The organism is Cytobacillus pseudoceanisediminis (genome assembly GCF_023516215.1).
In the GTDB taxonomy this organism is placed as follows: Bacteria; Bacillota; Bacilli; order Bacillales; family Cytobacillaceae; genus Cytobacillus; species Cytobacillus pseudoceanisediminis.
Genome location: NZ_CP097349.1, coordinates 1,268,005 through 1,325,675 on the forward strand (window position 1 = coordinate 1,268,005; position 57,671 = coordinate 1,325,675).

54 protein-coding genes and 5 pseudogenes (1 of these 59 running past the window's edge) are annotated in these 57,671 nt (G+C 40.8%); 39 read left to right on the plus strand and 20 right to left on the minus strand.

The features are described from left to right. From M5V91_RS06760 to M5V91_RS06775, 4 genes and pseudogenes are all read left to right on the plus strand, one after another. A pseudogene (locus tag M5V91_RS06760) lies at positions 1-263 on the plus strand (acyl-CoA dehydrogenase family protein); it begins 909 nt to the left of the window's first position. Between the two features lie 44 nt (positions 264-307). After that, positions 308-1,501: a thiolase family protein gene (locus tag M5V91_RS06765; protein ID WP_251174468.1), complete on the plus strand. Its 1,194-nt coding sequence runs from the start codon at positions 308-310 to the stop codon at positions 1,499-1,501. A 20-nt stretch (positions 1,502-1,521) separates the two neighbouring features. Next, a complete protein-coding gene (locus tag M5V91_RS06770) occupies positions 1,522-2,517 on the plus strand; it encodes a hydroxyacid dehydrogenase (RefSeq protein ID WP_019381271.1) in 996 nt (331 codons plus the stop codon). Between the two features lie 10 nt (positions 2,518-2,527). Continuing rightward, positions 2,528-3,607 (plus strand): tartrate dehydrogenase, encoded by a 1,080-nt coding sequence (locus M5V91_RS06775; RefSeq protein WP_019381272.1) that lies wholly within the window; start codon positions 2,528-2,530, stop codon positions 3,605-3,607. Between the two features lie 86 nt (positions 3,608-3,693). On the opposite strand, the gene M5V91_RS06780 is transcribed toward M5V91_RS06775, so the two are convergent. Both M5V91_RS06780 and M5V91_RS06785 read right to left on the minus strand, forming a co-directional pair. Next, complete coding sequence (locus M5V91_RS06780; protein ID WP_284521930.1) at positions 3,694-4,590, minus strand: PucR family transcriptional regulator; 897 nt, start codon at positions 4,588-4,590, stop codon at positions 3,694-3,696. A 20-nt stretch (positions 4,591-4,610) separates the two neighbouring features. Then, on the minus strand, positions 4,611-4,973 hold the full coding sequence (locus M5V91_RS06785) for a sugar diacid recognition domain-containing protein (protein ID WP_284521931.1): 363 nt from the start codon (positions 4,971-4,973) through the stop codon (positions 4,611-4,613). Between the two features lie 185 nt (positions 4,974-5,158). On the opposite strand from M5V91_RS06785, the gene M5V91_RS06790 reads away from it, so the two are divergent. Continuing rightward, positions 5,159-6,325: an NAD(P)/FAD-dependent oxidoreductase gene (locus tag M5V91_RS06790; protein ID WP_019381274.1), complete on the plus strand. Its 1,167-nt coding sequence runs from the start codon at positions 5,159-5,161 to the stop codon at positions 6,323-6,325. Between the two features lie 54 nt (positions 6,326-6,379). Here M5V91_RS06790 and M5V91_RS06795 read toward each other — a convergent pair whose 3' ends face one another. From M5V91_RS06795 to M5V91_RS06805, 3 genes and pseudogenes are all read right to left on the minus strand, one after another. Continuing rightward, on the minus strand, positions 6,380-7,258 hold the full coding sequence (locus tag M5V91_RS06795; RefSeq protein WP_369425980.1) for a PucR family transcriptional regulator: 879 nt from the start codon (positions 7,256-7,258) through the stop codon (positions 6,380-6,382). After that, positions 7,241-7,578, minus strand: a pseudogene (locus M5V91_RS06800) (sugar diacid recognition domain-containing protein); the annotation flags it as partial. The gene M5V91_RS06795 and the pseudogene M5V91_RS06800, both read right to left, overlap by 18 nt. Before the next feature lie 74 nt (positions 7,579-7,652). Continuing rightward, on the minus strand, positions 7,653-8,327 hold the full coding sequence (locus M5V91_RS06805) for a GntR family transcriptional regulator (protein ID WP_019381276.1): 675 nt from the start codon (positions 8,325-8,327) through the stop codon (positions 7,653-7,655). 234 nt (positions 8,328-8,561) lie between these two features. Here M5V91_RS06805 and M5V91_RS06810 point away from each other — a divergent pair, with 234 nt between their 5' ends. The 7 genes from M5V91_RS06810 to M5V91_RS06840 all read left to right on the plus strand — a co-directional run bounded on the left by M5V91_RS06810 (position 8,562) and on the right by M5V91_RS06840 (position 16,355). Next, positions 8,562-9,365: a transporter substrate-binding domain-containing protein gene (locus M5V91_RS06810; protein ID WP_019381277.1), complete on the plus strand. Its 804-nt coding sequence runs from the start codon at positions 8,562-8,564 to the stop codon at positions 9,363-9,365. A gap of 106 nt (positions 9,366-9,471) precedes the next feature. Beyond that, entirely contained in the window at positions 9,472-10,626 is a 1,155-nt protein-coding gene (locus tag M5V91_RS06815; protein WP_251174470.1) for a saccharopine dehydrogenase family protein, read from the plus strand. 54 nt (positions 10,627-10,680) lie between these two features. Beyond that, a complete protein-coding gene (locus M5V91_RS06820; RefSeq protein WP_019381279.1) occupies positions 10,681-11,337 on the plus strand; it encodes an amino acid ABC transporter permease in 657 nt (218 codons plus the stop codon). A 101-nt stretch (positions 11,338-11,438) separates the two neighbouring features. Continuing rightward, positions 11,439-12,191, plus strand: coding sequence for an amino acid ABC transporter ATP-binding protein (locus M5V91_RS06825; protein WP_019381280.1), 753 nt, complete (start codon positions 11,439-11,441; stop codon positions 12,189-12,191). A 193-nt stretch (positions 12,192-12,384) separates the two neighbouring features. Further along, positions 12,385-13,476, plus strand: coding sequence for an aromatic ring-hydroxylating oxygenase subunit alpha (locus tag M5V91_RS06830; RefSeq protein WP_019381281.1), 1,092 nt, complete (start codon positions 12,385-12,387; stop codon positions 13,474-13,476). A gap of 71 nt (positions 13,477-13,547) precedes the next feature. Then, positions 13,548-14,963 (plus strand): amino acid permease, encoded by a 1,416-nt coding sequence (locus M5V91_RS06835; RefSeq protein ID WP_019381282.1) that lies wholly within the window; start codon positions 13,548-13,550, stop codon positions 14,961-14,963. Between the two features lie 72 nt (positions 14,964-15,035). Further along, on the plus strand, positions 15,036-16,355 hold the full coding sequence (locus M5V91_RS06840; RefSeq protein WP_019381283.1) for a flavin monoamine oxidase family protein: 1,320 nt from the start codon (positions 15,036-15,038) through the stop codon (positions 16,353-16,355). Positions 16,356-16,520: 165 nt separating this feature from the next. Here M5V91_RS06840 and M5V91_RS06845 read toward each other — a convergent pair whose 3' ends face one another. After that, entirely contained in the window at positions 16,521-18,038 is a 1,518-nt protein-coding gene (locus M5V91_RS06845) for a sodium-dependent transporter (RefSeq protein WP_251174471.1), read from the minus strand. A gap of 423 nt (positions 18,039-18,461) precedes the next feature. Here M5V91_RS06845 and M5V91_RS06850 point away from each other — a divergent pair, with 423 nt between their 5' ends. Both M5V91_RS06850 and M5V91_RS06855 read left to right on the plus strand, forming a co-directional pair. Then, positions 18,462-19,745 carry an NAD(P)/FAD-dependent oxidoreductase gene (locus M5V91_RS06850; RefSeq protein WP_019381286.1) on the plus strand — a complete coding sequence of 428 codons (1,284 nt, stop codon included), beginning with the start codon at positions 18,462-18,464 and terminating at the stop codon, positions 19,743-19,745. Between the two features lie 86 nt (positions 19,746-19,831). Next, a pseudogene (locus M5V91_RS06855) lies at positions 19,832-20,820 on the plus strand (ornithine cyclodeaminase family protein). A 127-nt stretch (positions 20,821-20,947) separates the two neighbouring features. On the opposite strand, the gene M5V91_RS06860 reads toward M5V91_RS06855, so the two are convergent. Then, positions 20,948-22,138: an ROK family transcriptional regulator gene (locus M5V91_RS06860; RefSeq protein ID WP_019381288.1), complete on the minus strand. Its 1,191-nt coding sequence runs from the start codon at positions 22,136-22,138 to the stop codon at positions 20,948-20,950. A gap of 181 nt (positions 22,139-22,319) precedes the next feature. Between M5V91_RS06860 and xylA the strand changes: the two genes are divergently transcribed. From xylA to xylE, 4 genes are all read left to right on the plus strand, one after another. Then, a complete protein-coding gene (gene xylA / locus M5V91_RS06865; RefSeq protein ID WP_009334243.1) occupies positions 22,320-23,651 on the plus strand; it encodes a xylose isomerase in 1,332 nt (443 codons plus the stop codon). 107 nt (positions 23,652-23,758) lie between these two features. Beyond that, complete coding sequence (gene xylB / locus M5V91_RS06870; protein ID WP_019381290.1) at positions 23,759-25,261, plus strand: xylulokinase; 1,503 nt, start codon at positions 23,759-23,761, stop codon at positions 25,259-25,261. Positions 25,262-25,282: 21 nt separating this feature from the next. Continuing rightward, on the plus strand, positions 25,283-26,320 hold the full coding sequence (locus tag M5V91_RS06875; RefSeq protein ID WP_251174473.1) for an aldose epimerase family protein: 1,038 nt from the start codon (positions 25,283-25,285) through the stop codon (positions 26,318-26,320). Positions 26,321-26,413: 93 nt separating this feature from the next. After that, positions 26,414-27,814, plus strand: coding sequence for a D-xylose transporter XylE (xylE, locus tag M5V91_RS06880; protein ID WP_026041671.1), 1,401 nt, complete (start codon positions 26,414-26,416; stop codon positions 27,812-27,814). A gap of 246 nt (positions 27,815-28,060) precedes the next feature. Here xylE and M5V91_RS06885 read toward each other — a convergent pair whose 3' ends face one another. The 4 genes from M5V91_RS06885 to M5V91_RS06900 are packed head-to-tail and all read right to left on the minus strand — an operon-like array spanning position 28,061 to position 31,051. Continuing rightward, positions 28,061-28,435, minus strand: coding sequence for a metal-dependent transcriptional regulator (locus tag M5V91_RS06885; RefSeq protein ID WP_019381293.1), 375 nt, complete (start codon positions 28,433-28,435; stop codon positions 28,061-28,063). A gap of 34 nt (positions 28,436-28,469) precedes the next feature. Beyond that, positions 28,470-29,411, minus strand: a complete 942-nt coding sequence (locus tag M5V91_RS06890) for a metal ABC transporter substrate-binding protein (RefSeq protein ID WP_009334250.1) — start codon at positions 29,409-29,411, stop codon at positions 28,470-28,472. A 42-nt stretch (positions 29,412-29,453) separates the two neighbouring features. Next, positions 29,454-30,305, minus strand: a complete 852-nt coding sequence (locus tag M5V91_RS06895) for a metal ABC transporter permease (protein ID WP_284521934.1) — start codon at positions 30,303-30,305, stop codon at positions 29,454-29,456. Beyond that, positions 30,305-31,051, minus strand: a complete 747-nt coding sequence (locus M5V91_RS06900; RefSeq protein WP_251157008.1) for a metal ABC transporter ATP-binding protein — start codon at positions 31,049-31,051, stop codon at positions 30,305-30,307. Before M5V91_RS06900 ends, M5V91_RS06895 begins: the two co-directional genes overlap by 1 nt. Before the next feature lie 350 nt (positions 31,052-31,401). Between M5V91_RS06900 and M5V91_RS06905 the strand changes: the two genes are divergently transcribed. From M5V91_RS06905 to M5V91_RS06925, 5 genes are read left to right on the plus strand one after another with little or no spacing between them, the layout of a single operon-like run. After that, the gene (locus M5V91_RS06905) at positions 31,402-31,980 is read left to right on the plus strand and encodes a glycerol-3-phosphate acyltransferase (protein WP_251174474.1); all 579 of its coding nucleotides are present in this window, start codon (positions 31,402-31,404) and stop codon (positions 31,978-31,980) included. A 3-nt stretch (positions 31,981-31,983) separates the two neighbouring features. Next, complete coding sequence (locus M5V91_RS06910; protein ID WP_284521935.1) at positions 31,984-32,367, plus strand: GNAT family N-acetyltransferase; 384 nt, start codon at positions 31,984-31,986, stop codon at positions 32,365-32,367. Next, entirely contained in the window at positions 32,337-33,593 is a 1,257-nt protein-coding gene (locus M5V91_RS06915) for an aminotransferase class V-fold PLP-dependent enzyme (RefSeq protein ID WP_284521936.1), read from the plus strand. Before M5V91_RS06910 ends, M5V91_RS06915 begins: the two co-directional genes overlap by 31 nt. After that, positions 33,580-35,409 (plus strand): LTA synthase family protein, encoded by a 1,830-nt coding sequence (locus M5V91_RS06920; RefSeq protein ID WP_251174476.1) that lies wholly within the window; start codon positions 33,580-33,582, stop codon positions 35,407-35,409. Before M5V91_RS06915 ends, M5V91_RS06920 begins: the two co-directional genes overlap by 14 nt. 54 nt (positions 35,410-35,463) lie before the next feature. Further along, positions 35,464-35,730 (plus strand): hypothetical protein, encoded by a 267-nt coding sequence (locus M5V91_RS06925; protein WP_284521937.1) that lies wholly within the window; start codon positions 35,464-35,466, stop codon positions 35,728-35,730. A 455-nt stretch (positions 35,731-36,185) separates the two neighbouring features. On the opposite strand, the gene M5V91_RS06930 is transcribed toward M5V91_RS06925, so the two are convergent. Further along, positions 36,186-36,656 carry a DinB family protein gene (locus M5V91_RS06930; protein WP_251174477.1) on the minus strand — a complete coding sequence of 157 codons (471 nt, stop codon included), beginning with the start codon at positions 36,654-36,656 and terminating at the stop codon, positions 36,186-36,188. Positions 36,657-36,874: 218 nt separating this feature from the next. On the opposite strand from M5V91_RS06930, the gene M5V91_RS06935 reads away from it, so the two are divergent. Further along, positions 36,875-37,480, plus strand: a complete 606-nt coding sequence (locus tag M5V91_RS06935) for a hypothetical protein (RefSeq protein WP_192908686.1) — start codon at positions 36,875-36,877, stop codon at positions 37,478-37,480. A 10-nt stretch (positions 37,481-37,490) separates the two neighbouring features. On the opposite strand, the gene M5V91_RS06940 is transcribed toward M5V91_RS06935, so the two are convergent. Next, positions 37,491-38,369 carry an AraC family transcriptional regulator gene (locus tag M5V91_RS06940; protein WP_251174478.1) on the minus strand — a complete coding sequence of 293 codons (879 nt, stop codon included), beginning with the start codon at positions 38,367-38,369 and terminating at the stop codon, positions 37,491-37,493. Between the two features lie 106 nt (positions 38,370-38,475). Between M5V91_RS06940 and M5V91_RS06945 the strand changes: the two genes are divergently transcribed. The 5 genes and pseudogenes from M5V91_RS06945 to M5V91_RS30910 all read left to right on the plus strand — a co-directional run bounded on the left by M5V91_RS06945 (position 38,476) and on the right by M5V91_RS30910 (position 45,033). Then, positions 38,476-39,429, plus strand: coding sequence for an EamA family transporter (locus M5V91_RS06945; protein WP_071157700.1), 954 nt, complete (start codon positions 38,476-38,478; stop codon positions 39,427-39,429). A gap of 254 nt (positions 39,430-39,683) precedes the next feature. Next, entirely contained in the window at positions 39,684-40,685 is a 1,002-nt protein-coding gene (locus M5V91_RS06950; protein WP_284521938.1) for an LLM class flavin-dependent oxidoreductase, read from the plus strand. Between the two features lie 501 nt (positions 40,686-41,186). Continuing rightward, positions 41,187-42,749 (plus strand): spore germination protein, encoded by a 1,563-nt coding sequence (locus tag M5V91_RS06955; protein ID WP_009334262.1) that lies wholly within the window; start codon positions 41,187-41,189, stop codon positions 42,747-42,749. 24 nt (positions 42,750-42,773) lie between these two features. Beyond that, entirely contained in the window at positions 42,774-43,865 is a 1,092-nt protein-coding gene (locus tag M5V91_RS06960) for a spore germination protein (RefSeq protein ID WP_009334263.1), read from the plus strand. Continuing rightward, a pseudogene (locus M5V91_RS30910) lies at positions 43,862-45,033 on the plus strand (Ger(x)C family spore germination protein). The gene M5V91_RS06960 and the pseudogene M5V91_RS30910 overlap by 4 nt, the downstream one beginning before the upstream one ends. 325 nt (positions 45,034-45,358) lie before the next feature. On the opposite strand, the gene M5V91_RS06975 reads toward M5V91_RS30910, so the two are convergent. Together M5V91_RS06975 and M5V91_RS06980 are read right to left on the minus strand one after the other, a co-directional pair. After that, positions 45,359-45,544 carry a hypothetical protein gene (locus M5V91_RS06975; protein WP_251174479.1) on the minus strand — a complete coding sequence of 62 codons (186 nt, stop codon included), beginning with the start codon at positions 45,542-45,544 and terminating at the stop codon, positions 45,359-45,361. After that, positions 45,541-45,795, minus strand: coding sequence for a hypothetical protein (locus tag M5V91_RS06980; RefSeq protein ID WP_251174480.1), 255 nt, complete (start codon positions 45,793-45,795; stop codon positions 45,541-45,543). Before M5V91_RS06980 ends, M5V91_RS06975 begins: the two co-directional genes overlap by 4 nt. A gap of 141 nt (positions 45,796-45,936) precedes the next feature. On the opposite strand from M5V91_RS06980, the gene M5V91_RS06985 reads away from it, so the two are divergent. Next, positions 45,937-46,941, plus strand: coding sequence for a LysM peptidoglycan-binding domain-containing protein (locus tag M5V91_RS06985; RefSeq protein ID WP_083805701.1), 1,005 nt, complete (start codon positions 45,937-45,939; stop codon positions 46,939-46,941). A 32-nt stretch (positions 46,942-46,973) separates the two neighbouring features. On the opposite strand, the gene M5V91_RS06990 is transcribed toward M5V91_RS06985, so the two are convergent. After that, positions 46,974-47,198, minus strand: a complete 225-nt coding sequence (locus M5V91_RS06990) for a hypothetical protein (protein WP_009334268.1) — start codon at positions 47,196-47,198, stop codon at positions 46,974-46,976. Between the two features lie 194 nt (positions 47,199-47,392). Between M5V91_RS06990 and M5V91_RS06995 the strand changes: the two genes are divergently transcribed. The 5 genes from M5V91_RS06995 to M5V91_RS07015 all read left to right on the plus strand — a co-directional run bounded on the left by M5V91_RS06995 (position 47,393) and on the right by M5V91_RS07015 (position 50,418). Further along, positions 47,393-47,818, plus strand: coding sequence for a VOC family protein (locus M5V91_RS06995; protein ID WP_251174481.1), 426 nt, complete (start codon positions 47,393-47,395; stop codon positions 47,816-47,818). Between the two features lie 43 nt (positions 47,819-47,861). After that, a complete protein-coding gene (locus M5V91_RS07000; RefSeq protein ID WP_009334270.1) occupies positions 47,862-48,281 on the plus strand; it encodes a hypothetical protein in 420 nt (139 codons plus the stop codon). A 119-nt stretch (positions 48,282-48,400) separates the two neighbouring features. Beyond that, entirely contained in the window at positions 48,401-48,958 is a 558-nt protein-coding gene (locus M5V91_RS07005) for a GNAT family N-acetyltransferase (protein WP_251174482.1), read from the plus strand. Positions 48,959-49,173: 215 nt separating this feature from the next. After that, positions 49,174-49,818 carry a DUF6944 family repetitive protein gene (locus M5V91_RS07010; RefSeq protein ID WP_251156984.1) on the plus strand — a complete coding sequence of 215 codons (645 nt, stop codon included), beginning with the start codon at positions 49,174-49,176 and terminating at the stop codon, positions 49,816-49,818. Between the two features lie 12 nt (positions 49,819-49,830). Then, the gene (locus M5V91_RS07015) at positions 49,831-50,418 is read left to right on the plus strand and encodes a DUF6944 family repetitive protein (RefSeq protein ID WP_251174483.1); all 588 of its coding nucleotides are present in this window, start codon (positions 49,831-49,833) and stop codon (positions 50,416-50,418) included. 164 nt (positions 50,419-50,582) lie between these two features. On the opposite strand, the pseudogene M5V91_RS07020 reads toward M5V91_RS07015, so the two are convergent. The 4 genes and pseudogenes from M5V91_RS07020 to M5V91_RS07035 all read right to left on the minus strand — a co-directional run bounded on the left by M5V91_RS07020 (position 50,583) and on the right by M5V91_RS07035 (position 53,717). After that, a pseudogene (locus tag M5V91_RS07020) lies at positions 50,583-51,673 on the minus strand (acetyl-CoA C-acyltransferase). After that, positions 51,669-52,445, minus strand: coding sequence for an AMP-binding enzyme (locus M5V91_RS07025; RefSeq protein WP_284521941.1), 777 nt, complete (start codon positions 52,443-52,445; stop codon positions 51,669-51,671). The pseudogene M5V91_RS07020 and the gene M5V91_RS07025 overlap by 5 nt, the downstream one beginning before the upstream one ends. Next, entirely contained in the window at positions 52,364-53,119 is a 756-nt protein-coding gene (locus M5V91_RS07030) for an AMP-binding protein (RefSeq protein WP_284521942.1), read from the minus strand. The genes M5V91_RS07025 and M5V91_RS07030 overlap by 82 nt, the downstream gene beginning before the upstream one ends. Before the next feature lie 34 nt (positions 53,120-53,153). Further along, the gene (locus M5V91_RS07035; RefSeq protein WP_019381312.1) at positions 53,154-53,717 is read right to left on the minus strand and encodes a biotin transporter BioY; all 564 of its coding nucleotides are present in this window, start codon (positions 53,715-53,717) and stop codon (positions 53,154-53,156) included. 235 nt (positions 53,718-53,952) lie between these two features. Between M5V91_RS07035 and M5V91_RS07040 the strand changes: the two genes are divergently transcribed. From M5V91_RS07040 to M5V91_RS07055, 4 genes are all read left to right on the plus strand, one after another. Then, positions 53,953-54,093: a hypothetical protein gene (locus M5V91_RS07040; protein WP_198286707.1), complete on the plus strand. Its 141-nt coding sequence runs from the start codon at positions 53,953-53,955 to the stop codon at positions 54,091-54,093. Positions 54,094-54,289: 196 nt separating this feature from the next. Beyond that, complete coding sequence (locus M5V91_RS07045; RefSeq protein WP_009334276.1) at positions 54,290-55,108, plus strand: alpha/beta fold hydrolase; 819 nt, start codon at positions 54,290-54,292, stop codon at positions 55,106-55,108. A 76-nt stretch (positions 55,109-55,184) separates the two neighbouring features. Beyond that, positions 55,185-55,967, plus strand: coding sequence for an IclR family transcriptional regulator (locus tag M5V91_RS07050; protein ID WP_251174486.1), 783 nt, complete (start codon positions 55,185-55,187; stop codon positions 55,965-55,967). A gap of 286 nt (positions 55,968-56,253) precedes the next feature. Then, positions 56,254-57,531: an MFS transporter gene (locus tag M5V91_RS07055; RefSeq protein ID WP_251174487.1), complete on the plus strand. Its 1,278-nt coding sequence runs from the start codon at positions 56,254-56,256 to the stop codon at positions 57,529-57,531. Positions 57,532-57,671: the final 140 nt, after the last annotated feature.

A 57,671-nucleotide genomic window follows, 5' to 3' on the forward strand; every position in this document is an offset into this window, starting at 1 on the left:
GGATGGCTGACCAGGGAAAGCGGGTTGTCAAAGAGGCAGCCATGGCAAAGTTATATGGATCTGAGGTATATAATCGTGTGGCCGATTTAGCTGTTCAAATACACGGCGGCATAGGCTATATGAAGGATTATCCAATTGAACGTTTTTACCGGGACGCGAGAATCACAAAAATTTATGAAGGCACAAGCCAAATTCAAAAAAATATTATTGCCAGCGAACTGGACCGGGAGTTTCATAAAAAATTGCCTGTGAACAGTCGATAAGCCTATTCGTTTAGAGATTACTTCACATCTAACAGGGGGAAATGATGAGAAACGCAGTTATAATTGATGGTGTTCGAACTGCCATAGGACGAATGGGCGGTACACTGAAGGATATAGAGGTTGATTTTCTTTCAGAAAGAGTTATGAGAGAAGCGCTTCAAAGAAGCCAGCTGGATGGTTCAGAAGTGGATGAAGTGGTTTGGGGGCATGCGAAACAAAGTTCAGATGTCCCCAATTTAGCCAGGCTGGCAGCTTTAAGAGCCGGACTTCCTGTCGAGGTGCCGGGATATACCGTTCACCGCCAGTGCGGCTCAGGATTGCAGGCGATAAATAACGCAGCACAGCAGATTCAGTGCGGATTATCTGACATTGTTCTTGCTGGCGGCGGGGAAAGCATGAGTACTGCTCCATATTATTTAAGAAAAGCAAGATATGGGTATGGTGCAGGAAATGCAGAAATCGTAGACCCGAATACAGAAAGCCAGCCAAGGGCACAGCCGATTGAAGTATACGGTAACCTGACAATGGGACTGACAGCTGAGAACCTCGCTGAAAAATATAATCTCAGCAGAGAAGAACAGGATGAATTTGCCCTTGAAAGTCAGCAAAAGGCTACAGCCGCTATTCAGCAAGGGAAGTTTAAAGACGAAATTATTCCATATGAAGTGAAATTGAAAAAAGAAAAGATTATATTTGATACGGATGAGCATCCCCGCTTAACGAGTCTTGAAAAGCTTGGATCTTTAAAGCCTGTGTTTAAGCAGGGCGGCAGTGTCACGGCTGGAAATGCGAGCGGACGCAACGATGGAGCTGCAGCATTGGTGATGATGGCCGAGGACGAAGCATTAAGGAAAGGCCTTAGACCGCGTTTGAGGGTTGCTGCACAAGCGGCTGCCGGAGTCTCACCGGAAATAATGGGGATTGGGCCAGTGCCAGCTGTTATGAAGGCGCTTAAGCTTGCAGGGCTGACTCTTGAGGACATTGACCTAATAGAGCTGAATGAAGCCTTTGCTGCTCAAGCACTGGCTGTTGTCAAGGAACTCAATATAGAAAGAAGTAAATTAAATGTAAATGGCGGTGCTATTGCTTTAGGACATCCTATTGGAGGAACAGGAGCCATTTTGACTGTCAAAATAATGAATGAGCTCGAAAGAAGAGGCGGCCGCTATGGTTTAATCACTGCTTGTATTGGCGGCGGTCAAGGAATTGCCACGATTGTTGAAAATTTACGAGTTTAAATTGCTGGAGGGACAATTACATGGGCAGACCGAGAATTTTGCAAATCCTTCCGATGTATCATTCAGAAGGAGAAAAGCTTCTGCGTGAAGGTGGAGATGTAATTCAAACAGACAATTACAGTCTTGACCATTTATGTGAGATGGTGAAGGAAGTGGAAGGTATTGTTTTGAGAGCCCCTGCTCGAATTACTAAAGAAGTCATTGATGCAAATCCTCACTTAAAAGTCATTTCTGGTGCAGGAGTAGGGCTTGATAACATTGATGTGGATTACGCATCGCAAAAGGGGATCCCTATCCTTCATGCACCGTCTGTCAATAAAGTTTCGACTGCTGAACATGCAGTCATGCTTGTTATGGCACTGGCTAAGTCGGTTATCCCGCTTAATGAGAAGATGAGGCAAGGAGATTACAATTCACGAAATTATCTCATCCCTCAGGAACTGAAAGGCAAAAAAGCGGGTCTGATTGGCTTTGGCAATATTGCGCAGGAAGTCGCTAAACGTTTAAAGCTTGGCTTAGAAATGGATGTAACAGCCTGGGTGAGGGAATATAAACCTGATAAACATGGGCTGGCAGAGAAACTGGGCATTCGAATTCATACAAATATGAAAGAAGTGTTCGAAGAATCAGATTTTGTATCTCTGCATATTCCCTTAAATGAATCAACAAGGCATTCAATTGATCATAAACTGTTCTCGATCATGAAGCCCTCCGCTTATTTAATCAATACAGCCCGGGGTGCGGTTATAAATCAGCATGATCTATATGAAGCATTAAGAGATGGAAGAATCGCCGGCGCTGGATTGGATGTATTTGATCCTGAGCCTCCGTCCAAAGATCTTCCGCTTCTTTCATTGCCAAATGTGGTGCTTACACCGCATGTAGGCGGTACAACGGCTGAGTGCAATTTCATTACATCTGTTACCGTTGCCAAAAATGTAATTAAAGTACTTAATGGAAAGAGACCTGAATATATTGCGAATCCTGAAGTTTTAATTTCAAAAATTATAGAATAGGAGCCTTAGCATGAATCATTATTCAATCGCCCTGATTCCTGGTGATGGCATCGGAGTGGATGTTGTACGGGAAGGGAAGAAAGTGTTAGATGCGATATGCAATCTGCATGGCGGCTTCTCTTTAACTTATAAAGAGTTTGATTGGAGCTGTGAATATTACGCGAACCATGGCAAAATGATGCCGGAAGATGGCCTGGAACAATTGAAAGACTTTGATTCTATTTTCCTGGGAGCAGTCGGTTACCCGGGAGTGCCCGACCATGTATCGCTTTGGGGCTTATTGCTGCCGATCAGGCGTCACTTTGAACAATATATCAACCTGCGTCCGGTGAAGCTCTTAAAGGGCCTTGACTCTCCGTTAGCGGGAAAAACATCTGAACAGCTCGACTTCATTGTCATTAGAGAAAATAATGAAGGAGAATATTCCAGTATCGGAGGCAGGATGTACGAAGGAACAGATCTCGATATGGCGATGCAAACCAGTGTGTTTACGCGCAAGGGAGTAGAAAGGGTTCTGAGATATGCGTTTGATCTTGCTGATAAGAAAGGCAAAAAGAAGCATGTAACAGCAGCTACAAAGTCAAACGGCATAAACCACACGATGCCATTTTGGGACGAATATGTAGAACGGATTAATCATGAGTATCCACAAATTAAAAGCGATACTGTCCATATTGATGCGCTTGCAGCTTTTTTTATCAGCAAGCCAGAGACCATGGATGTTGTGGTTGCGTCCAATTTATTTGGTGATATTTTAACAGATCTGGGGGCAGCCATTGTGGGAGGCTTGGGCATTGCCCCTTCTGCCAATATCAATCCTGAAAAGAAATATCCATCGATGTTTGAACCTGTTCATGGTTCGGCACCGGATATAGCCGGTAAAGGAATAGCAAATCCGCTTGCATCTATCTGGTGTACAAGTATGATGCTTGATCACTTGGGCCAGAAAGAATCAGCAAAAGTCATAGTTGATGCCATGGAAGATGTTTTACAAGAAAAGGAAGTGCTGACTCCGGACCTGGGAGGTACAGCGACGACAGAGCAAGTTGGCGATTATATCTGCAAGAAATTGAAAGAGCGTCTAGCTTAGTCATGCACAAGGTATTTTAAAGTTAATGACAAAGAATGAAAAAAGCGGCAAAAATTATTTGCTGCTTTTTTGATTTAATAGTGAAACTATTTGGAGGAGAGGGCCGCATCTTCAGCATGCCCCGGTACCAGGGGATTCTTTGTTTCCTGCAGCCTTGCTGCAGATATGCCTGAGTTTTTTATCGCGAAAAATAACAGCATACAGTGATCAAACCTTGAGATATCCAGGCTGGTAAGTTCATTGATTTTTTCCATGCGGTATACAAGTGAGTTTCGATGGAGAAACAGCATTCGTGCAGTTTCGCTCATATTCATGTTGCATTTGCAATAAGCCATGAAGGTTTGAGCGAGGGTGCGAAAATTTACATGATTAATGAAAGCTTCCAATTTTTCCTTTAATCTCTCATTTACATATTGATTTAAGCCATTTCCCAACAGTTCAAATATAATGTTCCAATCATTATAGTAGAAAATTTTTGGAGAGCGGTTTGATTGTTTTCCAGCAGTTAATGCTTGTAAAGCTGCTTGATAGGAAACTTTTATTCCAAGCGCTCCTTTATTGGCGCTGCCGATGGAAATGTTCGCTGTACAATTCTTTTCTTTCTCTAAATAACGAAGTAATCTTTGAATCTTATGTTCTAATCTTTTGATAAAAAGGTCTTGGGGTTCATCTTTATTCATAACTTTAATCAGCAGAAATTGATCAAGTGTCAGAGGCGAAAGGATATCTTCTTTACTATCCATTAAATAATAACTTAGTATTTCGGAAAAATTATTTTGCAGAAAATGCCAGGAATACTTATCGCAGGTCTGTCCGTCTTTGGCTAAATGGCTGGAGTCCATGCCTATTTCGAACTCGATTAATAAGCAGATGCGGCTATGGTCCGGCTCCAAATCAAACCCCAGCATTTTGGCATATCTTATGCTGTATTCCAAATCCTCAGGTTTTTGAGAGTTTAAAAGATAACGTATCAAGTTATCCAAGGTTTTTGACTCAATCGCAGTCATTTCTTTTTTAGGTACTCATGGCACATTAATTCCACATGGCTTTTTACCAACTGTGCATATTTGCGCACCTCAGCAGGCTCTCCTACAATCCCCAGAACTCCAATAGGTTCATGATTGATCATGATTGGGGCTGCTACACCCGGCAATACGTTATTGAGTTTTTTTACTTCGTTTATCTCATAAGCAATGGTTGTTTTTCGCTCCACTATCTCAAGAGAAGCCTGATGAAAACTTCCTAATCGGCTGGTATCACTAGAGCCAATAATGATGCCTTTATTGTCGCTGATACTAATAGGATATTCTATTATATTGGAGGTGTTTTCTACAATTAACTGTGAGATTTCCTTTAAAAAACTCAAATGCATCACCCTTTATATGCTAATTATTAATAGATTCTTCTACAATAAGATAAAATCCTTGTTAAAATACACAATTAAAAATTTTCTAAATATTCTTTTTCTGTGAATTTTGCACATAGCATCCCAGACTTCTAATTAGTAACATTATAACTATATAATGCTAGAAAGAAGGGAAGGGAAGCGAATTGTCTAGCCATGCGGATATTATTATTATTGGCGGGGGAGTCATCGGTTCAAGCATTGCTTATAATTTGTTAAACGATGGATTCACAGGTAGGATTGTTGTATTTGAGAAAGATGGGCTATATGAATTTGCTTCGACACCAAGGAGTGCTGGAGGATTCAGGCAGCTGTATACTACCGTCATCAATATGCAGCTCAGCAAATACAGCCTTCAGATTTACAAAGATTTTTCAAAGGACATGTCCATTGACGGTGAAACAGCAGAGATTGATTTTAAGCAAAGGGGCTACTTATTTTTAGCCACTGACAAAATGATGCCCCGTTTTGAAAAACACTTAAAGCTTCAAAATGAACATGGTATACTTTCTCAGCTTCTTGAAGGGGAAAGTCTTTTGAATATTATCCCAGAGCTTAATATAGATGATATCGCAGGAGGATTGTATTGCAGTGAAAGCGGCTATTTAGATCCATATTCTGTGATGCTGGGATATGTGAAATATGCCAAAAAGCTTGGTGCAGAATATATTTACGATGAAGTGGACAATCTGATTACTGAAACAGGGAAAGTGAAGGGCATCAAACTTGCTGATGGCCGGGAATATCATGCTCCCGTGGTGGTGAATTGTGCAGGGGCCTGGGCTTCCATATTGGGAGATAAAGCTGGACTGCCGCTTCCTGTTGTACCGCTTCCCAGACAAATTTTTCAATTCGATATTAAGGAACCGCTTAAAAACTATCTCCCATTAACGATGGACCCGACAGGTGTTTATTTCCGGCATGAAGGGGAAAAATTCATATCCGGCTATGCCGAGGAAATTGAGCCTGGCATCAACTTTAAATGGAGAAGATCTGCTTTTGAGGAACATATCTGGCCGGTGCTGGCAAATCGGATCAAGAATTTCGAGCATGCTAAAATCGAAAGAGGCTGGACAGGACTGTATGATTTTAACACGGAAGACCATAATGCCATTCTTGGTGAATACCCTGCAATGAAAGGCTACTATGTTGCTTTTGGTTTCAGCGGACATGGCATGCAGCAGGCTCCTGCAGTCGGAAAGTGTCTGTCTGAGCTGATCCGGACGGGAAACTTCGAAACTCTGGACTTATCTCCATTAAGAGTGGAACGTTTTGCAGAAAAAGACCTTATTATCGAAGATGCGATTTATTAATAAAACACCTTCGTAGGAGCAAGGCTCTTACTGAAGGTGTTTTTTAGGAATGTATCATCGGGAGGATGCCCGCATTTCTTCATAGCATTTGATGGCAGTAAAGAGAAGCATGCAATGTTCAAAGCTGCTGGTGTTAAGGGAAGTGATTTCGCTGATTTTTTCCAGTCTGTAAATGATGGTGTTCCGGTGGATAAACATGTTTCTTGATGCTTCACTCAAGTTCATATTGTACTTGCAGAATCCAGTAAAGGTAGAGGCTAACACCTCATAATTATCTTGCTCTCTTAAAGAAGATATTAGGTTTAAGAGTTTTTGCTTATAGGCAGGGGAAAGCTCCCTTGGCAAAAGACTTAGCATGGCTTCCCGCTCATTATACAAATGAATATGAGAGTGATCTTGAAACCCCAGTCCGATATCCAATGCTTTCATAGCGTTTTGGTAAGATTCAGAGCACCCCTTGTGGCCATTTTGAACATCTCCTACACCTAGCTTTGCAGAAACACTGTATTTAGCGTCAAGAAATGAATTGATTTTTTCCAGCCTCTCATCCAATTTTCCCAGGAAAGATGCAAATGACTGGGGAAAGGGCATGGATTTAAAAATAATGAAACGTTTGAAGTCCAGTAAAGACACGATATCATTGTCATTTTCCTGAAAAATTAACTTTAAAAAGCTCAGCACTTCTTTTGGGAAATATTGAAACGAAAGATCCCCAAAAAGGTTACGGTCACCTGATGGAGGGTTAGTGATATCAATAATAATACAGGCACGATTGATGGTCAGATCGAAATTGAGCAGTTTCGCATACTGGGAAATATGCTCTTTTTCTTCTTGCTCAGAGTCTATATAGTGAATAAGCTGATGAACCAGCATTTCTGCCATTTTTTCTTCCAGCTCCACTATTTCTTTTCGGAAAGCATCCTGGCACATCATTTCAACTTGATTTTTGACAAGCTGTACATATTTCTCGACCTCAGCGGGATTGCCCACAATACCAAGTACACCAATTACTTTGTTATTAAACTTTAAAGGAGCAGATACACCGGGAAGAATTTTTTCTCAATTTCATTCCTGCAGACCACCGTGGTATTTTTGTTAATTACGTCAAGAGAAGGACGGTGAAAAATACCGATTCTGCTTTGATCCGTTGAACCAATGATGTATCCCTCATTATCGGTAATGCTTATTGGATACTCCAATATCTCACTGGTTTTTTCCACAATGTCCTGGGCTATATTTTCAAGGATTTTCATTTTTTTGCATTCCTTTCTAAACACAATCCTTTTCTCATTTTACCTGTAAAAACTGCACTATGCTTTTTGATTATCTAAAAAATTTCATCAATCTCTTTATAACGGTAATAATGAGTTTCCAGGCTGTCTATCGCACGTTTAAAATGGTTCTCTAACACTATTTTCAGTTTCTTGGTATCCTTATCTTCGATAAGAGAAAGTATAAAACTGTGCTCATCAGGACTATAGGGTTCTTGTTTGGGGTTTGAGAAAAAATCATCAAATAGGATCAGATAGATATTCGTCTGAGTGATAAGCCTTAAAATAAACTCGTTTAAAAATTTATTGTTGCATTTCTGTGTGATGCTAATATGAAATTCCTTATTATACCTTACATATTCTTCCGGGCTGCGGTTATAAAGTGCAGCTTTTTCTTTTTCAAGATTTTCCTTAATGGCTCTAAAATCTGATTCAGTTAAGAAATACATCGCTTGGCATACTGCAATATACTCTAATTTAGCCCTCAATTCATAAGCTTGTATCATTTCTTCTTTGGTCGGATTCGTAACAAAAGCGCCTCTATTCGGGATGATATCTACTAGACCCTCGATTGATAATCTTTTGATCGCATTCCTAATGGGGGTACGGCTCACACCCAGAGAGTTTGATAGATTATTTTCCACCAGCTGCTTTCCTGGCGCTAATTTCCTTGCAAGTATAGCTTTTTTAATATGGTTATAAACGTTTTCTTCCATGGAAACTTTCTTCATAAATCTACCTCCATAAAACTAATCATCTTTTGAAAAAAGGATTCTTATATTAGTATAATAATATTTTTAATATTCAAAAAATATTGACAATTATGTAACCTAAGTTTACACTATTCTTGTAGATTGTTCTACAATTTTGAACAACAATATTTTAGAGTGTTTAAAAATAGACTTACATTTATTTTGCCGCCTGTGTTCGCATTCTGAAATATTGGAAATTAAGGGGGAAATGGAATGAAAAAGGGCTTTTTGATTTCATTGATTGTTCTGATCATTGCTGGAATGCTCGCTGGCTGCGGAGGAAGCAAAACATCGGGTGGAAGCAAAACAGACAGTGTGTTAGCTCGGGTAAAGGAGTCTAAAGTACTGAAAGTCGGCTTTGAGGGTACATATCCACCTTTTAACTTTTTGAATGATGATCAGAAATATGATGGCTTTGATGTTGATATTTCTAATGAGATAGCCGAGCGCTTAGGTGCTGAAACTGAGTTTGTTGCTACTAAATGGGAGAGCCTTATTGGAGGTTTGAAATCGGATAAGTTTGATATTGTGATTGCACAAATGACGGTTACTGAAGAGCGTAAAAAGAGCGTTGATTTTACTGACCCTTATGTTGTGACTGGTTCCGTCCTGATAACAAGAGAAGATACTGATGGAATCTCTAAATTAGAAGATATCAAAGGAAAAAATGTGGGTGTCGGCGGGGGAACTACTTTTGAAGAAGTTGCCAACAGTGTGGACGGTGCGAATGTAAAGACATATAAGGCTGTTAATGATTATATTGCTGATCTAATGAATAAACGTCTGGATGTTATCATTAACGATCAATTATTAATGAGTTATAACATTAAAGAAAATGATCTGCCGCTCAAGATTTCAAGTGACATTGTTAACAAGGATGAAATCGGAATGGCCATTAAAAAGGATAATGACGATTTTGTTAAGGAAGTCAATCAGATATTGACAGATATGAAGGAAGACGGAACCTATTCAGAAATCTATAAGAAGTGGTTTGGAACGGAACCGCTAGAAAATTAAAGAATTTCTCCTAAAAGACAGGAATTTCTCTTCTCCTGTCTTTACTTTAAAGGGATATATTTAATTGAAGAGCCTATAAAGAGTATTTATAAGAGGAGGGAAAATGATGAGGGCTGTTGTTCTAGGGACTGGAATGATAGGCACGACTGTAGTATGTGAATTGGCAAAGTTTCCTAAGATTGCAGCGGTTACTGCCGTTGACGTAATTGAAAGCAGTGTGGAAAAGTGTGTTGAAATAGCCAATAACCAAAAGGTATATGGGAAACAGGCTTCTCTTGAAAAAATTGAAGATATACAAAATGTTTTAAAGGATGCGGATGTTGCTGTGGCTTGTTTGCCGCATTCCTTAAGTCCATTAGCTATTGAAGCAGCTATCAGAGAAAAATGTCACTTAGTAGATTTAGTTGGATCCAGGTATGAGGAAAAAGTAAAGCTTGATCAAAAAGCAAAAGAGGCTGGAGTGGTTATTGTACCAGGCTGCGGAGTTGCGCCGGGTATAACTAACTTTTTGGCAGCACAAGGCATCGAAATGCTGGATGAGGCTGACGAAGCAGTTATGACATGCGGAGGCATTCCGCGGTTTCCCCAGCCGCCTTTATGGTACCAAGTGGTGTTCCGGCTCGAAAGCGTACTCGGCCTGTATACAAGACCTGCATTAGCAGCTGAAAATGGCGAATTGGTTGAACTTCCGGCATTATCCGGATTTGAGAAAATGTCATTCCCTGAACCGGTTGGCATGTGTGAAGCGGTCATTACAGATGCACATAGTACCGCCTATACGTTAAAAGATAAAGTGAAGAGACTATATGAAAAAACGGTAAGGTATGAAGGACATTGGGAAAGGATGAAGTTCCTTAGTCAGCTTGGTTTTTTTAATGATGAACCAATTGATATAAATGGAACGAAAATTAGACCTCGTGCATTCTCTGAAAAAATATTAGCTCCAAAGCTTCAAGGCAAAACGAAAGAAGATATCACGGTCTTACGAGTCGAAGTTAACGGACGGAAGTCAGGCGTCCAAACGAAATATACCTGGGAAATGGTTGACTTTTATGACTATGAACGCAATATCACCTCTATGGCCAAAACCACTGCTATTCCTGCTATGCTTTTGGCTAATTGGATTGCAGAAGGAAAAATTACCGAAAAGGGCATTGTTTCAGTAGAAGAGCTAATTATTAAAGACCGCTTTGCTTCATTCATGGAGCAATTGGGAGAATTAGGGATAAACATAAGATTTAAAGAAGAAGTCCTTGTATAAAGATCAATATGTCCATTCCTAGATGAAGAAGATAGTTAAAGGGGAGGAGTGCTTATGGATTTTTTAATTGTAATAGAAGCCTTGCCGCCATTATTATATGCAACCTTGATGACTATATTTTTAGCTGTGATATCCATTGTGATTGCACTTTTTCTTGGTTTTTTTACGGCTTTGGCACGAATTTCAAAAATTACCGTATTAGTTAAAGCCGCTGAAGCATATGTATCTGTCTTTCGGGGAACTCCGCTGCTTGTACAAATTTTTGTCATTTATTATGGTTTGCCGCAAATAAATATTGAACTTGATCCCATTCCATCCGGGATTCTCGCATTAAGCTTAAACGCTGGGGCGTATTTATCTGAATCATTTCGCGCGTCCATCCTATCAATTGACAAGGGACAGATGGAGGCAGCTGTATCACTGGGAATGACCTATAGCCAGGCCATGAGACATACAATTCTGCCGCAGAGCTTACGAGTAGCCATACCGACCATGTCGAATACCTTTATCATTTTAATCAAGGATACTTCCCTGGTATCTGTCATTACTGTTACAGAGTTGCTGCAAATGTCTTCTTTGATAATAGCCAAAACGTTTGAGCCGCTGACAATTTACTTGGTTGCAGCTGCACTTTATTGGGTTTTGATTGCATTCTTTACAGCTATATTGGATCGGTTTGAAAAACGCGCTTCCAAGCATGTAGCCGTATAATTTCATTGGATTTTCAGCAATTAAAGTGCATTTTCTTATAAAAAGAGCAGCCCTTAAAATTTATAATATTATTCTGCCAAATCGGAGGAGTGGGGGCAATCATGGGTGTAATACAATTAGAAAATTTAAAGAAAAGATTCGGAGAAACGGAAGTTCTTCATGGAATAAACCTTTCTGTAAATAAGAGTGAAGTAGTTGTCTTGATGGGACCAAGCGGTTCAGGTAAATCCACTCTCCTCCGCTGTTTAACCTTTTTAGAGGAACCAACTGAAGGTACCATTCAAATTGGATCTCAAATAATAGCTGCAGGAGGTAAGCCAAATCGTTCACGTAAAAATGAAATAAGAGAGCTGCGGAAAAGAACTGGATTTGTATTTCAGCAATTTAATTTGTTTCCTCATAAAACGGCAATTGAAAACGTCATGGAAGGTCCAATAGTTGTACAGGGAATGGAGAGAGAACAAGCAGCGAAATTAGCGCATACTCTCCTTGAAAAAGTCGGACTTGGAGAACGCTGTCACCATTATCCTGCACAGCTATCAGGAGGACAGCAGCAGCGTGTAGCAATAGCCCGAGCGCTGTCAATGAACCCGGATGTAATGCTTTATGATGAACCTACATCGGCATTAGATCCCGAACTTGTCAGGGAGGTTCTCCAGGTAATGAAGGACTTGGCGAATGAAGGCATGACCATGGTAGTTGTCACACATGAAATGAAATTTGCAAAAGAGGTAGCTGACAGAGTCATCTTCATGGATGGCGGTGTAATTGTAGAGGAAGGAAACTCTGAAGACATTTTTAACAACCCGAAGGAAGATCGAACAAAACGGTTTCTAATGCAAGTTAATGATTAGTCAATTATAAGAGTAAGTGAACTGCAGACCTAGTTGCCTGCAGTTTTTTAGATGAAAAAACCAAAAAAAGTTTTTTTATAATCCCTGTTTTTGTTCAATTTAAACATATAATTCAGAATATTTTTAATTTAAAATAAACTTAATACACTGATTTTAGTATTCTTAGATGTATTTGTAAAAGGAGGGAAAAATTATGAAAGAAGTTAGAGTCAGTAATACCTTAAGTGAAGCTCATACACTGCCATCGTGGATTTATACGGATCCAAAAGTTTTGGAGGCGGAAAAAAGAGAAATCTTCAGAAAGACTTGGCAATATGCAGGACATATGAGTCAAGTTAGCAAGCCGGGAGATTATTTTACGGCTGATGTGGCTGACCGACCCATTATTATTAGTCACGGACAGGACGGAGAATTGCGGGCGTTTTATAATGTTTGTTCTCATCGCGCTTCCAAGCTGGCTGAAGGGGAAGGGAATAAGGCCGTTTTTACTTGTCCCTATCATGCCTGGACGTACCGGACAGATGGTTCGCTCCTCAAAGCTCCGAATATGAAGGGGTGCGATCATTTCGATCATCAGGACTTTTGCTTAAAAATGATTAGACTGGAAATTATGCACTCTTTTATTTTTGTCAATCTTAATCCGGATGCTGTTTCAATGAAAGTGCAATACCCTGATCTTTTCAAGCATGTGGCAAAATACGACCTGGAAAGCTTAAAGCGTGTATCCGTAAAAGAGACGATCTGCCGTTCAAATTGGAAAATAGGCATTGATAATTATCTCGAGTGCGATCATTGTTCAATCGTACATAAGACACTCGTTTCAAAACTTGATATGAAGCAATACGAGATGACCATGTCCGATTTTTATTCTTATCAGGGAACACCCTTAAAGGGGAAAAATTTGGACTTTGAGATGGGACAAGGAGGCAGGTATTATTGGCTTTATCCAAATACATGGTTTTCTTTCGATCCGGGTCCAGCTAATCTATCCATTCATCAATCGATACCAATAGACTCTAAAACCACAAAATATGTGTACACAACGTTTTTCTTGGGTGATGAGATTACAGAGGAAGAAAAAGAGTTAATGAAAATGGATGAGCTGGTTAGAAAAGAAGATCTTGATATTTGTGAGATGGTACAAACAGGGATAGAGACAGGGGCTTATTCACAAGGGAGATTCTCGCTCACCGAAAATCTGGTTCATCATTTCCATTTAATGATTCAGAGAGATCTTGAAAGAGTACTGCCGCTTCCTAAAAATACAGCCGCAGCCGTAGACTAAAAAATTTTCACCATTATTGTAAGCGCTTACGAGTGAAATGATTGAATTTAATCTGAAAGCAGGGTGAAAATATGGGTCAATCAACATTAAAAAGGCAAATGAAAAGCCGCCACTTATTTATGATGTCGCTGGGAGGAATTATCGGAACAGGACTATTCCTTGGTTCGGGATATGCAATAGGGGAGGCTGGACCCGCAGGGGCAATAATGGCATACCTTGTTGGCGGTCTTCTAATGTATTTGGCTATGGTCTGTCTGGGAGAATTGTCTGTTGTTATGCCTGTTTCAGGTTCTTTTCAGGCGCATGCGACCAAGTTTATTGGTCCTGCAACCGGCTTTGTTGTCGGCTGGGTCTATTGGCTAAGCTGGGCCATGTATGTCGGACTTGAATTCGTTGCTGCAGGATTGCTGATGAAAAGGTGGTTTCCAGATGTTCAAACATGGATTTGGTGTACAATCTTTATCGTTCTGTTATTTTCAATTAATTCGCTTACAACGAAAGCTTTTGCTGAGACAGAGTATTGGTTCGCTGGAATTAAAGTCCTTACTGTCATCTTATTTATCATTATCGGATTAGGTGCAATATTTGGTGTTATTTCTATGGAAGGCTCCCCAGCCCCTTACTTAACCAATTTCATTGGGGACGGTATATTCCCTGCTGGCTTGGTTGGGGTATTCATTTCAATGATGTCTGTGATCTATGCTTTTCAGGGTTCGGAAATTATGGGTGTGGCTGCAGGAGAGACCGAAGAGCCTGAAAAAAATATTCCCAGAGCCATTCGGACTATCGTTTTTAGAATCCTGCTATTCTATGTTCTGGCTATCTTTGTTTTATCAGCCATTGTTCCATGGCAAGAGGCTGGGGTAATGGAAAGTCCGTTTGTAACAGTCTTTGATATGGTAGGCATTCCATATGCAGCAGATATTATGAACTTTGTTATCTTAACGGCCATCTTATCTGTCGGAAACACGGGTCTCTACGCCTGTACAAGAATCATGTATTCGCTTTCAGAAACAGGGATGGCTCCAAAAGTCTTTGGAAAGCTGAATAAGCGCGGTGTTCCTTCATATGCCCTTTTAGTGACTCTTGGTTTTGCACTGTTATCCCTTTTAACTAGTTATGTAGCAGCAGATACATTATTTGTAGTTCTTCTGGCTGTCAGCGGAATTGGCGGCACACTTACATGGCTGGCCATTGCCGCAGCACAAATAGGGTTTCGCAGACAATATACGAAAAATGGCGGGAAAGTGGAGGATTTAAAATATAAGGTCCCTTTATATCCATTTATTCCGATCTTATGTATTGTCATGTGTCTGTCCATCTTTGCAGTTATGGCTTTTGATCCTACACAGAGAACGTCTCTTTATTGGGGCTTTGGGTTTATAGCCCTTTGCTATGTGTATTATTACTTCATGTATACCCGCAAAAAGATCACATTACCTATTAATGCAGAGAATGTAACCCCAGCTGTGAGGGATGAACTATAAAATTATTTTAACTGCAGTTCGCCTATAAGGCGCTGCAGTTTATTTCATGAAACTGAGAGGAGAATGAAGAAAATGACTATAAAAAATTATGATGTTATTATCATTGGCGCAGGTTTCTCCGGATTGACTGCTGCAAGGGAGTTAAAGATGCTGGGCAAAAAAGTATTAGTCCTGGAGGCGCGTGATAGACTTGGCGGCAGAACATGGGTGGATCACCGTTTAGGGTTAGACCTCGAAATGGGAGGTACATATGTTCATTGGCATCAGCCGCATGTATGGTCTGAAATTACACGATATGGGCTTGAACTGGCTTCAGGGCCAAAAGCAGAAAAAGTGTATTGGATTACAGGCGGAAAAACTTATTCATCAACAGCTGATGAGTTTAAAGCAAGGCTTAGAGCAACTGTTGAAAGGGTCATGAAGGAAAGCAATAAGCATATGCCATATCCATTTGAACCCCTTTATACAGAAAGTTTCCGGAATATGGATCATGTATCTGGAGAGCAATTCTTAAAAGATATCAATTTAACAACAGAAGAATTCGATGTGCTGCATGGCTGGATTGGATCAGATTATTGCGGAGATCCTGCAGAGGGTGCGGTTACACAGATATTTCGCTGGTGGGCTTTTTCCCAAGGAAACTGGGATACTCACAGTGCGATGGTCTCGAGCTTCCGCATAAAACATGGAACCAGAAAGTTAATCGAATCAATTGCTGCGGACAGTGGTGCGGAAATTAAGTTATCTGCTATCGTTGGACGAATTGAACATGAAGATGGATCTGCTAAAGTCTTTACGGCAGAAGGGGAATGTTATGCTTCCAAGGCAGTGATCGTTACAGTACCATTATCGACACTAAATAATATTGAGTTCCAGCCATCGCTTTCAGAAGCAAAAAGGGAATCTTCCAGAGAGGGACAAACCTCAAAAGGCGTTAAAGTGTGGGCAAAAGTGAAAGGAGAATTAGAGCCATTCGATGCATTAGCCCCTGGCAGCTATTCTTTAAATTCAGTTCATTTGGATCGGTATGCTGATGGCAATAGCATCCTTGTCGGTTTTGGTCCAAGTGCAGCAAAGCTGAATCCGAACGACAGGGAAGCGGTAGAAGAGGCATTAAAATACTGGATTCCGGATATACAAGTACTTGAAAGCACAGGACACGATTGGGTCAATGACGAGTTCTCAAAAGAAACCTGGCCAATGCTGAGACCCAAACAGTTAACTGCCTATCATGAAGAGTGGAACACGCCTGAAGGTTCTGTGTTTTTAGCTGGTACGACTTATGCAAATGGCTGGGCAGGCTTCATTGACGGGGCAATAGAGAACGGATTAACTGTAAGCAGAAAAGTAGATAGGTATTTATTAAGCAAACATTATGTTCATACGGAGTAAATAAATAAAAGGTGCCAGGTTAACCATGAAATATGGTACCTGGCACCTTTTTTATTTAATTACTTGTCATGGTAGTCTGTTGTAAGGGTTCTATAAATCATATAGGAAAAGCCCCCCAGAATAAGCCCAAGGTAAAGATCATCATAATTATTGCAGATGCAGTCATTATAATTCCTCCTTGATGTCTGTATTTGAAGGAATCGGAGTTTCTTGATCGTTTAGTCCTTCTTCTATTACAGAGCTTCTTAATCTTTTATTAAATCGAAGCAGCACGAATGCAAGCAGGAAAGTAATTCCGAGCTGCAGGATTATTGTTCCAACATTAAATTCTTCGAATGGCTTCCACCAAGTGTCAGGATACCATGTCACACCCTGATATAGCCACCATCCAGTTACAATGACAAACAGAGCGGGTATTAAATACTTAATGGAATAAACCCACCATTTGTTTATCTTAATGAAGCTGACTTCATTTATCTCGTCACGCATTTTTTCGACACCATATTTTATCGCAGCGTACGCATATAGGAAGCATGAAAGCAGCAGCGCAACTCCCCAAACCCAATCCTGGTTATTGAACACTTTCATATTAATGGCTGAAGGGATCCCTCCAAGAAAAATCAAAACAACAGTTAGCAGGATTGCTTTGTTTCTGCGGATTCCATAGTCTGACAGGTTTCTAGTAATCAATTCAACCATTGCAACTAATGAAGTAAAAGCTGCAAATGCCAATGCACCAAAAAATGCAACGCCAAAGATATAAGTCTGCGGCATGACGCTAATCAATTCTACCATATAAATAAAGGTTAATCCGGTGTTGCCTGAACTTGTTGCCTGGGTAATATATTCTTGCGAAGGCGCTAAAGCAAAGATAGCTGGAATGATGGTTAAACCGGCAAGTAATTCGACTGAGTTGTTTCCGAGGCCTGCTGTTAACGAATTTTGGGCAATGTCATCACGTTTTTTTGTATAAATGGCATATGTGGCATACAATCCCCAGCCAGCACCGACTGACCATGCAGATTGGGATAAAGCTTGAAGCCAAGTTGATGCTTTCCCTAGATATTCCCACTGAGGTGTAAACATGTATGAAAGCCCTTCTATTGCTCCCGGCAAGGTGATGGAGCGGAAAGCAGTAAAGATGAGTAAGAGGAATAAAAGCGGCAGGAATATCTTAGATATTCTTTCAATTCCCTTTGTAACCCCTATAAAAACGACAATTCCACAAAGAGCAGCTGCAATAAAGTGATAAATGACTGGTTCTGCCGCATGACCCGTAAAGTTTTCCCACTGGGCAGCTGAGTCAATTTTTTCTGTAAAAGTTCCCTGTAATGCTAAGATGAAGTATTTAAAAGTCCATCCCACTACTACAGAATAATAAAATGTGATTCCGGCTAAAACGATCGTGATAATAGGTCCAAACCAGGCAAATTTTTTGCCGATAAATTCTCCAAAGGATCCCATCGTTCCCATTCTGGTTCTTCTTCCGATGAATATTTCAACCATGATAAGCGGCAATGACCAGACAAATAAAAAAATGGCCCAGCCGATTAAGAAAGAACCTCCGCCATGTTCAGCAACCATTCGCGGGAACCTCCAAATATTTCCGGTACCCACTGCCATACCCATTGCTGCCAATATAAATCCAATCCTTGAACCCCAAACTACCTGGTTTTCTTTCAAATAAAACAACCCCTTTGTTATAAAGCCTCAAAAATATAGGATCTCTAATACATAATTAGGGTGCGTGCTGCATAAATAGATCGAACCACCAGAGTAACCAGCTATATATTATCCCTCCTTCATCGCTAGATTATTCGATTTATTTAAAAAATTCTGTATTTTAAATATATTATCTATGAAAGTCTTTATCTATGTGCAAATTTCACAAAAAATACTGCTAATTCCTGCTAGGATTCGATTATTATTACCATAATCTTATCTATGTATTTTAATTCCTGCATATTAGAATGTAAAATGCCACAAAAAATTTAGCTTACAACCCCTTTTTATCATATATTTTGTACATTTTGTTCAGAATATTCTATCTGTACAATTATAGTATTATCCTATTTTGAAGTATTACTAATAATGGAGGGGAAGGTAATGACGAAATCTATCGTTATTGGCGGAGGAATCATTGGCTTAGCAAGCGCTTTTTTCCTTAGGAAAAAGGGATTGGATGTAGTATTAATTGACAAAGGTGAACCCGGAGCGGAATGTTCGAGCGGAAATATGGGATGGGTGTGCCCCAGTTTATCCGATCCGGTTCCTGCTCCGGGTCTGATTAAGGCAAGTTTGAAGTGGATGTTAAAACGGGATAGCCCTCTATATATTAAGCCATCCATTTTCGCTTCATTGTCCCCCTGGCTACTCCAATTCTGGAGGTATTGCAGTGAAGAGGCCTACCAGAAAGGGTATGCTGCTGGTTTGGAATTGAGCAGAAATACCTTGAGATTATTCGATGAACTGGAGCAAGATGGCAGTCTGGAATTTGAAATGTATCGAAAAGGGCTGCTTTTTGTATTCTTAGACAAAAGTTATATTGATGAAAAGCTAGATAACTATAGTATTGTTGAGAGCTTTGGTTTACCTGCGCCTGCTGCAAAATCTAAAAAAGAAGTACTAGAAATGGAACCTGCCCTTTCTGATGCAGTGGCTGGAGGCATTTATCTCCCTTCTGAACGGCATGTTCGCCCTGAAACGCTTACAAAAGCTCTAAAAGACTGGCTTATCTCGAATGGGGTTGAAGTGCTTTCCCATACGGAAGCAATGGGATTCATCCAAGAAGGGGACAAGATCAGTGGGGTTAAAATCCGAGAGCAAACCATGGAAGGGGATCACTTTCTTGTCACTTCAGGAGCCTGGGCAGGCCTGGTTTTAAGACAAGCTGGATTGCACATCCCCATGACTGCAGGGAAAGGCTACAGCATCACCATTTCAAATCCTTCCATTCAGTTTCAGCAGCCGCTTTACTTAGGGGATTCAAGGGTGACGATTAGCCCGTTTCATGATTCAGTAAGAATCGGGGGAACAATGGAACTTTCGGGCATTAATACTAATCTGGATCAGCGCCGAATTGATAGTTTAAAGAGTTCTGCGGCTCAATATTTACGTACAGCAGTTCGCGGAGATGAGCAGCCATGGTGCGGAATGCGGCCTATGACTCCCGATGGTCTGCCAATAATAGGCAAAGTGCCTTCTCTGAATAATCTATTTATCGCGTCCGGCCATGCGATGAGTGGAATTTCAATGGCACTATCAACAGGCAGTGCTATGAGTGACCTAATTTCAAAGGGCAATTCAGATATTGATTTAACTCCGTTTAGATTGGACAGGTTTTCTTCAAAGAAAACACATGAAAATCAAAATAAAACTGTCAATATGTAGAAAGAAGCCAAAAAACTGAGCTCCGGGGAGAAAATATTTGATTCTATTAACGAATATACGACAAGTTCATATTGGAGTGAATTACTATGTTAGTGATTAGTAAAGAAACGATAAAAGAATTATACTCAATGGAAGAGTGTATTCAGGATGTTGAAAAAGCATTTAGTTATGGCCAACGGAATAAAACGCTGACACCTGTAAGAATGTCGATTCCTCATTCTAAATACGAAGCGGAAACTTTATATATGCCTTCCTATATTGAACCAGAAAATTATACAGCAGTTAAAGTTGTAAGCATTTTTCCCGCAATTCCGGCGGGGACAAACCAGTTCTACAGGGAGTGATTCTGCTGACTGATACTCGTACAGGCGAGCATGTTGCGTTAATGGATGCCAGCTACTTAACGGTCTTAAGAACAGGTGCTTCAAGCGGTGTGGCAACGAAATATTTAGCTCGGAAGAATTCAAAAGTCTGTTCTGTATTAGGGTGCGGAGCTCAAGCTGCAGGCCAAATTCAAGCTGTCATGTCTGTGATGGAATTAGAACATATCATTTTATATAATCGCACAATAGAACGAGCGGAAGTATTCAAAAATGAAATCCATTCTTTGTATCCAGATTGGAGGGGGACCATTACAATTCAAGCGGTTGCCGATGAGGCTGCTGCCCAATCAGATATTGTCATCTGCAGTACGAAAAGTTCAACACCCATATTTAATGGATCTGTACTGAGGGAAGGAACTCATATTAATGCCATCGGTTCCTATCAGGCGCATATGCAAGAGGTTGATTCTCTAACACTTATCAGGAGCAATAAAGTAGTTGTCGATACATTGGAAGGAGCCATGCACGAGGCTGGAGATTTCCTTGTTCCGCATAATAAAGGAGAATGGAATACGCATCTCATTTATGGTGAAATTGGTGAAATAGTATGCGGGGAAAAAGCTGGACGTGAAAAATCAAGTGAAATAACCTTTTATAAATCTGTCGGGGTTGGGTTTCTGGACACTATGGCAGCCTCTAAGATATATAGAAAAGCTTTGAGTGAAGAAAAAGGTTACTCCTTTTCACTATAAAAACATTTATGATACTCTTTTAAGTATGACACCGGATTATTCTAGTATGAATAATCCGGTGTGTTTTTAAAAGAAATTACAATGAAAAAAGGATTTACTTTAGGTCGGCAGGAGTTTGATAGGTCAATCAATTTTCCTGCTTATTTAAATTCTCCTGCAGATCCGAGTTCAGAAAGTTTTCTGTGGCATAAGCTGAAGCCCCAAGTGCTGTTGAGTAGATCGATAAATCTGCAAATGTAATGTTTACGTTTTCCTGATTGAATCTTAAGGAATGAGTCTTGACAACTTCCATTATTGAATCCAGTAATAATTCTTTGGCGATTGCTAAGCGATTTCCGATAATGATTTGCTCGGGGTTGAATGTATTAATGATATTGTTTATGCCAATGCCAAGGCATCGGCCGATTTGATGGAACAGATCCTTTACTTCCTCATCTTCTTCGGCCGTTTCAACTAATGACTCCAGGTTCAAATCATCCCGTTTTAAGTATGATTCAATATTCTTTGCCTGGTTTAGCAATGCCTGTTCAGAAGCGTACAATTCCCAGCAGCCTTTGCTGCCGCATCTGCATTCTTTTCCATCTATATCGATCACCATATGGCCCATTTCACCGGAGAATCCTTCAGCGCCACGGTAAAGGCTGTTTTGTAAAATAAAGCCGACTCCAATGCCAATTCCAGCGCTAACATAGATGAGATTCTCAAAGTTTTTCCCGGCTCCGAAACGCTTTTCCCCGTATGCTCCGGCGTTCGCTTCGTTGTCGATAATAACGGGAAGGTGAAACTCTGTCTCAATTTCTGCCTTTAAATGGATATCTGTCCAGCCCAGATTAGGTGCCAGCAGGATATTGCTGCCTTCCTTATTTACAATTCCCGGCACTCCAATACCGATTCCAATCACGCCATAGGGGCTCTCAGGGGTTGAGTCCAATAAGGATTGGATAACTTCTTTTATGACAAGAATGGTTTCTTCATACCTCATGCTATTCATATGCTTCAAATGTTCGCTCACAATATTCCCCGATAAATCAGTCATGACACCTAAAATATAGTTAACCCCTAAATCAATTCCAATGGCATATCCTGCTTGTTCATTAAAGAGCAGCATCACAGGCCGCCGTCCTCCGCTCGATTTGCCCGGTCCTGTTTCGGAACAGATTTGTTCTTCTATCAGCTCGTTGACTAAAGAGGAAACAGTTCCTTTAGTCAGTCCCAAATGCTGTGAGATATCAGCCCGGGAGATAGGGGATTGGTCGATGATCGTCTGCAGAACGCGTGATTTGTTTTTCATTTTTACCAGCTGCTGATTCCAAGTCATTATCTTTCTCCTCAAATCCTCAATTTCTTTGTCTATTACAATCATATTCCATTTATACCATAATTAAAAATAAAAATAAAACTTAGTTCATTCAATAGACAAACTAAGTTTATGGTGGTAAAATCGATTTGTAATCAAATGAAAGCGATAACAAATGAAAAGAGAAGATGGAGGAATGAAAATGAACTACTTTAATAATGTGAGTGGAGTAAAATACGAAGGTCCAGATTCTAATAATCCATTGGCTTTTAAATATTATAATCCTGAAGAAATGATCAACGGCAGAAAAATGGAAGACCTTCTCCGTTTTGCAGTGTCTTACTGGCATACGTTTACTGCGGAAGGCACAGATCCTTTCGGAAATGGAACGATGATCCGTTCCTATGACAGATTTTCCGGAATGGATTTGGCCAAGGCGCGTGTTGAAGCATCCTTTGAATTCTATGAAAAACTGAATGTTCCGTTTTTCTGTTTCCATGACGCTGATATTTCGCCTGAAGGCGATTCATTAAGCGAAACTTTTAAGAACTTAGATGAGATTACGGCCATGATAAAGGAATACATGAAGTCCAGCAAAACGAAGTTATTATGGAATACCGCTAATATGTTTTCGCATCCGCGCTGGCTGCACGGTGCGGCGACAGCACCTAATGCTGATGTATTTGCCTATGCTGCTGCAAAAGTGAAAAAGGGACTTGAGATCGGCAAGGAGCTGGGTGCTGAGAACTATGTGTTCTGGGGCGGCCGCGAAGGATACGAAACACTGCTGAATACGAACATGAAGCTTGAACTCGATAATCTTGCGCGGTTCTTCCATATGGCAATCGATTATGCAAAGGAAATTGGGTTTGACGCACAATTCCTAATCGAGCCAAAACCGAAGGAGCCCACCAAACATCAATACGATTTTGATGTGGCAACCAGCTTATCATTCTTGCAATCTTACGGCTTAAAAGACTACTTTAAATTCAATATTGAAGCAAACCACGCGACCCTTGCCGGCCATACATTTGAGCATGAACTGCACACAGCACGCATAAATGGAATGCTTGGTTCAGTGGATGCAAACCAGGGTGATACCCTGCTGGGATGGGATACTGACGAATTCCCGACAGACATCTATTCTACAGCACTGGCAATGGTTGAAATTCTAAAAAATGACGGCCTTGGAACAGGCGGCCTTAACTTTGATGCGAAAGTACGAAGAGGATCATTTGACCCTGAGGACCTGTTCTATGCTCATATTGCAGGAATGGACACATTTGCGGTTGGCGCAAAGGTTGCACAGCGTCTAATGGAAGATAAAGTATTAGACAATTTTATTGCTGACAGATATAGCAGCTATACAGAAGGCATCGGCCTTGAAATCGTTGAAGGAAAGGCAGACTTCCGCAAGCTTGAAAAGCATGCCCTTCAGCTTGAAAAGATTGAAAATAAATCAGGAAGACAGGAACAGCTAAAAGCTGTCTTAAATAAATACATTCTCGAAGCTTATGCGAGTGTAAAAGCGTAATAGATTAATATAAAAAGATTAAATGTACTGGGAATACAAAAGTGTCCCAGTACATTTTTAAAAACTAAAACTTAGCATACATTTCATTATCTAAAGGATGATCAATCATGAAATATGTAATCGGGATTGACCTTGGCACGAGCTCGGTAAAAGTTTTATTAATGAATCAAAAGGGAGTAGTATGCAGCGAAGTTTCCAGGTCTTATCCGCTCATTCATGAAAAGTCGGGTTATAGTGAACAGGACCCTGGTGAATGGGTTGATAAAACAGTGGCTGCTCTTAAAGAACTTACAGAGCAGTTTGATGGAAGTGCGGAAGACATTCAAGGAATCAGTTTTTCAGGCCAAATGCACGGTCTGGTCCTTCTGGATGAAGAGAATAAGGTTCTGCGTAATGCAATCCTTTGGAATGATACCCGCACGACAGAGCAATGTAAACAGATCTATGACATGGCTGGTGAGAAGCGTCTGCTTGAAATTACAAAGAATCCGGCATTGGAAGGCTTTACTTTACCAAAGCTGCTTTGGGTGAAGCAATACGAGCCGGAAGTTTTTGAAAAAGCGTCTGTATTTATGCTCCCTAAAGATTACCTGCGCTTTAAACTGACTGGCAGGATTCATAGTGAATATAGTGATGCAGCGGGTACTTTGCTGCTGAATGCCGGCCGGAAAATGTGGAGTGAAGAGATTTGCGGGCTAACGGGGATTGATGTGAATATCTGTCCGCCTTTAGTTGAATCCCATGAATGTGTAGGAACGTTAAAGCCTGAGATTTCTGAGAAGACGGGATTATCTCCTTTAACTAAGGTATTTGCAGGAGGAGCTGACAACGCCTGCGGTGCGATCGGTTCCGGCATTCTGTCGGAAGGCAAAACATTATGCAGCATTGGGACATCCGGGGTCGTTTTATCCTATGAAGAACAAAATGACAAGGATTTTCAGGGGAAAGTCCATTATTTTAATCATGGTGAAGAAAATGCCTATTACACAATGGGCGTAACCCTGGCAGCAGGACATAGTTTGAACTGGTTTAAAGATGCGTTTGCAGAAATGGAATCATTCGATTCCCTGTTGGCTGGAATGAGCGAGGTTCCGATTGGGTCGAACGGACTTTTATTTACACCCTATTTAGCGGGTGAGCGCACACCATATGCAGATTCACAAATTCGGGGAAGCTTTATCGGCATGGACTCCTCACATAATCGAAATGATTTTGTACGATCGGTCATTGAAGGTATTACTTTTTCTTTAAATGAATCGATTGAAATATTCAGGGAAAGCGGAAAGCTTGTCGATACCATTATTTCAATCGGCGGAGGAGCTAAAAGTGAGGCCTGGCTGCAAATCCAGGCCGATATCTTCAATTGCACAATTGTAAAGCTTTCAAGTGAACAAGGACCTGCTGTAGGTGCGGCTATGCTAGCAGCATACGGATGTAAATGGTATGAATCTCTGGAAGCCTGTGCCGAAAACTTCATAACATACGAAAAGACATATACTCCAATCCCTGAAAACGTTAAGAAATATCAGGAGCTTTTCCAGTTATACAAAGAAGTTTATGCGCAAACCAAAAAGCTGAATGAGGGTTTGGCCGGGTTTAGAAAAAAGTAAGCTGACTTGAGGGAGATCGACATGAACATAACTGAAAGTATATTTGGCGAATGGAATGGACACAAGATTAAATCCTATACAATCAGCAATGATCATGGAATGGAAGTATCGTGTATCGAATACGGGGGAATCATTACCGGGATATCTGTCCCTGACAGTAAAGGAAATATAGAGAATGTGATCCTGGGGTTTGACACTCTTGAAGAGTATATTAATTATTCACCATTCTTCGGCGCTATTATCGGAAGGGTGGCCGGAAGGATAGCGGGCTCGGCTTTCACTCTTGATGGAACTGCTTACCAGCTGCAAAAAAATGATGGGGAACACCATCTGCATGGAGGTTCAGGCGGCTTTCATCATTTTATTTGGGACTCGGCCGCCGAAAAGAGCATGAATGAGGCGAATATCAGGTTCTCCTATGTAAGCCCGGATGGGGAACACGGGTATCCTGGGACACTTGAGGTAACGGTAAACTATACACTGAACAATGAGAATGAACTGGTCATTAGTTATGAAGCGATATCTGATGAAAAAACGATCATCAATCTGACAAACCATACTTATTTTAACCTAAGCGGGGACTTAAAGAGGGACATTCTGGAGCACGAGGTGACCATGCAAAGCGATCACTTTCTGGAGCTTGATGAAACATTGATTCCTACTGGGAAACTCATACATGTTGAAAATACACCGTTTGATTTCAGAGCAGGGAAGAAAATCAAAGAAGGCGTAAAGTCCGGCCATCAGCAGAACATGCTTGCGGGCGGAGGTTATGATCATCCATTTCTATTAAATACAGGTGAAATGACTGTAGTGGATTCTGCCAGCGGACGAAAACTGACAGTGAAAACGGATAGGCCGAGTGTTGTTTTATATACAGCGAATATGCTCGGAAATGATTTTCAAATTAGAGGTGTTCAGTCAAGAAGCCATTTGGGGCTGTGTCTTGAAACTCAATGTCCGCCTGATGCTGTTCATCATGAAAACTTTCCTTCTATTGTCCTGGAGAAAAATGAGGTCTTCAAAACAAAAACCAGTTTCAAGTTTCTTGTTGTTTAATCATTTCTAATAGAAAGGAGTAAAGATGGATTTGAATTATTAATGTAAAATTGTAAGCGCTCTATTTTGGTTCAAATCTGTCTTTTACAATCTATGAAACAGAATCGGAACTCTCTATATATTGGTTCACTTACATTGGTTGCTGCGATAGGCGGTTTGCTTTTCGGATATGATACGGCTGTTATTTCAGGAGCTGAAAAGTCACTGGAAATCTATCTGATTAATAGTTTGGGATTAGGATCGCTGGCTCACGGGGCGACAACCTCAAGTGCATTGATTGGCTGTATCATTGGCGGTTTAATATCCGGTTATTTTGCGTCGAAATTTGGGCGGAAAAAATCGCTGATAGCCGCGGCTGTACTATTCTTCTTATCTGCATTAGGATCCGCTTTCCCTGAATTTTTATTTTTCACTAAAGGGGAACCGACCATCTCGCTATTATTGACTTTTAATCTTTATCGCATTATTGGCGGAATTGGGGTTGGTCTGGCGTCAGCTATTGTTCCCATGTATATCGGCGAAATTGCACCTGCCGATATCCGCGGACGCCTTGTTTCATTCAATCAGTTTATGATTATCTTCGGGATGCTTGTCGTGTACTTTGTAAACTGGGGCATTGCCAGCGGCCGTCCATTGGAATGGATCAATGATGTTGGCTGGAGGTACATGTTTGCTTCAGAAGCTATTCCGGCCCTTGCGTTTGGTCTTCTGCTGCTCCTGGTTCCGGAGACACCACGTTACCTGGCCATTCATAATCATGATGATAAAGCTTTAGCAGTCCTTGCGAAAATTAATGGTGCAGCAGAGGCTAAAACGATCTTGGGTGAAATCAAAAAATCGGTAGCAGCCTCAGCAAATGTTCCAGCAGAAAAGCTGTTTGCATACGGAAAATTAGTGATTGTTATAGGAATTCTGCTCTCTGTATTCCAGCAATTTGTCGGAATCAACGTTGCTTTGTACTATGCACCGCGAATTTTTGAAAGCATGGGAGCAGCAAAGGATGCCTCGATGCTGCAGACGATTGTTATGGGTGTCATAAATGTCATCTTTACAATTGTGGCAATTTTAACTGTAGATAAATGGGGACGCAAGCCATTATTGATCACAGGTTCCATTGGCATGGCCATCGGGATGTTTGGAGTAGCAGGAATGGCTTTCTCCAATATAATCGGCATGGGCACATTAATTTTTATCATCGTTTACACAGCTTCCTTCATGATGTCATGGGGACCGATATGCTGGGTATTGATCTCTGAAATTTTCCCAAACAAAATCCGAGGACAGGCAGTTGCGGTAGCTGTAGCAGCACAATGGGCGGCAAACTATTTTATTTCATCGACTTATCCGATGATGATGGAATTCAGCGGCGGCTTAACTTACGGCTTCTATGGACTGATGAGTGTTCTTTCAGCCATTTTTGTATGGAAGTTTGTACCTGAAACGAAAGGGAAGACTCTTGAGAACATGGAGAGTATTTGGAAAAGAACTGCCTGATTAGCTTATTCAACCATGAAAAAAGAATGTCCCGATGAATATCACATGCAGAAGGGACATTCTTTTTTCTGTTATCTGCTTGTTTTTATCATTTCCTTCACTCGTTCTTCTATCTCTTCTGCACTCTTATCCAATGAAAGTGACAATTCCTTAAATAAGATTTTTTGAACTGCATTCAGAAGTATCATCAACTCTGAAGGTTCAGTGGGCTGAATAAATCATCAGGACAAAAAAACGCTTGAATATTCAAGCGTTTTTCTTATGATTTTCTATAAAGCTCTTAATTTTAAAAACAACTTCCGTACCGATATGCATTTCAACTTCCCTAACTTTCTTTTTGATTAGTTTCTCTTCAACCCCGATTATTTGATAAAACTCCATTAAAACCTGATGATCTTGGAAGAGTTTTTTGGCAATTTCCAATCCGGCTTTTGTCAAAGTAACTGTTCCATAGGGCTGAAAATGAATGTAACCGTCTGTTTTAAGCTTTCCGGCCATTTTAGATGCAGCTGAGACGGTGACCCTCAATACCTTTGCAATGCCGGAAATGGTCGCATGCCCATGTGCTTCCTGTAATAAATAAATCTCGAGAATATACCTCTTTGAACTAATGGGGATCACATGTTTCACCTGCTTGCTGGAATAGTGACCTTTATTACCGGGTCAAGCCTTTTTTAATGGTTTTAATATTCCATTCCATCATCGAAATATAAGTATCGCCATCTTCACCCGGCTTTGCCAAGGAGTCTGTAAATACCTTTCCCATGATTGGAACATTGGTTTCATCGGATACAGCTTCCATGCTTCTTGCGTCAATGCTTGTTTCCAGGAATAGTCCTGTAATTCCTTTTTCATTAATAATATCTGTAATTCTTGTAATTTGGTCTGGTGTTCCCTGGTTTTCCTGGTTGATTTCCCAGATGTATTCTGCCTGGAATCCGTAGGCTTCGCTGAAATATTTAAAAGCACCTTCACTTGTTACGAGAACACGTTCGTTTTCTGGAATTTCATTAAATTGTTCGACTGCTTCATCATGCAGCTCTTGAAGCTTTGCAATGTATTCTTCAGCGTTTTTTTCGTAAATCTCTTTATTGTCTGGATCTGTTTTGATAAGTCCATCTCTGGCATTTTCCGCGTATTTGATCCCATTTCGGATGTCCAGCCAGGCATGGGGATCTTCTTCACTTTCTTTGCCCTTTGTGGTTAAGTGCATGGCATCAACGCCTCTGCTCATTAGGAAGACAGGCGCATCTTCACCGTCTTTTCCGGCAGTTTCCATCAGCTTATTGAACCATGAGTTGCCGGCTTCCAGGTTCAGCCCGTTGTAAAATACTGCATCTGCATCCGTTGTTTTTTTCACATCCTCAGGAAGGGGGTCATATTCGTGGGGATTGGAGCCAATGGGTGCTAAACTATGAATCTCAACCAAATCCCCGCCTACATTTTTAACAATGTCATACACAATCGAATAGGTAGTCACAACTTGGATTTTCCCATCTGCATTGGACGAGGTGCTGCTTGTTCCGCTGCTGCAGGCTGACAGGAATAACACAGACAGAAGGAATGCAGCTAATAAAAGAAAGCCTTTTTTAATCATCGGTTTTCCCTCCTAAAAAAATTTGTTTTTATTAAAATTAAACTAATGAAGCTCTCTTTTCTTTACTTTCAGCGTTTTCCATATTAGCCCATGCTTAGGTGAAAATAAAAAAACGAGAATGAAAATAGCAGTGGATGATATGACTATTGTTGCTCCTGAAGCTAAGTTGTAGGTAAAGCTAAAGTATAGTCCCACGATGGATGAAATTACACCAATGCCAGACGCAAGGAAAATCATCATCCACAGCCGCTCGGTTAACAGATAAGCTGCCGCTGCAGGGGTGATCAGCATGGCAACAACCAGGACAATACCTACTGTCTGGAGGGATGCAACGGTTACCATCGTCAAGAGAGTCATTAGGAAATAATGAATGAAACGAACTGGCAGTCCGTAAGCTGCTCCCATCGTTTCGTCAAACGAGGTGACCAATAATTCTTTGTAAAAGAGGTATACAGCCCCCAATACAAACAGGCTGATGCCCAGTGTGATCCACATGTCGGATAATCTTACTGCCAGTACATTGCCAAATAATATATGGTAGAGATCTGTACTGCTTTTAAGCATGGTAATAATAATGATTCCTGAAGCAAATGCCGCTGTAAACATAATTCCAATCGAGGTATCATGCTTTATCCGGCTGTTTTGGGATACAAACCCAATGGCGATAGCTGTAATCACTCCGCTTATGACTGCTCCAAAGAAGAAGTTAACTCCCAGCATATATGAAATAGCGACGCCCGGAAGGACAGCATGTGATATGGCATCTCCCATGAGAGACATTCCTCTAAGGATGATAAAGCACCCAATGACTCCGCAGATAATTCCTACCATAACCGAGGTTAATAACGCTTTTTGCAGAAAACCATATTGCATGACCGCTTCAATAAAAGCCATTATAGCGACACCCCAATCTCATTCATAAAAGCAAATTGCCCCTTGTATGCTTTTGCAATTACTTCAGGTTTAAACACTTCTTCAACGGTCCCAAAACTGATCAATTCCTTATTTAGCAGAATTAACTGGTTGAAATAATCATTTGCTTTACTTAAATCATGGTGTACAACAATCACTGTTTTTCCTTGTCTGCAGAGCTCCTTCAAAATGTTCACAATGGTTTCCTCACTGGATACATCAACTCCAACAAATGGCTCATCCAGAAAGAACAAATCCGCTTTTTGAGCAAGTGCTCTCGCAAGAAAAACTCTCTGCTGCTGGCCGCCTGATAGTTCCCCAATCTGCCTTTTGCTGAACTCCTGCATGCCAACTCGCTGAAGACATTCCATGGCCCACTCTTTATCCTTTTTCTTTGGACGGCGGAACAGTTTTAAATGGGGGTAGGTCCCAATAAGAACCGCATCATGCACAGTGATTGGGAAATCCCAGTCTATGGCATTCCGCTGCGGCACATAGGCGATGCTTTTGCGAACTTCAGCAATGGATTTTCCCATCACTCTAACTGCACCTTTATCCTTTGGTATAAGATTTAGCATGGCTTTTAAAAAAGTCGATTTACCTGCGCCGTTCGGCCCGATAATTCCTACCAGATTACCTGTATTAACAGTAAGGCTGACTCCTGTCACCGCTTCATTTCCGAAATAGGAAACATGCAAATCCTCTATGCTAATTGCCGGATCCTTCATCATTTTATCCCCCTTTATTTTCCAAATTTAAATTGATTCAAATTAATTGTTTATATGCAATTATACGTCACACGGACAAGATTTATGGATATATTAAAAAGTTTTGCCTTAATGCAAATTATATGCGATTAATAAACAAAGTCAACACAAAAAAATAATCTTTTCAGAAAGTTTAAGGTTTGCAGTAAAATAGGGGAATTATGAAATCAGGCTCTGGCATTCAATTTGTTTAATGGTAAAATAAGGGGTGTTATACTATCTTTATCAGTTAATAGATTGTAATTTTGTAAATATATGAAACTTTTTACCCTTTTTGATCGTTTAATTAGTAAAGGGCGGGATAGGTGCTTATGATCGATGATGTGTGGACTGCCCTGATGGTTATGATCTTTTCCTACACATTTGGGAGCGTAGCCGGGGCTTATTATGTGGTTAAATACATAGCAAAAGAGGATATAAGAAAAAAGGGGAGCGGGAATGTAGGGGCTACTAATGCAGGGAGAGCAACCGGCAAGAAGGGGTTCTTGCTGACAATTGCAATTGATGCTGGAAAGGCATGGACAGCTTTATATGTAACTGGACTTATGTTTGAAGGTGATGGTTTATTAATTCTTAGCGCTTTTTGTGTTCTTATTGGCCATTTGTTTCCAATTCAGCTGGGGTTTCATGGTGGAAAAGGAGTGGTTGTCTACTTGGCTTCTGCCTTGTTTTTGGAACCACTAACAATAGCGATAATGGCTATCACGATGGGAATTGCCTATGCAGTTCTCCGGAAGTATACAATATCAGGTTTTATCGCCATGGCTTCCATTCCCATTACAGCCTGGGTGATTGGTGATTCATTCATCATTTCGGCAGGCCTCCTGCTGCTGCTTTTGATTGTTTTCATTTCCCATACCCATTTCATCATGCCTAAACATAGGAGGTAAACTGTGAATATTATCTGCAAAATCGCAACCGAACTTAATGAATTTAAACAAATTCATCAGCTGAACTACCAGACATTTGTGGAAGAAATTCCTCAGCATAAGCAAAATGATGATCAGCATTTAATTGATAAATTTCATGAAGAAAATACATATGTCATTGCCAAGGCTGGCGAGGAAGTTGCCGGAATGATCGCGATCCGTGCCAAAAGGCCATTTTCGCTTGATTATAAGCTTCCTAATCTCGAAGAATACTTGCCTGTTAAGGGAGAATTTTGTGAGATCCGCTTGCTGTCAGTCAAAAAAGAGTTTCGCAGCACCCGTGTTTTTTATCAGCTTTGTGAAAAGCTTGTAGAGCTTTGCCTCGAAAAAATTATACGATGGCGCTGATATCGGGCACGGTCAGGCAGCTGAAATTGTATAAGCGGATGGGATTTCTGCCTTTTGGTCCTCTGACAGGAGAGGAAGGAGCCCAGTTTCAGCCCATGTATTTAACAAAAGAGAATTTCGAACGTTCAACGAAAGCATTTGAACGCTTAATGGCCAGAAATTCAGTGCCCGTCGATCAGCATTCCTTTTTGCCGGGTCCGGTGCCCATTCATGCAAAAGTGAAAAGGGCTTTTTCAAAAGAAGCCGTATCTCATCGCAATCATGATTTTATCAGCGGTTTGAAAGACTTGCGTTCTCAATTATGCAAGATGACAGATGCCTCACATGCTGAAGTTGTTGTTGGCACGGGAACACTTTCCAATGATCTTGTGGCAGCACAGCTGAAACACCTCGAAGGGGATGGGCTGATCCTGGCCAATGGCGAATTTGGCTTTCGTCTCATAGATCATGCAAGAAGGTTTCAATTATCTTTTCAAACGATTGAAAGAGAGTGGAATGAACCGATTACCCACGAGGAAATAGCCTGCATGCTGAAAGAAAACCCATCCATAAAATGGGTGTGGACCGTGCATTGTGAAACTTCGACTGGGTATGTATTCGATATCAGCGGTATTCAGGAGATATGCGGGGAGCATGGTGCCGAGCTTTGCGTGGATGCATGCAGCACGGCCGGAATTTTGCCGTTGAATCTTAAGAATATTTATTTTGCATCGACCGTCAGCGGAAAGGGATTTGGTTCCTATCCGGGTCTGGCAATCGTATTCCATCGTGACAAAATTAAAGGGAACAGTGCTGTTCCAAGATACTTGGACTTAAAGATGTACGAAGAAAACCAAAGCATTCCATACACCCATTCGTCCAATCTGGTCAGCGCATTAAAAGAGAGTATAAAGCTGATAGATTATGAGAAATTAAATCTTTTATCTGTAAAAGCAAGAATGAGGCTGAAAGATAGCGGATTTTCTGTTCTGGGAGACGATGATTATTCCCCTGGCATCCTGACTATCAGTTTGCCGCAGAGCATTTCCAGCAGGGAATTTGGCGACACATGCAAACAGAAAGGAATTCTTCTAAGCTATGAAAGCGGGTACCTGCTTGAGAGAAACTGGGTTCAGGTGGCTCTAATGGGGGCACAGGAAGAGCAGAAGGTCATGGCATCACTCGAAATGATGGCAGGTATTTTAGAAAAACAATATGAAAAGCGGTATGATTATGAAGTTATTTAAAAGGCTTTCACCCATTTGGTTTGCCGTCATTTTAATCTGGGTTAAAACGGTCATTGTATCCTTTATCGGATTTAATCTGCATCCGGAGAACTGGACTGATATTTTATTTATGATTTTAAGCCCGATTGGGGCCATAATGGTCATTCTTGGAATTAATATTTATTTTAAGCGAAAGGTGAAACCGGCAGCCATTTTTGCAACAATGGTCATTTTGACGGGCATTCTTTTTGGGGATTTGCTTTATTATCGTTTTTATACTGATTTTGTAACCGTTCCGATTCTTTTTCAGTTTAAAAATGTCGGAGGGATTGGACCGAGTACACTTGAATTGATTAGCCCATGGGATCTTCTGTTATTTGCTGATCTGGCCGTTTTTTGGCTTTTATATATAAAACGGAAATCAGTACATGAGCAAATCACAGCAAAATCAAAGAGATTTTACACGGCTGTCAGTATGTTATTTGTATTCATGACCATTATTCTCGGCATGGTGAAAGTGCCTCATTTATTTTCGGAATCATATAATCGCCAGCAGCTTGTTAAGCATATTGGATTGTATCAGTATCATCTCTATGATATTGGCATCGCTGCATCATACCCGCTCAATCGCGCTTTTGCCAGTCCCTCTGACGCAGAAGCCTCAGCAGAATATGTCCAATCTCAAGAAGATAAGCCATCAGATTACTTTGGTGCGGCAAAAGGAATGAATGTCGTTCTGATCAGTATGGAGTCCACCCAGAATTTTGTTATCAATCAGAAGGTGAATGGCCAGGAAATAACGCCATTCCTTAATTCTCTGATTGAAGACAGCTTTTATTTCAGCCGTGTCTATGATCAGACAGCACAGGGGAAAACATCCGACTCGGAATTCATGATCGATACAGGCCTTTATCCATTATCCAGCGGATCGGCGTTTGTCAGAAAAACGGAAAACGCTTATCGAAGCCTGCCGCATATTCTATCTGATGAGAAGTATTACTCAGCTGTTTTCCATGGGAATGACGCTTCGTTCTGGAATCGGGAGGCCATGTATGATTCTCTGGGGTATAATCGTTATTTTTCAAAAGCCGATTATGTGGTCACAGAAGAGAACTCAGTGAACTACGGCATAAAAGATATCCCATTCTTCCAGCAGTCCATTCAGCATCTGGAGAAACTGCAAAAGCCTTTCTATGCCAGGTTTATCACATTGACAAACCATTTCCCATTTTTGCTGGAGGAGGAAGATCAGTTCATTTCTGAGGCCAGCACGAGTGAAATGGTCGTCAACCGCTATGTGACAACCGTTAGATATCAGGATGAAGCCATTAAAACATTTTTCCAGGATTTAAAAGCAAGCGGACTTTATGAAAATACGATGTTTGTATTATACGGCGACCATTATGGCATCTCGGACAAATATGAACATGGCGTTCTGGAGCTGCTGGGACAGGAAGATACCATTGTTAATCGCATGCAGCTGCAGAGTGTGCCGCTGATTATCCATGTACCTGGTGTGGAAGGCAAAACGTTTTCGAATATTGGCGGGGAAATCGATATCAGGGCAACGATCCTTCATCTGCTCGGCATTAGTGCTGAGGATAACTTCAGCTTCGGGCATAACCTTTTTACAAGGGATCCCCATCATCCAGTTATTTTTCGGGATGGAAGCTTTATAGCTAAAGACTATTTTTATAAAGCCGGTAAATGCTTCAATAGCAAATCGGAAGAAGAAACAGATATTAATAGCTGTGAACCGTTAATGGATATCTCGAGAAAAGAGCTAAGGCTGTCTGATGACATTGTACATGGGGATTTGATGAGGTTTATGGAATAATTCTTGGAGGATAAGCATGGAAGTATTCGGTTTATATTCTTGTGGGGAATCCCTTTGCTGCTGCTTTGGAGCTTTATTTTAACACTTGTGGAAGTGAAGAGAGCTGGCAGCGAAGGACAGTTTCTGGGCAGGACGCTGACATTTATCGGCGGAATTTATCATTACACCATTTCTTCATTTGCAGCATGGATTGGTTTGATTGCCATCGCATTCGGAATTGCAGCCCTGGTAGAGGGATCCATTTTAGGAGCATTATTTTTTGGTTTATTTGGTGTTTTTATGGTTTATAACTTTTTTCCGAGATTGAATATGCCGGAATGAGATGGAGGTATGTCCTTTTGGGCATGCCTTTTTTTATTGGCAGCACCGAAAGATTTTTCAATTTAATCAATGTAATCATTGAACCGTTGAGGGGGAAAGTTGATGCGGCATCGGACAGGATAAGCGAAAAAGGGAGGGTAGGAGTCCGAAGTTGGTGCGAGTTCGGACAGGATAAGCGAAAAAGGGAGAGAAAGAGTCCGAAGTTGGTGCGAGTTCGGACAGGATAAGCGAAAAAGGGAGAGAAGGAGTCCGAAGTTTGTGCGTCTTTGGACAGGATAAGCGAAAAAGGGAGAGAAGAAGTCCGAAGTTGGTGCGTCTTCGGACAGAAGAAGCGAAAAAGGGAGAGAAAGAGTCCGAAGTTAATGCGCCTTCGGGCCGAAAATAAAGAAATCCAGCAAACAAGTCCTAACAGTTTGCTGGATTATTGCTATAACGGCAGTCCCATATATATGAATCTACCTTGTAATAGAACGATAAATCTGTTTAATCGTTTCCATGTGCATCGCTTCATGATAAAAGCCGAATAAATAAGCTTCTCCGGTTGTGTAGAAAGTAATGCCGCCGCGGTTTGTAAAGGGACTTGGCAGTTTTTGCTCCATACGCCCACGAAGAAATGTCTTTATTCTTTGTTTTTGTTCATTTAAGACAGATGCAATTTCGTCGAAAGAAGGCGGTGATTCGGTCCAATCGGCAGGTTTAGTTCCAGCGCCAAATAACATTTCATAGTTCATCGGGACCTTCATTTCTTCACCTGATATTCCAAAGACAAGCTTTTCCTGCACAAATGCAATATGCCCGAAGTTCCAGCGGATACTATTGTTAAACCCTTCTGGAATGATATCAGCCATTTCTTCAGGAATCCGCTTGATCGATTTTTCAGTAATGCCCCGCACTGTTTCCATATGGTCAAAAATAGTCTGTTCCAATACACTCACCCTCCATATTCATGCTCATTGGATAAAGTTCTAGGAATTCACTTCATTTTCCTACATCTATATTTATTTTTATCTAAAAGAGCTATGTATGAAAATTAATAACCTTAAGTCTCAAGTCCTATAAGCATATACAGCGCAGGCTTCTTAATCTAAGGACCGTGTTTCCTTATTATAAAAATATAATCATATTTTTGATAAGGAGATACGTTATGTCTAATCAAAAAATCTATATACTCCTTACGGATACCGGAACGTTATTTACCCGGCTTATTAAGCTTTACACAAAAAAGCCGTATAATCATGCTTCTATCTCACTCGATCCTGAATTAAAAGAAGTTTACAGCTTTGGCAGAAAAACGGCGAAAAATCCATTCATAGGCGGTTTTGTTAAAGAAAATATACGAGGAGAATTTTTTAGTGATTCAAGATGTACAGTCATTAGCTGCTCTGTTACAGATGCACAGCAGAACAAGCTTAAAGCATTCATAAATAAGATAGAATCTGAGAAAGACGATTACAGCTATAATCTGCTTGGGCTTTTTGCAATCATGTTTAATAAACAGCTCTCCAGAAATAATGCTTTTTTCTGCTCCCAATTTGTAGCAACTGTCTTACAGAGGTGTGAGATTGTTCATTTTACTAAACCAGCCTCGCTGGTTATACCGCATGAGTTTATGGAAATGGAAGATTTCCAGGTTGTTTTTCAGGGAAACCTGAAAGAGTATTTTCTGAATAAAGACCGGACCATAGAAATAAACACATACATTTCAGCCCATGAGCAGGAACAGTTCGGACAATCAATGGCCATTTCCTGATGTGCTGCAATTAATTTCGATTCTTTTTATACGCTAAAGGAGTCATATTCATAGACTTGCGGAATTTTTCAATAAAGTAACTGCTGCTGTTGAATCCTACTTTAAAGGCAACTTCTGTTACATTCGAGTCTCTCTCTTGAAGCAGGGGGAGACTTTTTTGTATGCGATAATGAATCAAATAGTTAATGGGTGTCGTCTTTAAGATTTTTTTAAAGTATCTGCAGCATTCAGAATTGCTCAGTCTGCCGGCTTTGGCAATATCCCCAAGAGTGATTTTTTCTGCGAAATGCTGATGGATCCAATTCAGCATTTCCTTCATCCGCATATGCTTTTCAACTTCAGCCTGGCTGAATTCCAATTGGAATCCGTTCCTGATTAACTGCTGCCAGATAAATGTCAGCAGACTGGTTATGTTAATCTCATAAAATGGAGAAATCTCATTAATCAATTTCTTAATTTCCATGATGCTGTCTAATATGTTTTTCCCCCATTCCTCTCTGGGGTTCAGGAATATGTAAGGAAGATTTGTTGCTGATATGTATGGATAAATATAGCTGCTGAATAATTCCTGCGGAAGCAGGAAATGAGGGGAGACATTTAAACAAATATAGACGCAATCTCCGCTAATATCCTCGGCGGAATGAAGACACCCGCTATTGATGAAAATGCCGTCTCCTTCTTTTACCGCCAATTTTTCTTCATTGATTTGGACCATAGCTTCACCTTTTACAGTAAGGATAAATTGAATCTCCTCATGCCAGTGTAAAGGGATTTTGCCTTGGATATTATCTCCAATCTTCGTTTCGTAGCAGGCTACCGGCAACACCACCGTCCTGTGTCTCGTCAGCTCTTTCAGGCTTTTATCCACTTTAAAATCTTTAATCTGCAAAAAAGACACCTCAATATCGTTATATTATTTTATTATATTTAGCTATATTTATCACAGGATTTGGATTATTATAACACTATTATTATATTTAAGGGTGGAATTTAACATGAATGGACGTTCAAGGAGCACGGGTTTATTGCTTGTTATTTTTGGAGCTTCATTTTGGGGTGTTGGCGGAACAGTTGCTCAAAAGCTTTTTCAGGAATTTGGAATCTCAGTTGATTGGCTAGTAACTGCCCGGCTTCTGACAGCGGGAATTCTTCTGTTAGCCGTACAATTTTTAATGAAAGACCGCACACAGGTATTTGGAGTCTGGAAGAATAAAAGGGCGGCCATCATGCTCTTAATTTTTGGCCTCGCAGGAATGCTGGCTGTGCAGTATACCTATATGGCTTCTATTCATCATGGCAATGCGGCTGTTGCGACATTGCTTCAATATCTGGCACCAGCTATGATTATTATTTACCTGGTTCTGCGGAAACAATCGGTATTTTCGAGACAGGATTTTGTAACAGTTTCCCTTGCCCTGGCCGGGTGCTTCTTTCTACTGACTAACGGTTCCGTCTCTCAGCTGTCCGTACCGGCACCTGCCATCGTGTGGGGAGTTCTATCTGGAGTGGCACTCGCGTTTTATACCTTGTATGCCATCCCGCTGCTGAAGGAATATGATTCCCTTGTCGTGGTTGGATGGGCGATGGTCATTGGCGGATCTGCATTGAGTTTAATCCATCCTCCATGGCAAATGGATTTCGGCAGGTTAACGGCTGAAGCTGGACTGTACTTGTTTTTTGTCATTATATTTGGAACGATGCTCGCATTCTGGTTTTATATTGAAAGTCTCCAAACCCTTTCTCCAACGGAAACCAGTCTTCTAAGCAGCCTGGAGCCCCTCGCGGCAGTATTTACTACCGTTATGTGGCTGAATGAACCATTCGGCATGTTCCAATGGGCGGGTACTGCCTGTATCTTTGGCATGATTCTGCTGCTGGCTTTGAATAAACAGAAACCTGCAAAGAACAGTGGTTGTGCTGAAAACGAAGAACCGCTAAAAGTGAGTTGAGAACCAGTCCCTTTAGGAGGAGGCTGGTTTTTTCTTCCTTCTGTTGGAGTAAAAGCTGAGATTGGACATCAAAACGATTTCGCTCATAAAATAAGGCTTTCTTACAAAAATCGAAAGAAAATCGCTCTTAACCTCTATAATTTCAAAACTTAATAAATTCTCCTCTATAATTTTGCTCACACTAAGCATTATATTTTGCTAAATTTATTTCGGTTGTTAAAATAAAATCAATTCTTCATGAAGGAGATTATAAAATGACTAATATACAAATACCTGTTTCTGTTTTGAACCTTGCCCCGATACGAGAAGGGAAGGACAGCAGGCAGGCGATCGAGGATCTTGCCGATCTGGCTCAGGCAACAGAGGAGATGGGCTACAAACGCTATTGGATAGCGGAGCATCATAATACGCCAACACTGGTCAGTTCTGCCACTGCAATTTTAATAAAACATGTATTGGAACATACAAAAACCATTCGCGTTGGCTCTGGCGGAATTATGCTGCCGAACCATGCACCATTAGTTGTTGCTGAGCAATTCGGAACGATGGCGACCATTTATCCGGATCGTGTCGACCTTGGTCTCGGAAGGGCGCCTGGAACGGATATGATGACGGCTAATGCGCTTCGCCGCTCGAAAAATGATTCTGTTTATACATTCCCGGACGATGTTAAGCAGCTGCTGGCATACTTTGGTCCATTAGAGGAGCAAAGCTATGTAAAAGCACATCCGGGAGTGGAAACTAATATTCCGATTTATATTCTTGGCTCTTCGACAGATTCTGCCTATTTGGCTGCTGAGCTGGGGCTTCCTTATGTATTTGCCTCACACTTTGCTCCAAGATGGATGGAGGATGCCATCCGGATCTACCGTGCCAACTTTAAGCCTTCGAAGTACCTCGAAAAACCATATATGATGGTATGCTTAAATGTCATTGCAGCGGAAACCGATGAGGAAGCCGAATTCTTATCAACCACAATGAAGCAGTTCTTCTTGAATGTTGTCAGAGGGACTTCCATGAAATTGAGCCCGCCAGTCAAGGATCTGGATTCGATCTGGAACCCAATGGAGAAGGAAGCGGCAGAGGGAATGTCAAGCGTGACCTTTATGGGGAGCAAAGAAACAGTCAGGGGGCAGCTGGAGCAGTTCCAGTATATGTACAATGTCGACGAAATCATGGCGGTTTCTTATATCTATGATGAAGAAAAACAAAAACGTTCATATGAAATATTTAAAGAAATTACAGACGGCAAATGAGCGGGGAAATTATTCCCCGCTTTTTTTATTTAAAATTTGTTAAAGTCTTAAACGTCAATAACGGTCTAGCGGAAGCAGCCTGCCCCCTCAAGGTAACAAGCAAATCCTTGCTTTTTGGGAGTGCGAAAGGCGCTTCCGCTTTTTGTATTTCTCGGGAAAGCGCAGGATTAGACTTTTCTTGCGCTGAAAGGTCGGAAAATGACTCTTTGTGGCGGAATTGATACGCTTACCTGAAAAAAATAAAAGACTGCATCGGGAACTCTATAAAAATTTCTTTAAATATGGTATTTGAATGGATGTTTGTATGTAAGAAGTGGAAGCCTAATCACAGCAGAAACATGATTTTAGCTTATTTAAAGGGTGAATAAAATGTGGAAAGCCATCGTTTCCCATCTGCCTGATTTGGAAATTTTCTTGCAGAGTTTTGCAGTGATCATTATACCGTTAGGGATTTTTAGGTTTTTTCACAAAATCGGACCCTCAAAGGAGGGTTCCTGAAAAATGAAAATGTCCCAAATAAACAAAAAACCTTTAAAAACCAATACCATGAAACATGTAAATCGGAATGAGGATGAAGGCCCTTATGAATTAACCGGTGAAATTCAAAGGGATATTCAACTATTTAAAAAGGAAATCGGACATAATTCGGACGTTCATTTTAGGGAGTTTAATATTGGGCTAACGAGTATACGGGCAGTACTAATCTATGTTGAGGGCCTTTCGGATAAAGAACTGATTGATAAACATATCATGAAGTCGTTAATGCAGGATTTTACAGGTGCAAAGGGTTATGGAAGACACGAGGCAGAATACAAATTTACAGTCGATTTTATAAAAAATCATATTCTGTCCCTTGGTGAAATCTATACTGCCTCCATGATAAAAGATACAGTGCCGAAAATTTTAAAGGGATCAGCTGTACTGCTCCTCGACGGAGCCTCTGAAATGCTTATATTGGGTATTGCAAATGGGAAAACAAGGAATATTGAAGAGCCTGTTTCCGAGCAGGCTGTCAGAGGACCACGTGAGGGCTTCACAGAAAATATCAGCGATAATACAGCTCTCTTAAGGAGAAACGGCGGAACAGAAAAACTGATATTTTCTAAGTTTATAGTCGGAAAGCGCTCTAAAAAAGACCTTATTGTAGCTTATATTGAAGATATTGCTAATCCTGCAATAGTTGAGGATGTTATGTCCAGAATTCAGAAAATTGACATCGATAATGTGATGGAATCTGGATATGTTGAACAGCTTATCGAGGATAATTATATGAGTCCTTTTCCACAAGCGCAGAATACTGAGCGTCCAGATAGAGTAAATGCTGCTTTAATGGAAGGGCGGGTGGCCATTCTCCTGGATGGCACTCCTTTTGCACTCCTTGTTCCAGTAACATTCAGCATGATGGTGCAAGCATCTGAGGATTATTATGAACGTTGGTATTCAGGCTCGCTTATTCGATTATTGCGTTTTCTTGCAATCTTTATTTCACTTTTTGGTCCAGCGCTCTACATCTCATTTGTTTCGTTCCATCAGGGCTTGATCCCGACGAAATTAGCGATGTCCATTATTGGCACCAGGGACGGGGTACCTTTTCCTTCTATAATAGAAGCTCTGATTATGGAAGTGGCAATTGAAATACTCCGTGAGGCGGGTTTGAGGCTGCCTAAGCCAATTGGACCGGCAATCGGGATTGTCGGAGCTTTAATTATTGGTGAGGCAGCAGTTTCAGCTGGAATAGTCAGTCCAATTATGGTCATAGTTGTTGCGGTTACAGCCATTTCATCTTTTGCTATTCCTGAATATAGCTTGGGGATTTCTCTGCGTTATCTTCGTTTTGCCTGCATGTTTTTTGCTGCTGTTTTTGGATTATATGGAGTTATTTTATTTTTCCTTTTTCTCAGCAGTCATTTAGTCAAGCTTAAAAGCTTTGGCGTACCCTATATTAGCCTGGCAGTCCCATACCGTCTGAGTGACTGGAAAGACTTTATAGTACGGTTCCCTTTAAAGGTCTTGAAACAAAGACCAAGTATGATGCACCCGAAAGATCCCACCCGGAAAGGATAGACTATTTCACAGGAGGTTATCCGCTTGAAAATTGGTTCAAAGGAAAAGCTTTCAAGTCCTCAAGCAGCTGTCATCCTGGTTAATTATATTCTAGCTGCAGGCATACTTACTTTACCGCGATCCTCTGCAGAAAAATTGGAGTCGCCTGATGTTTGGATAACAGTAATTCTTGGTGGTCTATTTGCAATGGGGGCAGGGGTAATAATCGTAAAGCTTAGCCAAAGGTATCCCGGCAGGACTATTTATAAATACAGTCAGGAAATTGCAGGCAAATGGGCAGGCAGTTTCATCGGCTTGATTATTATTATTTATTTCTTTAGCCTTGCTGCCTATGAAATAAGGGTACTTTCAGAAGTAACAAGTCTATTTTTGCTTGAAGGCACCCCTATTTGGGCGATCATTATGCCTTTTATGTGGATAGGCCTTTATCTGATCGGCGGCGGTATTGATCCAATTGCCCGTTTATTTGAATTGATTCTTCCAATTACCGTAATCATCTTTCTGATTGTCATAAGCATGAGTATTGGAATCTTTGAACTTGATAATCTCCGTCCGGTACTGGGCTCGGGAATTACTCCTATAATAAAAGGGGTGAGTACAACCGTTGTCGCTTTTTTAGGAATAGAGATTATGCTTATTATTGTGGCTGTTATGGATAAGCCTGCCCAGGCAGTGAAAGTAGTTTTGATTGGCACAGGAACTTCGATGTGCTTTTATTTGATCACGGTGGTGATGGTTATAGGAGGGCTGTCTGTGGATGGCGTTTTAACGAAAACCTGGCCCACAATTGATTTGATCAGGAGCTTTGAAATTCAAGGGCTCATTTTTGAAAGATTCGAGTCTTTATTGCTGACAATTTGGATTATGCAAATCTTTACTACCTTTACCATCACCTTTTATGCGGCTTCGCTGGGCCTTTCTCAAATTTTTAGAAAGAAGATCGGCCCATTTCAGTTTGGCTTGCTGCCTGTTATCTATCTGATAGGCATGATTCCTGCAAATATGAATGAAGTGTTTGCAATGGGGGACATGATCGGATTTTCAGCATTATTTTTATTTGGTGTTCTGCCCCTGGCATTGCTAATCATTTCAAAAATAAAGGGTGCTAAAGCATGAAACTGACTCAGAATGTCCTAATTATTATACTGGCGGTTATATCTTTATCGGGCTGCTGGAGCAGCAAAGAAATCGAGGAACTTGGACTGATAATAGGAACGGCAATTGATTTGGAAACAGAAGGGGAAGCAGATGATTGGGAAAGCGGAATTGCCAACGGGAATATCTTCAGACTAACGAATCAGCTTATTACGGCAGAGACAGCCAATAATGCAACCAATGGCGGGCAATCACAGGTAAGAGCTTATAAAAATATTACGGAAACAGGAGATGCGGTTCTCCCTGCGCTGAGAAATATGATTCTGCGGATTGACAAGCGTGCTTTTGGTGAACATGCCAAAGTAGTCGTTATAGGGGAGGAACTTGCCCGCGGCTACAATCTTAAACAGGTTTTGGATTTTTTCGCAGAGAACAGGAGATGCGACCAAGCACGCTAATTGTTATTGCCAAAGGCAGTGCAAGTAAAACTCTGGAATCTGCTGAACCAACTGTAATTCCTGCAATCCAGCTTGTCGAAATGATACAAGGTATGGAACGGACTACGAAAATCCTGACTCCCACGCCAATCGCTAAAATAGAAGGGCAGCTGAATTCAGGAAATAGCTTTTTAATACAGACAGTTGCGACTGATAATAACGATAGAAAACTTACAGGTGCTGCAATGATTGACGGTAATACGAAAACCCTCCGCGCATTCTTAAATGATACGGAAACTGAAGGAGTAACCTGGATAAAAGGAGAAGGGAAAGGCGGGCTAGTAAGGAGCTCTGATGAAGAAGCAAGTCAGCCAATTGTATATGAGAGTTTGTCGATGAAAAGTAAAATAAAACCTTCTGTAAAAGGAGATTCGATTTCTTTCACGGTTAAAATTGAAACTGAAGGGCGTATAGGGGAGCATTGGGATATCGGTGGAAAAGCATTTGACAGCAAATACATGAAAAGGGCGGAAAAAGCTACAGAAAAAGAAATTGAGCGTTTGGTGAAAAGTGTACTGGAGAAAACGCAGGGTGAGTATAAAATGGATGTGCTGGGATTTGGAAGAAGCCTTCAAATCAGCTATCCTCAGGTATGGAATAAAGTTAAAGATAATTGGGATGAAACCTTTAGCGAAATACCGGTTGATTTCAGCATTAACGTCTCAATAAAAGAAATGGGTACATCCGGCTAATTAAGGGAGGCTGCCATTTTAGTGCAGCTGCCCTTTTATGGTTCAATATATTCTTCTTTATAGAGGGCAGGATTGGCTGCAGTATTCAAACTCTGTGCAGACGCCCACAATTTCGCCAGGAATCGCGGCATTATCTGCTGTGAAGGAAGAGTGCCATATCTCGAAAAGTAAACAAACAGTTTTAAATAAGTTCTTGCATTATGGGGCAGGTGAATTTCCCTTGCGTATTAATCATTTTCCGTGGTGGTCGCAAAAGACGGGTTTCAAAGCCTGAAATAAACCTTGTACTCTTACCGTTATATTCATTTTGAATATAATGGATTTTTTAAATAATCGTGGGATCATCCGAGCCATCATAATTGGCCAGTCTGGCCTGCCGAAATGCGGGAACAGAAGACAGGTTTTCTGATATACCCAAAGCGTGGGCATATGCTTTATCATGTCCTTCATATAGAGGCTTGATATTTACATTCTCCATGATATCCACTAGCGGAAATTCCTCATTTCTCAAATACGGCGGCCTGAATATTTGTCTTCAAAGCTTAAGCCATCGAGTGAATCACAAACTAATGAAGTGAAAAAATACCACTGCCCATTGTTATCCAGGCTGACATCATAATCCTGTCCATCTTTTTCAATCTGGAAATCAGTAAAGCGGTCTTCACGGTCGAAAGTAAAATCTAAGTGCTCTTTTTCTGCTTGCCTGAATCCATATGGAATCTGAATCGGTACACAAACCTCTGAGAAGTATTGATTTTTCATGCAATCCACACCTTGCATTCTTTTTTTAAATTTTCCCTGCTATCGAAAATACCCTGCAGAATTCTTAGTCATGCCAAAAAGTAAGGATAAATTCCTTTAGTTATATAAAAATAATAAAAACGAATGGAAAGGACACCGAGAATGAAAAAATGCATTTTTCTAGTCATCACTCTTTCATTAATCTGGCAATTCAATTGGACATCTGTACACGCCGAAAACAATCCCCGCAATATTTATGAGGTAAAGCAGGGGGATACCCTGACAATGATTGCAAAAAAATATGGATCAACAGCAGGGGACTTAAAGCAATATAACGGCTTGCAGTCAGACAGACTTTTAATAGGACAAAAGCTCCGTGTTCCAATCATGTACAAAGTGGCACGCGGGGATACACTCTGGAAGCTGGCGGGAAAATTCGATTCCGCCGTGCCGATTATTAAAGAAGCTAATGGGCTATCTGCCGACGGCTTGAATGCAGGGCAAAAATTAAAAATTGTTCCTAAGAAATTAGCCATGGATGGAAAGTTCGTCCTCATGACGAGAGAGGAATTCCGGGATTGGATATTCAATCAGAAATTTACGAGAAAAGTGGCCAAAGTTCAGCAGCATCATACCTATCAGCCATCTTACAAACAGTTCAATGGCTCAAATCATTTTGCTTTAATGAAGGGTATGGAAGAGTATCATGTAACCGGGATGAAGTGGAGTATGATCAGCCAGCAGCTGACCACTTTCCCGGATGGAAAGGTGGCTGTGGGAAGGCCGTTCGATATAGCGCCGGAAGGATCATTCGGACTGCAGAATAAAGAAGCTATGCACAAGATCGAAGCAGATGCGATAGCGATTGAAAATCTCGGGAATTTTGATGATAATCATATGACTGCTGAACAAAAAGAAACGATCGTGACAGTCACAGCTCTCCTGATGCTGAAATATGGCCTTGCGCCATCCATTGACAGCATCACCTATCATCATTGGTGGGATATTAACTCCGGAGAACGGGTGCTGGATAGCAGTCATGGACATGCAGTGAAAACGTGTCCCGGCACTGAATTTTTTGGCGGTAATTCTACTGCAAGCGCTAAGAATAATTTATATCCACTAGTTCGGAAAAAAATGCAGGAAATCAGAGGAACATTGCACTAATGAGAAAAACCCGCAGCTGGTGCGGGTTTTTCTCATCGTTTTTTCTTTTTCTTTTTATCATCTTCTGCTGCAAGCTTTGCTTTATTTACACTTTCGAGCTCTACTTGCACATGGATTTTACTTTCCGCGACTGCCGTTACGCTGGTCACTTTGCCTTTGCGTCCTTTGATTTTAACCTCTTCGCCTTGATTTGGGACACTTTTGCGAAGTTGATTTAATAAAACATTTCTCCCATCAAGATAATACACCGTAAACATTCTCATCACACCTTTTTTCTATGGAATGTGGTACAAGTTATTGCACCTTTCCTATAAAATATAGGCTTAGTGATAAAAATAGACCGATTATATTTATTTTTTCAAATAATAGTTGCGAACGTATGTTCTTTGTAGTAAAATTAAATTTGTAATAAATGTTAAGAAAAATGAAAAAATTAGGGGAGCTGATTAGAATGACAGTTAAAGTAATTCCTTATTTAGTGATGGACGGAAATGCGAATGAAGCGATTGAATTTTACAGAGAAGCGCTGGAAGCGGAAGTTCTGTATAAGCAAACATTTGAGGAAGGGCCGGAAAACCCTGAATATCCACTTCCTCATGAAGCAAAGAACCGCATTATGCATGCAACGGTAAAGGTTGGGGAGAATGAAATCATGTTTAGTGATACATTCCCTGGCCAGAATCATCAAATAGGCAATCAGGTGACCATTTGCCTCTCTACATCAGATTCTCAAAAATCGAAGAAATTCTTTGAAGCTCTGCAGCAGGGCGGGCAAGTGACGATGCCTCTTCAGGAAACATTTTTCAGCCCTTCATATGGCAGCGTTATCGACAAATTCGGAGTGAATTTTCAAATTTATACTGAAGGCGAGCATTGATTCGGGAAAAATAGAAGCCACTCCATATAATAGGAGTTAGAAAATGAGCATCGTTAATTATCTTGGCTGTAATGTTCTACTGCCAGTCAGTGATCCTGAGAGTGATGATGAGATCATAATAGGTGATTTCTTCTCAGATGAAGATATGAGGGCAGAGGTACATAAACATCTGTCAGCAAAATATATCTACGAGGTATCCTCTAGTCAACACGGCAGCATTTGGTTTAATAAATACTACAAAAAAGACTATCCAAAAGGGCATGAAGAAGGGCAGCAAATTTTCAAATTGCTATGTGCTTTTTTAGATCAGCACCTTGCATCAGGGGATTATTGTGAACTGTATACCTGCTGGGTTGGTGACGAATCGGAAGAACCTGAATACAAGGACTGTATTAACCTTCATGAATTTGATATCGATAAGATTGAAGTATTTGAAAAATCATTGCTTGTTATCAACAAATAAATGTCTGTTTGAGCCATTCCTTTATGGAGGAGGAATAGGCTCTTTTTTGTGGAATTGTTTAATTTTAGCATACTTAAGTTCATGATAGAATTATTTATCAAGTGAGAAAGGGAACTTTTATGATAATAAAATCAAAAGAACACATAGTTAATAATCTGAACTACATTATTAGATCTGCTGTCGAGGAAGATGCAAAGGAACTTTCTAAAGTAAGGGTGCAGATTGATGGCGAAACGGAGAATATGGACCGGGAAGCAGGCGAAGCATTTATAGAAGAAACAGGTTTTAAAGAGTTAATTAATAAAGATTCCATGAGTAGCCGGAATATATTCCTGGTTGCTGAAGTGAATGGAAAAATTGCCGGCTTCTCCAGATGTGAAGGCAGCGAACTGAAAAGAAGCGGTCATAAAGTTGAATTTGGTGTATGTGTTCTCAAGGAATTCTGGGGCTTTGCTATTGGAAAAAACCTATTAGCACAGTCTATTCAATGGGCGGACTCTAATCATATTAAGAAGATTACTTTAAATGTTCTTGAAACAAACGAGAAAGCGATAAAGCTGTATGAGCAAAATGGCTTTGAAATAGAAGGAATATTAAAAATGGATAAGCAGCTGTCTGATGGCAACTATTACAGCACCATCGCAATGGGAAGGATTAATGATAATACTCTAAGATGAATAATTTTCCTCTAAAGAAAGAAAAGAACATGAAGGAGCTAAAGCATAAAACACGGAGGAGCCGGCACGAAGCACTTTGGCTCGACGTTTCCTTGGATATCAAATCCCAGTTTACATGCTTGGACCCCGGCACTGCTTCCTGTCATTTCCGCAACTCCGTACCCCTTATTTATGAATTGAATATAATTTAACATACGTCAGCTAAGGAGTATGTTATGGACAATCAACTAAAAGAGATCGTCGGAGCCACTTTAGCTGCGATCGGAACGATCATTTCAGCTGTCTCAACCATACCCGTAAAGTCGAAAAAAATGGAAAAACTTTTTGAGGGGCTTGATATCGTGGGAAACAGCCTCCAAGGAACAGGTAACGCTCTTCAGGCGGATGGGCAAAGCGTGCCATCACTTGAAAAGGTCGGCAATGAGATACAGGCAATCGGAAATAGTATAGTCATTGCCGGATTAACTTTGGATTTAAAGGAAGACAATGAGGATAAATTAGTAATCGCAGGGAATTGGCTTCAGGCTCTTGGCGGTGCCGCAGCACTTGGAGATGAATTTGAAGATCCCACTGCAGCCGGACAGCTTTTTAATATTTATGGAAACTTGCTTCAATCAATTGGCAACTCCCTTCAGGCATATGGAGGCACGATTAATCTCAGGGAAAAAGAGCGGGGAGATTCGGGAGAAAGCGCAAATAACATTATTGCCGTTGGAAGCTGGATTCAGGCAGTCGGCTCTGTTTTATCAGTAATCGGCCAGCTTCAGGAGGAAAATCAGGAGATTTCTTCTGATAGCAGAGAAGAAAACAATGAACCTGACTCAAAAACTTCTGTGTGGCTAAATGAAGAACTTCTTTAGAAAGGGGTAATCATGTATCTAGAAGGAGATGAGCTATTAACAATCGGAGCTTATTTTTTGGTTGCGGGCACATTTATTTCTGCGATTGGTGAAACCATGAAGCCAGATGAAAACAATTTGAACAAAAAATTAATCCGGGACGGTAACGGAGTCCAGGCGGTTGGCAATAGCCTGCAGGGATTTGGAAGGATAAGTGCAGCTGAAGGAAATGAAGAAGAAGCAAATCTATATGGAATTATCGGGAGCTTTACCCAGGCAGGCGGCAATTCCATCAACACTGCCGCAAACAATATCGAAATACAAAATCCATCAGTTTCTGTGGCAGGCTTTAATTCACTGGGCAGTACCATTCAATCGATGGGGGCAGCTTTGGAAGCTGCGGGAGTTGCAAACTCGGAAAATAATATACTCAGCAATCTCGAGACTCTGGGCTACTCATTTATTTCCGTATCGGCCATCCTCGACGCTATAGGAATTCTTATAGAAGATGAAGAGAGTATCCAAAAAAGACTGCTTCTGGCTGCAGGAGGATGGCTGGAATTCATTGGTGCCTCTCTTGGCGCCTATGTAATAATCAAGGCAGCTGAGGAAACAGCATGATTTTACATTAATAGAGAAAATAAACGTTTATCATGATGATATCAGTTGATATATGTCGAATATCAATATGCTAGCAGTCGCTATCTTTGTGCGAATGTGTCAATTTCCGGTGATTATACAAAAAAACCTGGAATATCACTACTCCAGGCAAGCTTAAAGTTTTATTATACCCCTTCAAACAATACGGCAGCACCGACGCCGCCTCCGCTTCCAATGGCAGCTAATACATATTTGGAAGGAGGTCTTCTTTGGACTTCATAAAATAATTTTGTAACCATCACAGCTCCTGAAGCTCCATAAGGGTGGCCAATTGTTAGAGCACCACCTTTAACATTCAGTATTTCATAAGGAATGGAAAGCTCATTGGCGCATGCTGCTATTTTTGATGCAAATGCTTCATTAATTTCGATTAAATCAATATCGTCAATTGTTAAATAATTTCTTTCAAGGATAGCTTGTATGGCTGGGACAGGCGCAGATCCCGGATAGTTGGGATGTACACCTGCTACTGCACTATCGGCAAAACGCAGAATGGGCCTGTAGCCGTTTTTTATTGCTGTTTCTTCCTCCATCACCAGCACAGCAGCTGCCCCATCATGGATTCCGCAGCTGTTAGCTGCTGTTACAGTGCCATCCTTTTTAAATATAGGCTTTGCACGTTTAAGAAGAGTTTCCATTTTTCTTTTTCTAAAAACTCTTCATCATGCAGATGTCTTCCAATTGGGATCATTTCTTCGGCCAGCAGTCCCTTTTCGAAAGCTTCCCAGCTCCGTTCATAGCTCAATTGTGCATATGTATCCTGACTTTCCCTTGATATGTTGTATTTCTCGGCTACATTTTCCGCTGCCGCACCCATATCGGGGTCTCCTATTTTTTCCGGGGAGAAGCGGGCCCTTTTGGAAAAGGGCGAGGTGCTGGCACTTTCGGTACCGCCCGCTATATAACAAGTCCCGGCACCTCCCTGGATGTAATAGCATGCCAATCGAATGGCTTCAAGACCCGCACTGCATTGCCTGTCCAGGGTTAAGCCCGGAACAGACAAAGGGAGTCCTGCTTCCAATGCTGACAAGCGGGCTACATTCCCGCCAGGTCCTACGACATTGCCCAAAATGACATCATCAATTTTATCTTCCATTCCTTCAGCAAGATAATTCAGAAGCGGGGCAGCAAGTTCATGGGGCTCATAGTCCTTAAGCATCCCATTTACTTTTCCAATAGGTGTTCTTTTTGCCTGTACAATCACTGCTTTCTTAATGGCTAATCACCTTTCTTTCGAAAGATTCCTTCAGCTGGGCACGGGCAATTTTTCCGCCGGCTGTGTAGGGCATTTCTTCAGTGAAAATCCATCTGCGGGGAACCTTATATGAGGCTAAATGTTTTTTACATAGGCGCTTTAACTCAAGGGCATCTGTTTTGCCTTTGATGACTGCAGCTGCAATTTGCCCCCAATATTGATCTTCCAGTCCTATCACAGCAACCTCCTCGACATCCGGGTGCAGACTGATCACTTTCTCAATTTCTTCAGGAAAGATATTAATAGCTCCATATAATATCATGTTCTTTTCACGTCCGCTGATGTATAAATATCCTTTATTATCAACATAGCCCATATCATCAACGGTGGCCCATCCATCCTGATCCTGTATGGAATGGATTGTTTCATTTGAAAGGTATCCATCGAAAATAAGTTCGCTTCTGACAAATATTTTGCCAATTTCATAAGGAGCGAGTTTCCGGCCGTCTGTTCCTCTAATTTCGATTTCAACACCATGGCAGGGCTTTCCGACTGATCCTGCTATATCCTCATCCGCAAGAAATGTTACATAGCTCAATTCACTGGCTCCATAAAATTCGATCATGGAGAGCTGGGGGAATATTTTGCTGATTTCCAGCTTCGAAGTTTCATCCCATTTCGCACCTGAGGAAAAGATTTTTATAGGCTTCTCTATGATTCTTTTTCTCTTAAAATAGCTGAAACCATGGTCGGAACTGTATAAAGTGTGCTGATGGGCTGCTCCTCGATACATGAGAGAACCTGGGCTGCACTGAATTTCTCGAGCAGGTGAACCGTTCCGCCCGTACACAGCGTACTTATCGCGCCATACAAAAAATGAGAGTGGATAAGTGCCCCGGGAATCAGGACGTGTTCCTTCTCATTCATCTTAAAATCGTGATGGTTCACCTTGAAGCTTGCTGCCCAGGATCTATGGGAGCGGATAAATGCTTTTGGGATGCCGGTCGTGCCTGAAGTAAATCCCATATAAAATGGGCGGTTCCTTTCTGAATCGATGTGAAACGAAGTGCTTTGACCGCAGATTTCCTCCATGGCATCCTCCCAGATAAGCACGAAAGGGTGCAGGCTGGCAATCTGATCATAGTATTCTTTACCTGTGATCACGATAGAAGGGTTGGATATTTCAATCCGCTGCTTAAGTTCTTCGGCCTTCCATTTTAAGTCGAAAGGTACAGCTGTCCATCCAGCCATGGAGGCACCTGTGAATAATTGCAGAAAAGGAATTCCATTTGGCAGCAGGATTGCTGCAGTTTTATTGGTTACAGATAAAGAGTGAAGCCAGTTAGCAGTTTTGCAGAGATGAGAGCTCCATTCTTTATAGCTTAAAGTTTGGCTTTTCGAGATGATTGCTGCTTTATTTGGAGATTCTTCGGCGAGTTTTTTAATATTTGCTGTAATATTCGTCAACGGGTTGTCCTCTCCTTATGGAAAAGGAGACACCTTATAGTGTCTCCAGAGATTTAGAAAATTGCTTATTTATAATCGGATGCTTAAGCAGCCGGAATACCAGGAAAGAAGCGAGCGTCGCTTTTAACACATCTCCCGGAATATAAACCAAGCTTAATTTAATCGCATCAGACAAAGGAATATTCATCATAAAGGCCTGTACCGGAATTCCCAAAAGATAGATGAGGAATATGCCGACAGTCAGGTTTATGAGCAGGATATTCTTTAATTTTAACGTTTTGAAGCGTGAGAGTAAATACCCGATAAAAAATGCTGTAAGTGGATAGGAAATCAAATACCCTGCACTAGGCCCGAAGAATACACCAATGCCGCCGCGGCCTCCTGATAATAATGGTGCACCTGCAGCAACCAAGAGTAAAAACACTGCCATGCTGATTCCGCCAAGTCTGGCGCCTAAAATACCGCCGGCCAAAAGGACACCGAGTGTCTGCAAGGTTATCGGAACGGGTGTAAAAGATAGCATGATTGGAGGAACAAGACCAAGTGCTCCCATTACTGCTGCAAATAAAGCCACATAAGTCATCTCTTTAACTTTCATAATACCTCTCCAATTCAAATTAATAGGTTAACTGGTTTCATTTTATGGTTAACACAAATGTTTGTCAACCTAAAAAAACGAAGTTTACAATCATGAGGATACAAGTTGGTTTAATGCTGTAAGTTTACTAGTATATATGTACTGAGCAGATGCAGCCATTAAATATTCATGTTTATTTTTTCTAAAATAAATCAAACTAAGCGGGTATCAAAATATTTTATAGGGGGTATTTAACGTGTCCAAGAAAAACAATACACCATCTGAACAAGTTGACCAAAAGGCATTATTGGACAATAAAGTGCAAGATGCGAGAAAAAACAACTTCGAAGAGGACCACATACGCAGAGTTACATCAAATGGTGCACAAGGTCAATAATTAGAAGCCCAGTTACAGAAATAAAAACCCGTTCTTAAATGATCGGGTTTTTATTGTTGCTTAAGAGACTGGGGCTATGATATAAAGGACAAGATATTTTTTGACTATTCAGTTGACTATTCCAGAATATGATTTATGATAGGGGTAACCGAAACATTGTTTTACTTACAAAACAAACATGTGTGGAGGTTATACAATGCCATTTATTGAAGTGAATGATTTAACGATTCATTATGAAGTTGAAGGAAATGGTGAGCCGCTTGTTATTCTTCATGGGCTGGGAAACAATTCACAATCCTGGAAAAAGCAGCTGGAAGGGTTAAGTAAGGAATTTACTGTTATTGCCTGGGATGCGCCCGGCTATGGCAAGAGCTCTGATCCAAGGGAGGAATTTACACAGTTCAGCCAATTTGCTGATGTTTTAAAGGGCTTTATTGACGGTTTGCATTATAAAACTGTTAATCTTTTAGGCCATTCAATGGGTTCAGCCATTGCTCTTGATTTCTGCAGCCGTTATCCTGATATGGTGACCAGGCTGATCATAGCCGATGCCACTCGCGGTGCCGCGGGGCAGAGTCAAGAAGAAAACGAAAGAAAGCTGAAGAACCGCTTACATAATATTGACACATTGGATCCAAAGGAGTTGGCTCAATTAAGGGTAAAAGAACTTCTTGCGCCAAACCCGGATCCTGAAGTAAAGAAGGAAGCAGAACGCATCATGTCCCAGGTGAGGCCGATGGGCTATCGCTCTGTGGCCTTTTCACTTTCAAATTTAAATCAAATGGATATTTTGCCTTCCATTCCTGTTCCTGTCCTTGTTATTTGCGGGGCATTGGATAAGGTGACTCCTGTAAGCGAATCTGAAATTTTCCATCAGTATATCCCTAATTCAATTCTGAAAACCATTCCGAAAACAGGGCATTTATGCTATCAGGAGAATGCGGACTATTTTAATGCCCTTATTTTGAATTTCCTGCAGGGAGCATACAAAAAAGAAGAATTAGCTGAAAGGTAACCATAGAGAAATATTTCCTATTTCTCTCCTGGTTTTGTTAATATGTTAGTAAAAATGTAAACAGGGGGTGACTTGCATGGCAAAAGAGGAGAAAGAGCGGTATAATGCCAATGCTCTGGTACGGGGGCTGGAAATCTTAAAGCTCTTTAATGAGGAGCGTCCAACTCTGTCACTGGTTGAAATTGCAAAAGAATTGAATGTTAGCCGAACAGTCCCGTATCGATTATTGTATACTCTCCAATCGCTTGGTTATCTTGACCAGGACGAAAACTCAAAGAGATATAGTTTAACGCCCCAGGTATTAGAATTGGGCTTTTCCTACTTAAGTACGTTAAAACTTCCGGAAATTGCCCAGCCATATTTGGAAACATTAAGAGATGAAACAGGGGCTTCCTGCCATTTATCTATTCTGGATGGGAATGAAGTGGTGTATGTTGGCAGTGCTCCTGTCAGAGGGGTATCTGCTATTAATGTCAATATCGGACTGAGGCTTCCAGCTCATGCAACAGCAAATGGTAAATTGCTGCTTGCCTATCAGCCGCAGGAAAAGCTGAAACAGCTTTTTTATGGATCCGAATTAAAACCGTATACGGATCGGACAAAAACATCCCTGGCTGATTTTCAAAATGAAATTAAAATAATCAGGAGAAATGGATACTCCATTACAAAAGGAGAGCTTCACCATGGGATTCAATCAGTAGCGGCGCCCATATTTGATAAAACCGGCAGCATTATGGCGGCTATTAATGTTGTAGCAACAGAGACAACATTCCATGATGAGTTTATTGAACAAGTAGCGCTGCCTAAAGTGCTTGAGATTTCAAAAAAGTTATCAGGATATATGGGATATCATTTATAAGAATAGAAAGAGTGGTTAAAAGCTTGCAGCTGCTGCAAGCTTTTTTGTTTTGTATATAAAACATTTTTTAGTAAATGAAACAAATTAAAATTTTTCATTGACTCAATTTTCGAAAAACTTTACACTGTTGATAAGTGGTAAACATTGTTTTGTATGTAAAACATAATATTGCTGAAAGGAGGGAAAAAATACCACCCAAAAAATTTTTTCTTATGAAGTATAATATTTGAAAAGTAATTGAAAGCGATTACAAAAAATGAATATGTTTCTTGAAAGGGGATCACAAATGCTGAAAGGGAACAAAAGATGGCTCTATATTGCTGTGCCTATATTCTTTTTCTGGTTTTTTGGACAAATTGATAAACTGGGAATCTCGGTTATTCAAACGGATCCTGGCTTCATGAGTGATCTGGGGCTTACAGGGGCAGACAAAAATGCCAAAATTGGCTTAATAACATTTATCTTTACTATCTCTTACGCCGTTTCAAATATATTCTGGGGCTTTGTTATTGATAAAGCAGGTCCGCGGAAAACAGCTGTATTCGGGCTGTTCATTTGGACTGCGACCATGATTGCAGGCGGTTTGGCAACTTCCTATGAGATGTTTTTAATCAGCAGGGTAATTCTTGGATTCGGTGAAGGGATGATGATTCCGGTCTGCGGAAAATTCATTTCAAATTGGTTTAACCAGCGGGAACTTGGCCGGGCACAATCTACCTGGCTCGCGGGCAATTATTTCGGACCTGCCTGTGGTGCTGTTATATTGACTTTAGTGCTTGCAACCTTTCATTGGGAAGCTGCGTTTTTCTTCCTAGCTGCTTTTAATCTGTTTATTGTTATTCCAATGTTTTGGTTCCTTACTCGGGATACTCCTGAAGAACATTATGCAATTGATAAGGAAGAGCTTGCGTATATCCGCAAGTCTGATGGCACTGAAAAACCAAAGAAAAGCTTTGCACAGGACTACCGCTATTGGATCGTTTGGTTTGGCATGTTAATGTCATCGTTTTTGTTTTTCGGAATCAGCATTTGGCTGCCTACTTATCTCGTTGAGGCGAAAAGTTTCTCAAGAGAAGCAATGACGGGGATTACCTCATTATCCTGGCTGTTTGCTCTGGGCTTTGTCTTATCCTGCGGATTTTTGGCTGACAAAACAAGACGTCCAAGCTTGCTGGCCACGATTCTGTTCAGTTTAACGGCAGTCTTCTTAACAGCAGCTATTTTTGCACCACATCCGGTTCTGGCTGGTATTTGTATGGGACTCGCAATGGGAACTCAAGGCGGGGTGTTCCACTTAAGCAATTTATTTATCGTAAAATTTTCAACCCCGGAAACAGCAGGGCGCGCTGCCGGTCTTATGGGATTCACTAATATTTTAGGCGGTTTTTCAAGCTATATCATGGGATGGATGAGAGACCTTGCAGGCGGGGACTTTGGCCCATCGATTGTTATGCTTATCATTGCAGCAAGCTTAGGCTTCATCGCTTATATATTTACAATCAAAAAAGAGGCAGCTGAACTTCGAATTGAGCAGATTCCTCCAAATAGAAAAGTAATCGTATAATAGTTTCATATTTGAAACAAAGTTTTAATAATTTAATTTTTCTCAATATTTTTAATTGACATATTAAATATTGGGATTTATTATTAACCTGTAAGTAAAACATTGTTTTGTATATAAAACATAATAAAGATTTAGGAGTG

What these genes read in the sequence shown, in the direction of transcription:
- xylE (WP_026041671.1), top strand. Translation starts at nt 26,414, where the DNA reads ATGAAACAGAATCGGAACTCTCTATATATTGGTTCACTTACATTGGTT.
- M5V91_RS06795 (WP_369425980.1), bottom strand. Translation starts at nt 7,258, where the DNA reads ATGATGTGCCAGGATGCTTTCCGAAAAGAAATAGTGGAGCTGGAAGAA.
- M5V91_RS07045 (WP_009334276.1), top strand. Translation starts at nt 54,290, where the DNA reads ATGCCATTTATTGAAGTGAATGATTTAACGATTCATTATGAAGTTGAA.
- M5V91_RS06825 (WP_019381280.1), top strand. Translation starts at nt 11,439, where the DNA reads ATGGGTGTAATACAATTAGAAAATTTAAAGAAAAGATTCGGAGAAACG.
- M5V91_RS06850 (WP_019381286.1), top strand. Translation starts at nt 18,462, where the DNA reads ATGACGAAATCTATCGTTATTGGCGGAGGAATCATTGGCTTAGCAAGC.
- M5V91_RS07010 (WP_251156984.1), top strand. Translation starts at nt 49,174, where the DNA reads ATGGACAATCAACTAAAAGAGATCGTCGGAGCCACTTTAGCTGCGATC.
- M5V91_RS06920 (WP_251174476.1), top strand. Translation starts at nt 33,580, where the DNA reads ATGAAGTTATTTAAAAGGCTTTCACCCATTTGGTTTGCCGTCATTTTA.
- xylB (WP_019381290.1), top strand. Translation starts at nt 23,759, where the DNA reads ATGAAATATGTAATCGGGATTGACCTTGGCACGAGCTCGGTAAAAGTT.
- M5V91_RS06995 (WP_251174481.1), top strand. Translation starts at nt 47,393, where the DNA reads ATGACAGTTAAAGTAATTCCTTATTTAGTGATGGACGGAAATGCGAAT.
- M5V91_RS06835 (WP_019381282.1), top strand. Translation starts at nt 13,548, where the DNA reads ATGGGTCAATCAACATTAAAAAGGCAAATGAAAAGCCGCCACTTATTT.
- M5V91_RS06830 (WP_019381281.1), top strand. Translation starts at nt 12,385, where the DNA reads ATGAAAGAAGTTAGAGTCAGTAATACCTTAAGTGAAGCTCATACACTG.
- M5V91_RS06810 (WP_019381277.1), top strand. Translation starts at nt 8,562, where the DNA reads ATGAAAAAGGGCTTTTTGATTTCATTGATTGTTCTGATCATTGCTGGA.
- M5V91_RS06990 (WP_009334268.1), bottom strand. Translation starts at nt 47,198, where the DNA reads ATGTTTACGGTGTATTATCTTGATGGGAGAAATGTTTTATTAAATCAA.
- M5V91_RS06890 (WP_009334250.1), bottom strand. Translation starts at nt 29,411, where the DNA reads ATGATTAAAAAAGGCTTTCTTTTATTAGCTGCATTCCTTCTGTCTGTG.
- M5V91_RS07035 (WP_019381312.1), bottom strand. Translation starts at nt 53,717, where the DNA reads ATGAAAGTTAAAGAGATGACTTATGTGGCTTTATTTGCAGCAGTAATG.
- M5V91_RS06985 (WP_083805701.1), top strand. Translation starts at nt 45,937, where the DNA reads ATGAAAAAATGCATTTTTCTAGTCATCACTCTTTCATTAATCTGGCAA.
- M5V91_RS07025 (WP_284521941.1), bottom strand. Translation starts at nt 52,445, where the DNA reads ATGTATCGAGGAGCAGCCCATCAGCACACTTTATACAGTTCCGACCAT.
- xylA (WP_009334243.1), top strand. Translation starts at nt 22,320, where the DNA reads ATGAACTACTTTAATAATGTGAGTGGAGTAAAATACGAAGGTCCAGAT.
- M5V91_RS06815 (WP_251174470.1), top strand. Translation starts at nt 9,472, where the DNA reads ATGAGGGCTGTTGTTCTAGGGACTGGAATGATAGGCACGACTGTAGTA.
- M5V91_RS06775 (WP_019381272.1), top strand. Translation starts at nt 2,528, where the DNA reads ATGAATCATTATTCAATCGCCCTGATTCCTGGTGATGGCATCGGAGTG.
- M5V91_RS07055 (WP_251174487.1), top strand. Translation starts at nt 56,254, where the DNA reads ATGCTGAAAGGGAACAAAAGATGGCTCTATATTGCTGTGCCTATATTC.
- M5V91_RS06905 (WP_251174474.1), top strand. Translation starts at nt 31,402, where the DNA reads ATGATCGATGATGTGTGGACTGCCCTGATGGTTATGATCTTTTCCTAC.
- M5V91_RS06770 (WP_019381271.1), top strand. Translation starts at nt 1,522, where the DNA reads ATGGGCAGACCGAGAATTTTGCAAATCCTTCCGATGTATCATTCAGAA.
- M5V91_RS06765 (WP_251174468.1), top strand. Translation starts at nt 308, where the DNA reads ATGAGAAACGCAGTTATAATTGATGGTGTTCGAACTGCCATAGGACGA.
- M5V91_RS06935 (WP_192908686.1), top strand. Translation starts at nt 36,875, where the DNA reads ATGTCTAATCAAAAAATCTATATACTCCTTACGGATACCGGAACGTTA.
- M5V91_RS06900 (WP_251157008.1), bottom strand. Translation starts at nt 31,051, where the DNA reads ATGAAGGATCCGGCAATTAGCATAGAGGATTTGCATGTTTCCTATTTC.
- M5V91_RS07015 (WP_251174483.1), top strand. Translation starts at nt 49,831, where the DNA reads ATGTATCTAGAAGGAGATGAGCTATTAACAATCGGAGCTTATTTTTTG.
- M5V91_RS06875 (WP_251174473.1), top strand. Translation starts at nt 25,283, where the DNA reads ATGAACATAACTGAAAGTATATTTGGCGAATGGAATGGACACAAGATT.
- M5V91_RS06950 (WP_284521938.1), top strand. Translation starts at nt 39,684, where the DNA reads ATGACTAATATACAAATACCTGTTTCTGTTTTGAACCTTGCCCCGATA.
- M5V91_RS06945 (WP_071157700.1), top strand. Translation starts at nt 38,476, where the DNA reads ATGAATGGACGTTCAAGGAGCACGGGTTTATTGCTTGTTATTTTTGGA.
- M5V91_RS07000 (WP_009334270.1), top strand. Translation starts at nt 47,862, where the DNA reads ATGAGCATCGTTAATTATCTTGGCTGTAATGTTCTACTGCCAGTCAGT.
- M5V91_RS06860 (WP_019381288.1), bottom strand. Translation starts at nt 22,138, where the DNA reads ATGACTTGGAATCAGCAGCTGGTAAAAATGAAAAACAAATCACGCGTT.
- M5V91_RS06820 (WP_019381279.1), top strand. Translation starts at nt 10,681, where the DNA reads ATGGATTTTTTAATTGTAATAGAAGCCTTGCCGCCATTATTATATGCA.
- M5V91_RS06840 (WP_019381283.1), top strand. Translation starts at nt 15,036, where the DNA reads ATGACTATAAAAAATTATGATGTTATTATCATTGGCGCAGGTTTCTCC.
- M5V91_RS06980 (WP_251174480.1), bottom strand. Translation starts at nt 45,795, where the DNA reads ATGAAAAATCAATACTTCTCAGAGGTTTGTGTACCGATTCAGATTCCA.
- M5V91_RS06805 (WP_019381276.1), bottom strand. Translation starts at nt 8,327, where the DNA reads ATGAAGAAAGTTTCCATGGAAGAAAACGTTTATAACCATATTAAAAAA.
- M5V91_RS07005 (WP_251174482.1), top strand. Translation starts at nt 48,401, where the DNA reads ATGATAATAAAATCAAAAGAACACATAGTTAATAATCTGAACTACATT.
- M5V91_RS06955 (WP_009334262.1), top strand. Translation starts at nt 41,187, where the DNA reads ATGAAAATGTCCCAAATAAACAAAAAACCTTTAAAAACCAATACCATG.
- M5V91_RS07050 (WP_251174486.1), top strand. Translation starts at nt 55,185, where the DNA reads ATGGCAAAAGAGGAGAAAGAGCGGTATAATGCCAATGCTCTGGTACGG.
- M5V91_RS06895 (WP_284521934.1), bottom strand. Translation starts at nt 30,305, where the DNA reads ATGGCTTTTATTGAAGCGGTCATGCAATATGGTTTTCTGCAAAAAGCG.